The sequence below is a fragment of the Pseudomonas sp. GW821-FHT11G12 genome, from assembly GCF_058808055.1.
Genome location: NZ_JBXARH010000013.1, coordinates 113,772 through 168,345 on the forward strand (window position 1 = coordinate 113,772; position 54,574 = coordinate 168,345).

The window sequence follows — 54,574 nt, forward strand, 5'->3', positions numbered from 1 at the left end:
GTGCCTCCATGTCCGAACCGTCCCCACCCAAGATCGCCATCAGCGCCTGCCTGATGGGAGCCGAAGTGCGCTACAACGGCGGCCACAAGGAATCGCGGCTGTGCACCCGCACCCTCACTGAGTATTTCCAGTTCGTCCCGGTCTGCCCGGAAGTCGCGATCGGCCTGGGCATTCCCCGCGAGCCGATTCGCCTGGTGGGTGACCCGGATCATCCCCAGGCCCTCGGCACTGTTCATCGCGAGACCGACGTCACCGACGCGCTGTCCGCTTATGGCCAGAAAATGGCCACCGAACTCGATGACATCTGCGGCTACATCTTCATGCAGCAATCGCCGTCCTGTGGGCTGGAGCGGGTCAAGGTCTATCACCACAACGGCGCGCCGATCGGCAGCGGGCGCGGGATCTACGCCCAGGCCTTCTGTGCCCGGCACCCAGATCTACCGGTGGAGGAAGCCGGGCGATTGAACGATCCGGTCCTGCGGGAAAATTTCATCACCCGAGTGTTCGCCTACAGCGACTGGCAACAGGTGCTCGAACAAGGCCTGAGCCGCCGCGCCCTGACCGACTTCCACTCACGTTACAAATACCTGCTGATGGCCCACAACCCGGTGCAATACAAGGCGCTGGGCAATCTGCTGGGCAACATGAGCGGAATCGATCCCGTGGCGCTCGGCCCGCGCTACTTCAGCCAATTGATGGCGGCGCTGAGCACCTGCGCCACGCGCCGCACCCACAGCAACGTGTTGCAGCACATCAGTGGCTACCTGAAACGGGCCATCAGCACCGAAGACAAACAGGAAATGCAGCACGTCATTGGCCAGTACCGCCACGGCATCGTGCCGCTGGTGGTGCCGCTGACGCTGCTCAAGCATCATTTTCGCCAACACCCCGATCCGTACATCGCGCAACAGGTTTACCTGCAACCGCACCCGGAAAACCTCAGCCTGCGAAACGCCATTTGATGAACGACTCACCCGACACCAGCGCCCGCGAAGACCTCGGCGCCGACTTCAAGAAAGCCCTCGACGACGGCTGGCTGCCGATCCGCGAGGTCGCGCGCCAGACCGGCGTCAACGCGATCACCCTGCGCGCCTGGGAACGCCGTTACGGATTGATCGTGCCCCAGCGCACGCCTAAAGGTCATCGTTTGTATTCGGCCGAACACGTGCAGCGCATCCAGACCATCCTCACCTGGCTCAACCGGGGCGTCGCGGTCAGTCAGGTCAAACCGCTGCTCGACACACCGCAAGCATTCAACGAGCCACTGGAAAACGAATGGCAGCCGTTGCATCAAGCCGCACTGCTGGCGGTCACTCAATTGAACGAACGCAACCTCGACGACAGCGTCAACCAGGCCATGGCGCTGTACCCACCGCGAACCCTGTGCGAGCAATTGCTGATGCCGTTGCTGGCGGAACTCGAACAGCGCTGGCAGGGCCAGTTCGGTGCGCAGATGGAGCGGGTGTTCTTTCACGCCTGGCTGCGTAGCAAATTCGGCGCACGCATCTACCATAACAACCGTCAGTTGCGCGGTGCGCCACTGCTGCTGGTCAATCAGTCGGACTTACTGCTGGAGCCGCACCTGTGGCTCTGCGCCTGGCTGATCAGCAGCGCCGATTGCCCGGTGCAGGTGTTTGACTGGCCGCTGCCGGCCGGGGAGCTGGCGTTGGCAGTCGATCATCTGCAGGCCCGTGGCGTACTGCTGTATTCCAGCAAAGCCATGAACCTTGCGCAGTTGCCGAAGCTGTTGAATGGCGTCAGCTGCCTGAAAATGATTGCCGGACCAACGGTGTGCATCCACCACGCCGAGTTGTCCGTAAGAACCTCCGAGATCGCTGATCTGTACCTGGCCGAAGATCCTCTGGCGGCGCATCAGGTGCTGATAGAGCGAGAGTTGATTTGATGAAGACTGTCGAGAACACCATGCAATTGATCTGGCTGCGCAGCGACCTGCGCCAACATGACAACACCGCCCTGACGGCCGCCGCCGAGCGTGGCCCGACCGTGGCCGTGTACCTGTTGAGCCCCGAGCAATGGCAGGAACATGACGACGCCCCGTGCAAGATCGATTTCTGGCTGCGCAACCTGCGGGAGCTGAGCAAAAGCCTCGCAGCACTGAACATCCCGTTGTTGATCCGCAGCGCCCCGCGCTGGGATCAGGCGCCAGCGGTGCTGCTTAAGCTGTGCCGGCAATGGAAGGTCGAGGCCGTTCACGTCAACGAGGAATATGGCATTCACGAAAGCCGCCGCGATGCAGCGGTTGAGCAGGCGTTGCAAGCCGAAGGCATCGCGTTTCACAGCTACCTCGATCAATTACTGTTCAAGCCGGGCAGCGTGCTGACCAAGACCGGCACCTACTTTCAAGTGTTCAGCCAGTTCCGCAAAGTCTGCTACGAACGTTTGCATCGCTCGATGCCGGCGCTGATAAAGGCGCCGTCGGCACAGGTCCCGCTGAATATCGACAGCGACCCGGTGCCCGAATCCATCGAGGGTTTCCCGACACCCGGCCAGGCCCTGCGCAACCTGTGGCCCGCCGGCGAAACCGAGGCCCAACGACGCCTCGCCACCTTCGCCGACGTGCAGATCGACTATTACAAGAGCGAACGCGACTTCCCGGCCAAGCCTGGCACCAGCCAGCTCTCGGCCTATCTCGCGGCGGGTGTGATCTCGCCGCGCCAGTGCCTGCATGCCGCGCTGCAAACCAATCAGGGCGAATTCGAAAGCGGCAAGGTCGGCGCCGTCACCTGGATCAACGAGCTGCTGTGGCGCGAGTTCTACAAACACATTCTGGTGGGTTACCCACGGGTCTCCCGCCATCGCGCGTTCCGCCCGGAAACCGAAGCCCTGGCCTGGCGCGATGCGCCGCAGGAACTGGCGGCCTGGCAGGAGGCACGCACTGGCCTGCCGATCATCGACGCGGCCATGCGCCAATTGCTCGAAACCGGCTGGATGCACAATCGCCTGCGGATGGTGGTGGCGATGTTCCTGACCAAAAACCTGCTGATCGACTGGCGCGAAGGCGAGCGTTTTTTCATGCGCCACCTGATCGACGGCGATCTGGCCGCGAACAACGGCGGCTGGCAGTGGAGTGCGTCGACCGGCACCGACGCGGCGCCGTACTTCCGGATTTTCAACCCGGTCAGCCAGTCGGAGAAATTCGACAGCGAAGGCCTGTTCATCAAACACTGGCTGCCTGAACTGGCCGGACTGAACAAGAAGGAAGTGCACAACCCGGCGAGCGCCGGCGGGCTGTTCGGCGTGGCGGACTACCCGTCACCAATCGTCAACCTGAGCACCTCGCGGGAGCGGGCGCTGAGCGCGTTCAAGAACCTGCCGTCACGTCAGGCGGCCGGAGGCGGGTATGAGTGAATTCCTGCGCCGCTTCGCCCGCCAGTTTGCGCAGTTGAACAAAGACAACCTGCACAGCCTGGGCGCGCTCTACAGCGAGGACATTCATTTCACCGACCCCTTGCACGAGGTGCAGGGGCTGACGCAATTGCGCAGCTACTTCAGCGAGCTCTACGCGAATGTCAGCGAGCTGCGGTTCGACTTCCACGGTTTCGACCAGATCGGCGACTGCGAAGGTTACCTGCGCTGGGTCATGAGTTACCGCCACCCGCGTCTGGCGGGCGGGCGATTGATTCGCGTCACGGGCTGCTCGCACCTACTCTGGCGCGACAAGGTTTATCGCCACCGGGATTACTTCGATGCCGGGGCGCTGCTTTATGAACATCTACCTGTATTGGGCCGGGTGATTGCCTGGCTGAAAAGGAGACTGGGATGAGTCGTTCAACGCCACGCCGTTATTGGCTGACCGGCGCCAGCAGTGGCATCGGCGCAGCACTGGCGGAAGAAATTCTGAAAACCGGTGCACACCTGGCGGTCAGTTCCCGTCAGGTCACACCACTCAAAGCGCTGTCGCAACGCTATCCGGGCCAAGTGCTGGTGCTGCCGGGGGATTTGACCAACAGCCAGACCGTGCGGGAAATCGGTGAACAGATCGCGATGGACTGGGGGGCGTTGGACAGCGTGATTCTCAACGCCGGCACCTGCGAGTACGTCGATGCCCAGCAGTTCGACGCCTCGATCATCGAACACGTGGTGCGCACCAACCTGCTGGCCAGCAGCTACTGCATCGAAGCCGCCCTGCCCTTGCTGCGCAAAGGGACCGCACCGCATCTGGTGGGCATGGCGAGTTCCGTCACTTACGTGCCATTGCCTCGGGCCGAAGCTTACGGCGCATCGAAGGCCGGGTTGCGGTATCTGTTCGAGTCGTTGCGCATCGATCTGGCGGACGAAGGCATTGAAGTCACGGTCATCAGCCCGGGCTTTGTCGAAACACCATTGACCGCCAAAAACGATTTCCCGATGCCATTGAGCTGGCCTGCGGAAAAAGCGGCGAGTCACATCTTCGGCAGACTCAAGGAGCGGCCTCTGGAGATAGCCTTTCCGGCGCTGTTCATGGCTGCGCTCTGGCCATTGTCGAAAATGCCGGCGCGGGTACAACTGGCGATTGGCAAACGCATGGTGCGGCGCAGCCCGCCGCTCAGGGATCTGACGTGAACATCGCCATTGTCGGCAGCGGGATCGCAGGCCTGACCTGCGCCTACCTGCTCAATCGCCGGCATGACGTGACGGTGTTCGAGGCCGGCGACTGGGTCGGCGGCCATACGCACACAGTAAAAGTGACGGTGGATGGGCGTGATTACGCAGTGGACACCGGGTTCATCGTGTTCAACGACTGGACGTACCCGAACTTCATTCGCTTGCTCGGCCAGTTGGGCGTAACCGCCAAGGCCACCGAGATGAGCTTTTCGGTGACCGACCCCGACACCGGCCTGGAATACAACGGCAACAACCTCGACAGCCTGTTCGCCCAACGCAGCAATCTGTTGTCGCCGGGGTTCTGGGGCATGCTGCGCGACATCCTGCGCTTCAATAAGGAAGCCCGGCGCGACCTCGCCGAACAGCGGATAACCACTGACACCACGCTGGATGATTACCTCAAGGCCGGCGGTTACGGCGAGCGCTTCATCCTGCATTACATCGTGCCGATGGGCGCGGCGATCTGGTCGATGCCCATGGCCCAGATGCTGAATTTTCCGTTGCAGTTCTTCGTGCGGTTCTTCGAGAACCACGGTTTGTTGTCGGTCAGCAATCGTCCGCAATGGCGAGTGATCGAGGGCGGCTCGAGTGCTTACATCGCGCCGCTGACCGAGTCATTCAAAGAGCGGATCCGCGTGAACTGTCCGGTAAACCGGATCGATCGCAACGAACACGGCGTGGTTATCCACAGCCCCGCCGACATCGAACACTTCGACAAAGTCGTGCTGGCCTGCCACAGCGATCAGGCATTGCGTCTGCTGGCCGATCCGAGCAGTGCCGAGCGGGAGATTCTCGGTGCCCTGCCCTACGCCGACAACGAAGTGGTGCTGCACACCGACACCCGCCTGTTGCCGACGCGCAAACGGGCCTGGGCCAGCTGGAACTATCGCCTCGGCGGGGCCGGTCATACCCAGGCGGCCGTCACTTACGACATGAATATCCTGCAAGGCATCCAGAGCGACACCACGTTCTGCGTCAGCCTCAACCAGAGCGCCGGCATCAGCCCTTCCACAGTGCTTGCCCGTTTCACCTATGCCCATCCGCAATTCAGCCTCGCTGCGGTGGCGGCACAGCAGCGCTGGAGCGAACTCGACGGAGCACAGCACACACATTATTGCGGCGCCTATTGGGCCAATGGTTTTCATGAGGACGGTGTGGTCAGCGCCTTGCGCGTGGCCGCCGCGTTTGGAGAAAGCCTGTGAACAGCGCGCTTTACAGTGGCTGGATCGCCCATCGGCGATTCGCCCCGCGCCGGCATGAGTTCCGCTACCGGATCGGGCTGATCTATCTCGACCTGGCCGAACAGGACGCCGTGCTGAACCTGTCGCCCTTGGCAGGCGCGAGCCGGTTTGCCCCGTTTTCGTTTCGCGAGAGCGACTACCTCAAGACCTTCACCGGTCGTGGTGTGCGGCTGATCGATGCCGTGCGCCTGCTGGTCGGTGAGGCCCTCGGTCACGAGCCGCAGGGCTCGATCTGCCTGTTGACCCAGCCTCGCAGTTGGGGCCTGGCATTCAACCCTGTGAGTTTCTTTTACTGCCACGAAGCCGACGGGCAACTGGCGGCGATTCTCTGCGAAGTCAGCAACACGCCGTGGCGTGAGCGCTATCACTATGTGCTCCCGGCTCAAGCGCCAACCAGCGTGCGCGATTTCCACCAGCACTTCGCCGTGGCCAAGGCCTTTCACGTATCGCCATTCCTGCCGCCGGATCTGGAATACCGCATGAGTTTCAGCCCCGCCGCACAAACCCTGGGCGTGCACATGGCCGACTGGCAGGGCGAGCAAAAACTGTTCGACGCCACGCTCAACCTGAAACGCGAACCTCTTGATCGACGCAACCTGCACCGGCATCTGTGGCGTTTTCCCTGGATGACCGCCAAGACCGCGCTGGCGATCTATTGGCAGGCCCTGCAATTGCTGCTCAAGCGCACCCCGCTGTTTCCCCATCGGACGGCCGACGACAGCTTTCGAACCGCTACTGCGTCTCCCGAGGAGCACCGCCATGAAATCCTCTAGTGTTTCGGCCAGAGCCGCCATCCCGTTCAGTACGCACGGCATCACCGGTTCGCTGCTGCGCCGCGGTGTTCTGCGTCAGCTCGCACAGCTCAAACATGGGCAACTGGTGGTGATCGAGGACGGCGAACGCCAGGTCTTCGGCACGCCGGGCAGTGCGTTGCTGGGCGAGATTCATGTCCTTGATGCGGCGGCGTGGGGCATGGTCGCGGGCAACGGTTCGATCGGTGCGGGTGAAGCCTTCATTCATGGTTACTGGAGTTCGCCGGACCTTACGGCGGTAGTGCGCGTCTTCGTCAGCAACCTTGAGGTGCTCGATGGCATGGAGGGCGGACTGGCGAAAATCGGCCGGCCGCTGGTGCGTGGTCTGCACTGGCTTAACCGCAACACGCGCAAGGGCTCGCAGAAAAACATCGCCGCGCACTACGACCTCGGCAACGATCTGTTCGAGCAGTTTCTCGACCCGACCATGATGTACTCGGCGGCGCAGTTCCTGCACCCCGACGACAGCCTGGAACAGGCGCAGTTGAACAAACTGGAGCGGATCTGCCAGAAACTCGCGCTCGAACCCGGCGACCACCTGCTGGAAATCGGCACCGGCTGGGGCAGCATGGCGCTGTATGCCGCGCAGCACTATGGCTGCAAAGTCACCACGACCACGCTGTCCAAAGAGCAATACGCGTTCACGGCCCGGCGCATCGAAAGCCTCGGCTTGCAGGATCGAGTGACGCTGCTGCTCAAGGACTACCGCGACCTCACCGGCCAGTACGACAAACTGGTATCGATCGAGATGATCGAGGCGGTCGGCCATCGCTTCCTGCCGACCTACTTCAAGCAATGCGCGCACCTGCTCAAGAGCAACGGCCTGATGCTGCTGCAAGCAATCACCATTCGGGACCAGCGTTACGAGCAGGCGAAACGCGGCGTGGATTTCATCCAGCGTTACATCTTCCCCGGCGGCGCCCTGCCGTGTGTGCAGAAGATGCTCGAAATCGTCAGCCGCGACACCGACATGAACCTGCTGCACATGGAAGATTTCGGCCTGCACTACGCCCGGACCCTACGCCTGTGGCACGAGAACTTTCGCCATGCCCACGGCCGTCTGAGCGAATTGGGCTACGACGATTATTTCCTGCGGCTGTGGGAGTTTTATCTGTGCTACTGCGAGGGCGGCTTCCTCGAACGCACCATCGGCACCGCGCAATTGCTGCTGGCCAAACCGGCGGCGATGCCGGCGCCACTGCTCGGACGCTTCGATGCTTGAGCGGATTGCCAACGCCGTTCTGTTCCAGGTCGGCTGGCTGGCCTGCGTGCTCGGCGGCAACAGCCTGTGGTTGCTGGTGGCGCTGGCGGTGCTGGTGATTCATCTGCGCTGGATCAGCAGTTGGGCGGCGGAGGGTCGACTGATTCTCAGCGTGGTGATTCTGGGTACGGCCGTGGACAGTGGCTTGCGCGGCCTAGGGGTGTTCGAGTTCAAGGATCTGTCGCCGCTGATTCCGCTGTGGCTGATGTTGTTGTGGGCACTGCTCGCCACGACGTTACGCCATTGCCTGCAATGGAGCGCCCGGCCATGGTGGCTGACGGCTCTGCTCGGAGCCGTCGGTGGCGCGTTGTCGTATTGCGCCGGTGGACGACTGGCCGGGGTGCAATTTCCTTACGGCGAGTTACCGACCTTGATCGGCATCGGTCTGCTGTGGGCGCTGCTGTTTCCGTTGTTGCACCAACTGTCCGGGCGTCTGGAAGACTGATCGTCTGTCAGGGCTTTCACACGTCCATCGGCCACTGCCGTACACTGGCGCCCATGAAAACCATTCCCCTCCAGCCAATCGACGAGCCCGCAGTCACCTGTTCGACCTGCGCGGCCTGCTGCTGCCAGCTCGAAGTCATGCTGATCACCGACACCGGCGTGCCCGAGCGCTATATCGATACCGATGATTGGGGTGGTGAAGTGATGTTGCGCCTGGACGACGGCTGGTGCGCGGCACTGGATCGCGACACGATGATGTGCACGATCTACGAAAAACGCCCGCTGATCTGCCGCGAATTCGAAATGGGCGCCCCGGAATGCATCGACGAACGCCAGGGGATTGCCACGGCGTATCGCTGAATACAAAAAAGGAGCGCCGGGCGCTCCTTTTTCATGGGTGTTACAACGGCATCGTGTAATGCAACGAGTAGCTTTCTACCCCGTCGTTGTTGCTCGACATGCCGGCGTTGGAATAGTGAGTCGCGCGAATCCCCACCTCGTGCCCGCCATGGAAACGCAGGCCGAAACCGAAGCGGTCTTCGAACTGGAAGGCCTGGCCGATCTTGTTGCCTTCGTACTCGGTGTTGGAAAACACCGCAGCGCCGATGCCGGCCTCGACGTACGGCTTGATCGACTCGCCGGAAAACTCGTAAACAAACACCGGCGAGAACGACAGGCTGTTGTTGCTGGAGCCCTTGTCACCTTCCCAGTAGGTGTAGGCGCCACTCCAGTAACCGGTCAGACGACCGACATCGCTTTGCAGCCAGCTCTTGTCCCAGTCGAAATTCATCCCCAGGCGATACGTCATCGTTGAATCGCTGGTGGCCCCAACCCCGAATTCCACACCCGCGGCTTGCGCGGTAAAACTTTGCCCCATCAGTGCGGCCGCAATCGCGGCCAAGCAGAATAGTCGCTTCACTTGAAACATCCTTTTCCGAACGGTCGTATGGTTTTTAGTTTGCTTGACGCTATAGAAATCGGCGTTTGAACAGAAGTTCAGCTGATTTTTCAGTTATGACGCAACTTTTTTACAAACCGAAGCTTTGCACATCGCCGGGCAATTGTCCCAGCAACGGCAGGATGTTTTTCAGGGATTGCGGATCGGCACTGGTCCAGAATTTCGCGGGGTGGTTCGGGCCCTCGGCGAGCAGTTCGCGCTCGGCCAACAGACGCTGAAGTTGCCGGGCCACGGCGGCGCCGGTGTCGATCAGGCTGATGTCGTCGGGGAGCATCGCCTTGAGCATCGGCTTGAGAAACGGATAGTGGGTGCAGCCGAGAATGATCGTGTCGCAGCCTGCGCCCAGCAGTGGTTCAACATAGCGGTGAAGTAACTGGCGCAGCGCGTCGCTGTGCAGGTCGCCGTTTTCGATCCGCTCGACCAGTCCCGGGCAGGGTTGGGTAATGACCCGAATATCGGTGGCAAAACGATCAAGCAGTGCCGCGAACTTCGCGCTCTGCAAGGTGCCGGTGGTGGCGAGTACGCCGACTACTCCGCTGCGAGTGGCGGCAGCAGCCGGTTTGACTGCCGGCTCCATGCCGACAATCGGCCAGTCGGGGAAATCACGCCGCAGGTCAGCGACGCCGGCCACGGTCGCGGTGTTGCAAGCGATCACCAGTGCCTTGGCGCCCTGCTCGCGGAAAAAGCCGGCCATCACGCTGCAACGCTCGCGAATGAACTCCGGGGTTTTCTCGCCATAAGGAATGTGGCCGCAATCGCCGAGGTACAGCAGCGATTCATTGGGCAGCAACTGCTGGATTTCCGCCAGCACCGACAGACCGCCGACGCCGGAGTCGAATACGGCGATCGGCGCCTCACGCATGGTGCGAACCACAGACGCTGCACCCCGGATCACGCTTGACCCGCAGTTCACGGAAGCGCGAGCCCAGTGCATCGATCAACAGCAGACGACCCACCAGTGGCTCGCCAAATCCTGCCAGCAACTTCAACGCCTCCAGCGCTTGCAGGCTGCCGACCAGGCCAACCAGAGGACCGACCACGCCGGCCTCGCTGCAGGTCAGTTCGGCTTCGCTGCCGTGACCGTACAGGCAGTGGTAGCACGGACTTTCGGCACGACGCGGGTCGAACACCGAGAGCTGCCCTTCGAGGCGGATCGCCGCGCCGCTGACCAGCGGTTTGCGCGCAGCCACACACGCAGCGTTGACTGCTTCGCGAGTGGAGAAATTGTCCGAACAGTCGAGCACCAGGTCCACCGCAAGCACGGCAGCAGCGAGGGAGTCCTCGTCCAGCGCCTGGCGATGGGGCACCAGTTGAATTTCAGGGTTGATCGCGCTCAGGCGCTTGAGCGCCGAGTCGACCTTGGTCATGCCGACGCTGTCGGTGTCGTGGATGATCTGGCGTTGCAGGTTGGTCAGGTCGACCGTGTCGAAATCCGCCAGATGCAACTCGCCGACACCCGCCGCCGCCAGGTACAAGGCCACCGGTGCGCCGAGACCGCCGAGGCCGACGATCAGGACACGGCTGTCCTTGAGCTTCAACTGGCCATCGATGTCGATGTGTTGCAGCAGGATCTGCCGACTGTAGCGCAACAATTCCTGATCATTCAGCACGGCAGGCGCCCCAGGCTGATCCGTTGATGGCCGCCCAGATCGGTGCGGCTGTGGACTTCTTCGAAACCTTGCGTCAGCAGCAGATCGCGCACGGCTTCGGCTTGATCATAGCCGTGTTCGAGCATCAGCCAGCCACCGGCCTCCAGATGTGCCGGCGCCTGGGCAATGATCAGGCGTATATCGTCGAGCCCGTCGACGCCGGCCACCAGCGCGCTTTCCGGTTCGAAACGCACATCGCCTTCGACCAGATGCGGATCGGCGGCGCGGATATACGGCGGGTTGCTGATGATCAGCTCGAAACGCTTGCCTTCGAGGGCACTGAACCAGTGGCTGCTCATCACCGTGGCGTTGTTCAGGTGCAGGCGCTGACGGTTGCGTTCGGCCAGGGCCACGGCTTCCAGCACACGATCCACGGCGGTGACGTTCCACGCCGGGCGCTCGCTGGCCAGAGCGAGCGCAATTGCGCCGCTGCCGGTGCCGAGGTCGAGCACTTTGGCCGGGGTCGCCGGGAGCAATTCCAGTGCGGCCTCCACCAGCAATTCGGTGTCCGGACGCGGGATCAACGTGTGCGGCGCGACTTCCAGATCGAGCTTCCAGAAACCCTGCTGGCCAAGAATGTAGGCCACCGGTTCACCGCTGCGACGACGCTGCAGATATTCGGCGAAGACCAACACGGCTTCGCTCGGCACGATGCGCTCGGGCCAGGTGTGAAGAAAACTGCGCGACTTGCCCAGCGCCGCGGCAAGGAGCAGTTCGGCGTCCAGGCGCGCGGTGGGCGAGTCCGGCAGTTCGGCGGCGCGCAACAGGCTGGCGATGATGGTCATTTATTCACCTATCGCTGCAAGTTGGTCGGCCTGGTATTCGGCCAACAACGGCTCGATCACCGCTTCGACGCCACCGGCGAGGATTTCGTCGAGGGAATACAGGGTCAGGTTGACGCGATGGTCAGTGACCCGGCCCTGGGCAAAGTTGTAGGTGCGGATGCGTTCGGAGCGGTCACCGGAACCCACCAGCAATTTACGCTCACTGGCGATGGCGTTGGCCGCCGCTGCGGTCTGCTGGTCGTTGAGCTTGGCCGACAGCCAGGCCATCGCCCGTGCACGGTTCTTGTGCTGAGAACGCTCTTCCTGGCACTCGACCACGATGCCGGTCGGCAAGTGGGTGATACGGATCGCCGAGTCGGTCTTGTTGACGTGCTGACCACCGGCCCCGGAGGAACGGTAGGTGTCGACGCGCAAGTCCGCCGGGTTGATCTCGATCGCTTCCTGCTCGTCCGGCTCCGGCAACACGGCCACGGTGCAGGCCGAGGTGTGGATCCGGCCCTGGGATTCGGTGGCCGGCACACGCTGCACGCGGTGGGCACCGGACTCGAACTTCAACTTGCCGTAGACGTTGTCGCCTTCAACCCGAGCGATGACTTCTTTGTAGCCGCCGTGCTCCCCCTCGTTCTCCGAGAGGATTTCCACCCGCCAGCCACGCCGCTCGGCGTAACGCGAATACATGCGGAACAGGTCGCCAGAGAAGATCGCCGCCTCGTCACCACCGGTGCCGGCGCGGATTTCGAGGAACACGTTGCGCCCGTCGTTCGGATCCTTAGGCAGCAGCATGCGCTGCAAAGTGGCTTCCAGTTCGATGAGTTGCTCTTTGGTTTCGCGGACTTCTTCCACTGCCATTTCACGCATGTCCGGGTCGCCGTCCTTGAGCAGCGCCTGGGCGCCTTCCAGGTCGGCCTGGGCCTTGAGCAGCTGTTTATAGGCTTCGACGACCGGCTCGACTTCGGCGTATTCCTTGGAATAGGCGCGGAATTTGGTCTGGTCGGAAATGACTTCGGCGTCGCCGAGCAGCGCCGTCAGTTCCTCGAAACGGTCCTGGAGGATATCCAGCTTATTGAGCAGTGACGCTTTCATTGCGGTTTTTTATCCGAAAAGCTATCCGGTGAGCCCTCGAGGGCAAAGAGTTCCTGGGCCATGGCCAGCGCATCGAGGCGGCCTTCGGCAGAAAGCTTTTTCAACTGTACGCTCGGGGCGTGCAGGAGTTTATTGGTCAGGCCACGGGCCAACTGGCCCAGCACGTCTTCGGCGTTGCCGCCGTTGGCCAGCAGGCGCAGGGCCTTTTGCAGCTCTTCGTCGCGCAGGCGTTCGCTCTGTTGACGATAGGCCTTGAGCACATCGACCGCCGCCAGTTCACGCAGGCGCACCATGAAATCGTCGGCACCGACCGAAACCATCTCTTCGGCCGCTTGCGCTGCGCCCTGGCGGCTCTTGAGGTTTTCGGCGACCACTTCGTGCAGATCGTCGACGCTATAGAGGTAAACGTCGTCGAGTTCGCCGACTTCTGGCTCGATGTCACGGGGAACGGCGATGTCGACCATGAAGATCGGCTTGTGCTTGCGCAGCTTCAGCGCACTTTCCACCGCGCCCTTGCCGAGGATCGGCAACTGACTGGCGGTGGAACTGATGACGATGTCGCTGCGCACCAGTTCGGCCGGGATGTCCGAGAGCAGCACCGCGTGGGCGCCGAACTGTTCGGCCAGCAGGCTGGCGCGCTCCAGCGTGCGGTTGGCCACCACAATACGCTTGACCCCCAGCTCATGCAGATGGCGAGCGACCAGGGTGATGGTCTCGCCGGCGCCGATCAGCAGGGCCTGACTGCGTTGCAGGTCGCTGAAAATCTGTTTGGCCAGGCTGACGGCGGCAAACGCCACGGACACCGGGTTCTCGCCGATGGCGGTGTCGGTGCGCACTTGCTTGGCAGCGTTGAACGTTGCCTGAAACAACCGGCCCAGCAACGGCCCGATCGTGCCGGCCTCGCGAGCCACGGCGTAGGCCGATTTCATCTGGCCGAGGATCTGCGGTTCGCCCAGCACCAGCGAATCGAGCCCGGAGGCGACCCGCATCATGTGACGAACTGCCGCATCATCTTCGTGCACATAAGCACTCGCGCGCAGCTCATCGAGGCTTAAATGGTGATAGTCGGCCAGCCAGCGCAGCACGATATCGGCCGAAAGCTGATCCTGTTCTATATACAGTTCACTGCGATTGCAGGTGGAAAGGATCGCAGCTTCGCGGCTGTCGGTGAGCCGGCAGAGCTGCTGCAAGGCCTCCACCAGCTGCTCAGGGGTAAAGGCCACGCGCTCGCGGACGTCTACTGAAGCAGTCTTGTGGTTGATACCGAGTGCAAGGAAGGCCATTCAAGGTCGCTGATGGTGACGTGAAGCCGGCAATTGTCCTACTTCGTCAGATTCAGAACAACTACCGCTGACTATTGTCCCAATTGTCCGCCCCTATAATGGCCACAATCGAGACTCGGTTATGTTTGGCCGAAGGCTTGTGTCATGATGATCCGACCGCAGGTTAGTCGTCCTCTTCCTATATGAATAGATCTTCCGCGTTGCTCCTTGCTTTTGTCTTCCTCAGCGGCTGCCAGGCCTTGGCCCCCGTTTCGCACGATGGCACCTCATCGGTCGAAGACACCACGCCAGCCCCTGAAAAGCCCAAGGTTTACAGCTCGTTCAGCGAGGAAACGGTGTTCAGCCTGCTGAGTGCCGAACTCGCCGGCCAGCGCAATCGTTTCGACATTGCCCTGGACAACTACGTGACCCAGGCCATCAACACCCAGGATCCGGGTGTTTCCGAGCGGGCGTTCCGCATTGCCGAGTACCTGGGCGCGGATCAACCGGCGCTGGATACCGCATTGATCTGGGCAAAAAACGCCCCAGATGACCTCGAAGCGCAACGCGCCGCCGCCGTGCAACTGGCTCGCGCCGGGCGCTATGACGACTCGATGGTCTATATGGAGAAAGTCCTGCAGGGCAAGGGCGACACCCATTTCGACTTCCTCGCGCTGTCGGCCGCCGACACCGATCAGGAAACCCGCAACGGTCTGATGAAAAGTTTCGACCGTCTGTTGCAGCGTCACCCGCACAACAATCAGCTGATTTTCGGCAAGGCCTTGCTGATGCAGCAGGATGGCGACACCAAAGGTGCGCTGACCCTGCTTGAAGACAATCCGCCGGACGACGGCGAAATCGCCCCGATCCTGCTGCGCGCCCGCCTGTTGCAAGGGCTGAACCGTGGCGACGAGGCCCTGCCGCTGCTGCAGAAAAACATCAAGAAGTACCCGGACGACAAGCGCCTGCGCCTGACTTACGCGCGGATGCTGGTGGAACAGGACCGGATGGACGACGCCAAGGTCGAGTTCTCGACCCTGGTCCAGCAATACCCGGAAGACGACGAACTGCGTTATTCGCTGGCACTGGTCTGCCTGGAAGCCAAGGCCTGGGACGAGGCCAAGGGTTACCTGGAAGACCTGATCGCCCGCGAAAGCCATGTCGATTCCGCGCACCTGAACCTGGGCCGCATCGCCGAAGAACGCAACGACCCGCAAGGCGCGCTGATCGAGTACGCCCAGGTCGGCCCCGGCAACGACTATCTGCCGGCGCAACTGCGTCAGGCCGATATTCTGATGAACAACGGCAAGACCGCCGAAGCCCAGAGCAAGCTGGCCGCCGAACGTGATGCGCAGCCGGATTACGCGATCCAGTTGTACCTGATCGAGGCCGAGACCCTGTCCGCGAACAATCAGGGCGACAAGGCCTGGAAAATCCTGCAACAGGCGTTGCTGCAATACCCGGATGATCTGAATCTGCTCTACACCCGGGCAATGCAGGCGGAAAAACGCAACGACCTGGCACAGATGGAAAAAGACCTGCGCCTGATCATCAAGCGTGACCCGGACAATGCCATGGCCCTCAATGCCCTCGGCTACACCCTGTCCGACCGCACCACCCGCTACGCCGAAGCCAAGGCGCTGATCGAGCAGGCCCACCAGATCAATCCGGAAGACCCGGCGGTACTCGACAGCCTCGGCTGGGTGAATTTCCGCATGGGCAACCTGGATGACGCCGAGAAGTACCTGCGCCAGGCCCTCGAGCGCTTCCCCGATCACGAAGTCGCCGCTCACCTGGGCGAAGTCCTGTGGACCAAGGGCAATCAGCGCGAAGCGAAACAAATCTGGGGCAAGTTCCTCAAGGATCAGCCCGACAGCACCATTCTGCGCAGCACCATCAAGCGCCTGACCGGATCCGAGACTCTTTAACTCATGTTTTTGCGCCACGTTATTGTTTTCAGCTTCATCGCCCTGCTCGCCGGTTGCGCGGGTTTTGGCGCTCGCGAATCGGTCGAGGGCCATGGCAGCCCGGCACAATGGGCCGCTAACAAACAGCAACTGACCGGCCTCGATGGCTGGCAGATCGACGGCAAGATCGGTATCCGCGCCCCGAAAGACTCGGGCAGCGGCACGCTGTTCTGGCTGCAGCGCCAGGATTATTACGACATCCGTCTGTCCGGCCCGCTGGGTCGCGGCGCTGCGCGGTTGACCGGTCGCCCGGGCAAAGTCTCGCTGGAAGTCGCCAACCAGGGCCGCTATGACGCGCAGTCCCCGGAAGTCCTGCTGGAAGAACAGCTCGGCTGGAAATTGCCGGTATCGAACCTGGCCTGGTGGGTTCGCGGCCTGCCGGCTCCGGCCAGCAAGAGCCGCCTGACCCTCGATGGCGACAGTCGCCTGGCCAATCTGGAGCAGGACGGCTGGCAGGTCGAATACCTGGGTTATGCCGAACAAAATGGTTACTGGTTGCCCGAGCGGATCAAACTGCACGGCACCGATCTGGACGTGACGCTGGTCATCAAGACCTGGCAACCGCGTAAATTGGGGCAATAAGCATGACCGCTCCACACCTGACGCTGCCTTCTCCGGCCAAACTCAACCTGATGCTGCACATTCTCGGTCGCCGTGAAGACGGCTATCACGAGTTGCAGACGATTTTTCAGTTCCTCGACTACGGCGACGAAATCACCTTCGCCGTGCGCGACGATGGCGTGATTCGCCTGCACACCGAATTCGACGGCGTGCCCCACGACAGCAACCTGATCGTGCGGGCGGCGAAAAGACTTCAGGAACAATCCGGTTGCGCCCTCGGTATCGATATCTGGATCGACAAGATCCTGCCGATGGGCGGTGGCATCGGTGGCGGCAGCTCGAATGCGGCGACCACGCTGCTCGGCCTCAATCATCTGTGGCAGTTGGGCTGGGATGAAGATCGGCTGGCAACACTGGGCCTGAGCCTGGGTGCCGACGTCCCGGTTTTCGTGCGCGGGCACGCGGCTTTCGCCGAAGGTGTCGGCGAGAAACTGACCCCTGTCGAGCCTGTCGAACCGTGGTATGTCGTGCTCGTTCCGCAAGTCTCTGTTAGTACGGCAGAAATTTTTTCAGATCCGTTGTTGACACGTAACACGCCGCCCATTAAAGTGCGCCCCGTTCCCGAGGGAAACAGTCGAAATGACTGCTTGCCGGTGGTAGCAAGGCGTTATCCAGAAGTACGTAACGCATTGAATTTGTTAGGTAATTTTACCGAAGCAAAACTCACCGGAACTGGAAGTTGTGTGTTTGGGGGCTTCCCAAGCAAAGCTGAAGCTGATAAAGTCTCGGCCCTTCTGACAGAGACCCTTACAGGGTTTGTAGCGAAAGGAAGCAACGTTTCGATGTTGCATCGCAAGCTGCAAAGTCTGCTCTAAAGGAACCAAGTGCCCGGCACTTGCAAGCAACAGATACAGGGGCGTCGCCAAGCGGTAAGGCAGCAGGTTTTGATCCTGCCATGCGTTGGTTCGAATCCAGCCGCCCCTGCCATTTTCCTATACTCATCCAGGTATACCCTCAGCCTTCAGGTACTGCGCGTGTCCAAGATGATGGTCTTTACGGGGAACGCTAACCCCGATCTGGCTCGGCGTGTTGTACGTCAGCTGCATATCCCTCTCGGTGACATCTCTGTCGGTAAATTCTCCGACGGCGAAATTACAGCCGAGATCAATGAAAACGTTCGCGGTAAAGACGTTTTCATTATTCAGCCGACTTGCGCTCCGACCAACGATAACCTGATGGAACTGGTAGTGATGGCTGACGCCTTCCGCCGCTCCTCGGCTACTCGTATCACTGCTGTTATTCCTTATTTTGGTTATGCCCGTCAGGATCGCCGTCCGCGTTCCGCACGTGTGGCTATCAGCGCGAAAGTCGTCGCTGACATGCTTACCGTAGTCGGCATCGACCGTGTTCTCACGGTTGATCTGCATGCTGACCAGATTCAGGGTTTCTTCGATATTCCGGTAGATAACATCTACGGCTCCCCGGTTCTGGTGGATGACATCGAAGATCAGCGCTTCGAGAACCTGATGATCGTGTCCCCGGACATTGGTGGCGTCGTGCGTGCACGTGCCGTTGCCAAGTCCCTGGGCGTGGATCTCGGGATCATCGACAAACGCCGTGAGAAAGCCAATCACTCTGAAGTGATGCATATCATCGGTGATGTCGAAGGGCGCACCTGCATTCTGGTCGATGACATGGTCGATACCGCCGGCACTCTGTGCCACGCGGCCAAGGCCCTGAAAGAGCATGGCGCAGCCAAGGTCTTTGCCTACTGCACACACCCTGTGCTGTCGGGTCGGGCCATCGAGAATATCGAAAATTCCGTGCTGGACGAGCTGGTGGTCACTAACACCATCCCGCTGTCCGCTGCAGCACAAGCCTGTGCACGTATCCGTCAACTGGATATCGCACCGGTTGTTGCCGAAGCGGTTCGCCGCATCAGCAATGAAGAATCGATCAGCGCGATGTTCCGTTAAGGGCCCTGCCCTTCTCGAAATGTCTCGTTGACGAAAAGCGCCCCGCCCCGGCATTCCTGCCGGGGCGGGGCTTTTTTGCCCATACCGTGTTCGGCGCTGGTCGCAAACGCCACTCGGTCATGGCTATTTTGGAGATACAAAATGAACGATTTTACTCTGAATGCTGAAGCGCGTTCCGACCTGGGGAAAGGTGCGAGCCGCCGCCTGCGTCGTCTCGCCGCCCTGGTTCCAGCTGTTGTTTACGGTGGCGACAAAGCCCCTGAATCCATCAGCATGCTGGCCAAAGAAGTTGCCAAACTGCTCGAAAACGAAGCGGCTTACAGCCACATCATCGAGCTGAACGTTGGTGGCACCAAGCAAAACGTGATCATCAAAGCTCTGCAACGTCACCCGGCCAAAGGCCACGTGATGCACGCTGACTTCGTACGCGTTGTAGCTGGCCAGAAACTGACCGCTATCGTTCCTGTGCACTTCATCAACGAAGCTGCTCCAGTGAAGAAAGGCGGCGAAATCTCGCACGTTGTTGCCGAGATCGAAGTTTCCTGCCTGCCAAAAGATCTGCCTGAGTTCATCGAAGTCGACCTGGCTGACGCTGAAATCGGTTCGATCATTCACCTGTCGAACATCAAAGCCCCTAAAGGCGTTGAGTTCGTTGCTCTGGCTCACGGTAACGACCTGGCTGTTGCCAACGTCCACGCTCCACGTGTTGCTCCAGAAGCTACCGAAGGCGCAGCAGAGTAATTCACTCTGTGAAGCCGGAGTGAGCAGGTAACATCGCGGACTGGAACGTAGCGAGAAAGCGGGCGAGAACGCGGAGTTTACATCCATGGTAAATGAGCATTTTTCGTCCACTTTCGCCGCCTTCCCTGATCGCGGCGATGTTATCCACCACTCCAAGGAAGGGCCCCTATCGTGACTGCCATCAAACTGATCGTTGGCCTGGGAAATCCAGGCGCTGAATACGAACAGACCCGGCATAACGCAGGGGCCCTTTTTGTTGAGCGCATCGCCCACGCACAGAATGTGAATCTCGTGGCCGATCGCAAGTATTTCGGCCTGACCGGGCGGTTTTCGCATCAGGGTCAGGATGTTCGTCTGCTGATTCCCACCACCTACATGAACCGCAGCGGCCAGGCCGTGGCGGCACTCGCCGGTTTCTTCCGCATCAAGCCTGAAGAAATCCTGGTGGCGCACGACGAACTCGATCTGCCTCCGGGCGTCGCCAAACTCAAAGTCGGCGGCGGCCATGGCGGTCACAACGGATTGCGCGACATCATTGCGCAATTGGGCAATCAGAATACGTTCCACCGCCTGCGGCTTGGCATCGGCCACCCGGGCGTCGCCAGTATGGTTTCAAATTTCGTCCTGGGTCGTGCGCCACGCGCCGAACAGGAAAAACTCGATGCCAGCATCGACTTTGCCCTCGGCGTGCTGCCGGATATCCTCGCCGGTGAATGGAACCGTGCGATGAAAAACCTGCACAGCCAGAAGGCCTGACTCTTATCCGAGGGGAAACACCATGGGATTCAATTGCGGCATCGTCGGCCTGCCTAACGTCGGCAAGTCCACCCTGTTCAACGCCCTGACCAAATCCGGGATCGCGGCCGAGAACTTCCCCTTCTGCACCATCGAGCCGAACAGCGGCATCGTGCCGATGCCGGATCCGCGTCTGGACGCCTTGGCGGCCATCGTCAACCCGAAGCGCATCCTGCCGACCACCATGGAATTCGTCGACATCGCAGGCCTGGTAGCCGGCGCCTCGAAAGGTGAAGGCCTGGGTAACAAGTTCCTGGCCAACATCCGTGAAACCGACGCGATCGCTCACGTCGTGCGCTGCTTCGAAGACGAAAACGTGATCCACGTTTCCAACAGCGTCGACCCGAAACGCGACATCGAAATCATCGACCTGGAACTGATCTTCGCCGACCTCGACAGCTGCGAGAAGCAACTGCAGAAAGTCGCGCGCAATGCCAAGGGCGGTGACAAGGACGCAGTCGTTCAGAAAGCCCTGCTGGAGCAACTGATCGCTCACTTCACAGAAGCCAAGCCTGCGCGCAGCCTGATGAAGAACATGAGCGCCGATGAGAAAGCGGTGATCAAAGGCTTCCACCTGCTGACCACCAAGCCGGTCATGTACATCGCCAACGTCGCTGAAGACGGTTTCGAGAACAACCCGCACCTGGACGTGGTCAAGGCCATCGCCGAAGAAGAAGGCGCCATGGTCGTTCCGGTCTGCAACAAGATCGAAGCGGAAATCGCCGAGCTGGACGACGGTGAAGAGAAAGACATGTTCCTCGAGGCCCTGGGCCTGGAAGAGCCTGGCCTGAACCGTGTGATCCGCGCCGGCTACGAAATGCTGCACCTGCAGACCTACTTCACCGCCGGTGTCGAAGAAGTCCGCGCCTGGACCGTCCGCGTCGGTGCCACCGCACCACAAGCTGCTGGCGTGATCCACACCGACTTCGAGAAAGGCTTCATCCGCGCCGAAGTGATCGCCTACAACGACTTCATCCAGTACAAGGGCGAAGCGGGCACCAAGGAAGCCGGTAAATGGCGCCTGGAAGGCAAGGATTACATCGTCAAGGACGGCGACGTGATGCACTTCCGCTTCAACGTGTAAAAGCTGCACTCAAGAAAAAGCCGCGTTTGATACGCGGCTTTTTTGTGCCTGAAATTCAGCCCGTCAGACTTTTTTGGTTCTTGGCAGAAAGATCGCCAGCACCCCGAACAACGGCAGGAACGAGCACAGGAAGTACACGTACTCGATGCCGTGAATGTCCGCGAGATGCCCGAGCAACGCCGCACCAATCCCGCCAAAGCCGAACATCAACCCGAAGAACACGCCGGCAATCATTCCGACGTTGCCCGGCACCAGTTCCTGCGCGTACACCACAATCGCCGAGAACGCCGAAGCGAGGATGAAGCCGATCACCACGCTCAGAACAGTGGTCCAAAACAGGTCGACATGCGGCATGAGCAGCGTGAATGGCGCAACGCCAAGGATCGAGAACCAGATCACCGCCTTGCGCCCGATCTTGTCGCCAATCGGCCCGCCGAAGAATGTCCCCGCCGCCACCGCGCCAAGAAACAGAAACAGGTGCAACTGCGAACTGGCCACCGACAGGTCGAACTTCTCGATCAGGTAAAAGGTGAAGTAACTGGTCAGGCTGGCCATGTAGAAATACTTGGAGAACACCAGCAATCCAAGCACCACCAGCGCGCTGGTCACCCTGCCCTTCGACAACCCGTGAGTCGCCGCCTGGCCAGCCTTGAGCTTGAACAGGTTCAGGTGATGAGCGTACCAACGGCTGATGCGGTACAGCACGAACAGCGCAAACACGGCGAACAGCCCGAACCACGCCACATTGCCCTGCCCAAATGGAATGATGATTGCCGCCGCCAGCAACGGCCCGAAAGCCGAACCGGCGTTACCACCGACCTGGAAAGTCGATTGCGCCAGACCGAAGCGCCCGCCCGACGCCAGCCGCGCGATACGAGAAGCTTCGGGGTGGAAGGTTGACGAACCGATGCCGATCAGCGCCGCAGCCAGCAGAATCAGCGGGAAACTGCCGACCATCGACATCATCACAATACCGATCAACGTACACACGGAACCGGCCGGCAACAGCCACGGTTTCGGGTGCCGGTCAGTGTGGTAACCGACCCACGGTTGCAACAGCGAAGCGGTCAATTGGAACGTCAGGGTGATCAGGCCGACCTGGGTGAAGGTCAAGCCGTAGTTGGCCTTGAGCATCGGATAGATCGATGGCAGCACTGACTGGATCAGGTCGTTGATCAAATGCGCCAGCGCCACCGCGCCGATGATGCGCATCACCAGAGGACTGCTTTGTGGAGGAGCGGACGCCGACGCAGCGGCGGTCTGAACGTTGCTGATAGCCATGGGAGTTTCCGTACAGCAGATGGGTGCACACGGGCAGGTGCGTCAATGTGCCATTTTTCGGTGCGCCAGCGCCATCCCCTTAGCCAGCTAACGAACTATTCATTCATCGCAACGCAAGTGATAGCGCAAAGCCATGGTCTGATTCTTGCCTTGCTTCTCCGCTTGAACGCGGCCCCCTTACAAAGGGGATCGAGAATGGGAAGTTTTGCTACAGAGTCTGCCTACAGAGCGGACGAGAGTGGACTTTCGAAGCCTTTTAGCAGGGCACTGATCGCGCTCGCAACGAACGCGATGCACGCCAATGGTGCGTGGTGTCCAGAGGAGTCATGGGGCATGCAGGCTTTCTTATCACCGGGGATCAAATTGCTGGGGCGGTTTGGCTTCGCGCATAAATTCCAGTTGTTGTTTCTGCTGTTCATTCTGCCGTTGGCCGGTAGCCTGTTGATGATCGGCCAGGACTATCGCGACAAACTCAACCTGATTTCCGGCGAACGTGCCGGTGTGCGTCAGTTGCTCGCCCTCGATGCACTCGACAATCTGCTCGCCGCCCAGCGCGACCGCGCCGCCCGCTGGCGTGCCACGGAAACCAACCGCCAGCCGACGCCCGCGACCCTCGCCGCCATGGCCGCATTCGACGGCGTGCAACCTGCCGTCGCCCAAGCCACACTGGATCTGGGTAATGCGTTGAAAGCCGAAGGCGCGGAAGGTGAAACATTGGCTCGCTATCAGGCCCTGCAAACCGCACTCGGTGGTCTGGACTCCAAGAGTCTGGCCGGCGTCGGCTGGTGGCCGGACGGTTACGATCGCTTCACCAACGCCCTCAGTGCCCTGCAAGCGTTGCGCGAACAAATCGCGATGGACAATCGCCTGATCCTCGCGCCATGGCTGGAAACCTATCTGCTGACACAGATTTCCACTCAACATGCACCGGACCTGATCGAACGGGTCGGCCGACTGGCAGCCGTGGGCCAGGCGTCTGTGGTGTCCGGGCAGTTCACCCTGCAAAGCCGCCTGCAACTGCGTGATCTGCGCAGTCGTATCGGCGATGCTCGCGAGCAGCTTGTAAAAACTGCAGGCCTGCTCGAAGCGCGTCTCCCGTCGGCCCTGCAAGGCTGGGCCGGGCAATACCACGACAGCCTCAAGCAGCTGGATGCCGGGTTGAAAGTGCTGGATGACGGCGTCTTCGGCGGCAGTATCAATCTCAAACCGGAAGACTTCGAGCGCAGCCTCGATGCCCTGCTCGGCAACCTCGCCACGCTGCGCCAGCAATCGCTGGTGTCGCTGGATCAGCGTCTGGACGACTACCACGGCTCCGCGATTCGTCAGTTCATCGTTGTGGCGACGGTCTTCGGTTGTCTGCTGCTGGCAGCGCTGTATCTGTTCGTCTGCCTGCAAGCCTCGATCCGCCGTAGTGCCAGCGGCATTACGGTGCTCGCCGAAGCCTTGCGCGACGGCAATCTGAGCCTGCAAGTGCCGGTCGTGGGCCGAGATGAACTGGCGTCGATCAGCACCGCGCTCAACGTGGCCGTGGTGCAACTACGCAACAGCCTGCTGGGTGTCGATCACGAGACTTCGCAACTGAGCAACGCAGTGCGCAGCCTCAACGATCACTCCAGTGGCGCTCTCAGCGAAGTCGAAGCGCAGCAATTGCAGATCAGCCAGATCGCCGCAGCAGCCACGCAATTGGCGGCGACCTCCCAGGGCGTCGCGCAGAGTTGTGAACAGGCCTCCGGCAGCGCCCAGCACACCCGCCGCATCGCCGCCGACAGCAGCCGCGACAGCCAGCGCACCACAGCGAGCATTCAACAGCTCAACCAGCGCCTGAATGAGACCGCTGCCGCGCTAGGCCGGGTCAGCGAACAGGGGCAGCAGATTCAACTGGTGGTCGATACCATTCGTGGCGTCGCCGAGCAAACCAACCTGCTGGCGCTCAACGCCGCCATCGAGGCCGCTCGTGCCGGTGAACAGGGTCGCGGTTTTGCTGTGGTGGCCGACGAGGTGCGCAGCCTCTCGCAACGCACGCAATCGTCCACCGCGCAGATCGCCGGCACCGTCGACAGCTTGCGTGCGACGGTGAATGAAGCGGTAAGCCTGATGGAAGCCGCGTGCGGCCAGGCGCAATCGGATGCCGAAGCCGTCACCGGATTGGGCGAACGCCTGGGAGAAATCGCCAGCGCCGTGCAGAGCGTCACCGACACCCTCGCGCAAATCGCCACGGCGGTCGAGGAACAGGCGAGCACCGCCGATGAAGTCAGCGGCAATATCCAGCAGGTCGATCAAGCGGCGGTTCGTCTGCTCGAAGGTGCCCGGGCCGTGAACCTCGCGGCGGACACCTTGAGTCAGGGCAGCCACGCCTTGAGTGCGAATACCGGGAGATTTCAGCTGCGATGAAAGCCCTCCCCGCCCCGTTTTTCGGTGCGGGAGGATAAGCGGTTGAAAATAAGAAGAAATATTTTAAATTTACGCTTGACGCTTTTCCATTTCAGGGGAATAATGCGCGCCACTTGGCTACATAGCTCAGTTGGTTAGAGCATAGCATTCATAATGCTGGGGTCCGGGGTTCAAGTCCCTGTGTAGCCACCAAGTACTAAAAACGGCTTACCGAAAGGTAGGCCGTTTTTTTATGCCCGGAGAAAAGTGGCCTACCTCAGTGGGCCGGCCCCGCGACGATCTGGTATTTGCCAAGTCCTGCACACCGGACAACTGGTGTCGAACGGATGCCGGCACAACACCTGAGCCCGCCTCCAGCTTCGGCAAGATCATGGTGGCGGGCGCCATACGCTTTCCCGCAGCCAGTAGGGTCGTAGCGAAAGCAATTGGCGCCGATCTGGCCTTGGGGCGCATGGCGGGCGGTGGAATTCTGCAGCAACGTCTCAACTGGGCCATACGGGGCGCAGGCGGGCCGGCCAGTGTGTTCATCCTCGGGATGCTGCCGGCCAGAATGGGCGACGGCACCCTTTATACCGACGAACAATTACGCACCCTACCCCGCGCCACCACTCGCGTGCGCTTCCAGTTTCGGCGTGACATCGACGGGGTGATGCAGATCTACGGCATCCACACCGGCGTCTCGGGCGACGATTCGGTGCTTACCGTAAAAGTCGAGTGGAACAACGACAAGACCGCCATGGAGGCCAAGCTCAACGGCATCACGATTTTGTGGACGCCGCAACGCGGGCCGCTGGGATCGATGCCGCCGCTGGTTTATCCGGAACATGGCGAGCCACTGAGCACGATCCTCGTCCACCCGATCGCCGCGAACACCGACAGCCAGATAGAAATCCTGCCCAGCGAAGACATCACCGCCGAGGATTGCATTCTGGTGTTTCCGGCGGAGACCGGGCTGAAGTCGTTGTATGTGGTGTTTTCGAAACCGGCGAGATTGATGCCGGGGACGGTGACGGGGGTTGGTGAGGATGTTTCCGGAATATGGCTCGTCGGAGCAAACTCAGGGGTGGGAGTTCCCATTCCAACAGACGTGGCAGACTCACTGCGGGGACTCGAATTCCAAAGCTTCGACTCGTTCAGAGCGGCCTTTTGGAAAGCCGTTTCGGAGTCAGCCGCGGCAGATCAATTCATCAACCAGAGCGCCGGCCGTATGCGTAAAGGTAAAGCGCCACGCGTGCGAAAAGCCGATAGCGTCGGAGGCAGAAGATCTTACGAGCTTCATCACCTCGAAAAAGTATCCGAGGGCGGCGTCTACGACGTCGATAATCTGCGAGTGAATACGCCGCGAAACCATATCGATATCCATCGGAACGAATAGGTCACCCATGACAGACAATCTACTGAAAGGCAGCATTTCGGAATATACCGAGGTCGAGTTCGTCGCGTTGCTGGAAGAGCTCGCTAGAGAAGATAAAGAAGCCGAAAACGATGATCGCGCTGACTTGCTACTGTTGCACTTCGAGAAAATCAGCGAACACCCAGCCGGGGCGGATCTGATCTATTACCCAGAACCGGGTGCGGATAGCTCCCCTTGGGGGGTAACGCAAATTGTGAAGGACTGGCGAGCGACGCAGGGTTTGCCAGGGTTCAAGCAGTAAACATCTGGCATCGATACTCCAGACGGCTGCGTATCACTAAGCAGTCAAAACGGCTTACCAAAAGGTAAGCCGTTTGTTTATCCCTCGCCCACTAACGCCGCCAGCCCCTTCGCCCAGATCTGCCGCGTGCGCAAACCGACCATCGCCCGCCAGTCTGGATCGGCCGGATAGAAATGCTCCAGCAGATTCTGTTTGATCTTGCGCCCCGTCGCATCCAGCGGATCGCCATGCAGATGCAGCCAGTGATCGTCGCGCAAGTAGCGATGCACGTCCGGTCCCGGATAAGTCCCGCACTCGATCACGAACGGCATCAGTTGCACGTCCGGCAGCGCGTTAAGCAACGCCTGCGAGGTGTAACCGGTAGCGGTTGCCGCTACACCGGTTTCGCTCACAGTTTCGACCCCCGTATGCAGCGTGTAGAGCCACGGGCCATAGATCGATTGCGCCCGGGCCAGTGCCGGATAAGGTGCCTGAGTGATCGTCAGCAGCATCGGATGACCGTACTCGCCGGCGCCGGTGTGCAGGTCGAAACACATCACGGTTTCAGCACCGGCCAGGTGGTTCTCGATGATCTGATGCAGCGTGCTATTCGACCAGCTCGGGGCAAAGCCTCCGAAAAACAGCCCATCGGGATGACTGTGCTGGCCGCCCTCGACAATCGACATCACCGCCGGCCAGCCGTGCTCGGCGATTTGCCCATCGAGCAAGGCATCGGCGCACTGCCGCTCGGGGCCATTCAAATCGGCACAGGCGTAGATCTCATGCAGCGCGGCGTAAGCCTGGTTGTCCGGAAGCGGTTGATTGAAATCCAGATGATTACGATTGAGGTCGATGTTGTCTTCGTTGACCCGCCGCAACCATGCGGTGCCCCACGGATTGATCAGGTGAATCATCACCACCGCCACATCCTTCGGCAGCGAACCAGGGGTGAAATGCTTCAACCAGTCGATCTGACATTCCGAACCGTAGTAGCCCTCCACCCCGTGGGTGCCGCTGAGCGCCACCAGACGCCGTTTGGCCTGCGGATCTCCCAGCACCGCCACATCGGTGCTCAACGGCTCGCCAAACGGCCCGCAGCGCGGATGTGCGTAGGAGGTGAGCGTCGCACCGGCCGCAGTGGCGGCGGCAAGAAACTGTTCGCGCTGATGGCGGTAGCTGGACTGGGTCGGAAACTCGCTGTGCATAGTGGCCTCTTGTTGATTGTTCTGGCTTCACGCTTGGCCCTGACCCTACAGAAAATTCGCCAATGCATGAAGGACAAACATACCGACGGTTTGCGTCCTGCACGGTCGGCCGATACAGTCCGTCAGACTTTTATCCCACGGACGGAGAGCCCCGCGTGTTTCCAGCCCTGCCCCTGAGCCGCTTTCGCCTGCCGGCCCTGACGCTGATCGTCAGCGCCATCACCCTCACCGCGTGCAATGCACCACCCTCTTCGACCTTGCCGCTGGCACCCGAAGCCGCCTCCGGTTATCGCACCGACCTGCAAGCCAGCCATGCCGAAAAACACATGGCCGCCGCTGCCAATCCGCTGGCTGCCGAAGCCGGTCGCGAGATGTTGCGTCAGGGTGGCTCGGCCATCGATGCCGCCATCGCGATGCAAGCCGTGTTGACCCTGGTCGAACCGCAGTCCTCCGGGATCGGCGGTGGCGCGATGATCGTGCTGTGGGATGGCAAGCAGGTGCGCACCTACGACGGTCGCGAAACCGCACCGGCCGGCGCGACCGAGAAGCTGTTCCTGCAGGCCGATGGAAAACCGATGCCGTTCCCGCAGGCGCAGATCGGCGGACGCTCTGTCGGCACACCGGGTGTGATGCGTGCGCTGGAACTGGCGCACAAACAACAGGGCCGCTTGCCGTGGGCGACATTGTTTGCACCGGCAATCAAACTGGCCGAACAGGGCTTTGCGATCTCCCCTCGCCTGCATTCGCTGCTGGAGTCCGACCCGGTGGTGCGTCGTTCGCCGGACATGGCCAGGTATTTCTTGAACAGCGACGGCAGCGTCAAAGCCGTCGGCACCCGACTGCAAAACCCGGCGTTGGCCGCCGTGCTCAAACGCATCGCCAACGAAGGAGCGGACGCGCTGTACAAAGGCCCGATCGCCGAAGAAATCGTGGCCAAGGTTCAGGGCCACGCCAACCCCGGCAGCCTGTCACTGAACGACCTTCAGCACTATCAGGCCAAGGAGCGCGCGCCACTGTGCACCGACTACAAGCGCTGGCAGGTTTGCGGGATGCCGCCACCGTCATCAGGCGGGATTGCGGTGGCGCAGATTCTCGGCACCTTGCAGGCGCTGGAAACCCGCGACCCGCGTCTGTCCCTGACACCGCTCAAACCGGCGCAAACCGATAAACCGGCCGGCCTCGAACCTGCGCCGCAAGCAGTCCACCTGATCGCCGAAGCCGAACGACTGGCCTACGCCGACCGCGCGCAATATGTAGCCGATACCGACTTCGTACCGGTGCCGGTCAAAGGTCTGGTCGATCCGGGTTATCTGGCCAGCCGCGCGAGCCTGATCGGCGAACGCAGCATGGGTACCGCCAAGCCCGGTACCCCACCGGGCGTGCAGGTTGCCTACGCACCGGATCGCTCGCCGCTACGCATCTCAACCTCGCAAGTGGTGGCGGTGGATGACTTCGGTGGCGCGGTGTCGATGACCACCACCATCGAAGCGGCATTCGGCTCGCACCTGATGGTTCAGGGCTTTTTGCTTAACAACCAGATGACCGACTTCTCGTTCATCCCCGAAGAGAACGGACAGAAAGTCGCCAACCGCGTGGAACCCGGCAAACGCCCTCGCTCGTCAATGGCACCGACCCTGATCTTCGACCGCAGCAGCGGCGAGTTCGTCGCCACCGTCGGCTCTCCGGGTGGCTCGCAGATCATCGAATACGTGGCCAAAACCACCGTCGGCCTGCTCGACTGGAACCTCGACCCGCAAAGCGCCATCAGCCTGCCCAACTTCGGCAGCCGCAACGGTCCGACAGAACTGGAACAGGGCCAGTTCACCCCGGCACTGATCCAGGCGCTCAAGGACAAGGGTCATACCGTCAGCGAAATCGACATGACCAGCGGCACCCAGGCCATCGTGCGGGTCAAGGATGCGCAGGGGAAGGCAACGCTGGCCGGTGGGGCGGATCCTCGGCGTGAAGGGGAAGCGTTGGGGGATTGAGTTACCGTTGCCAACTGAAAAAGGCTTACCGAGAGGTAAGCCTTTTTTGTATGTCCATGAATCCGATTCGGTTGAATCACATTGCCTTTTCCTACACCGGAAAAATGCTGTCCGGGATAGAGTTTTCACCCACTGAGCTCACTCACGCCCCCCCTTTCCCTCCACTGCCGACAGCATCGGTAAAAGTCACCAATTGATACCAACCATTTGTCCAGAATCCACCAACAGACTTGCAGCAGTCCCACTGCGGGACTAGGATCACGCCATGAGAATCATCGCCATCAGTCAGCTAAAAGTCTTTTGGGAACAATATCCGGAAGCAGAGCAGCCATTGCTGGCATGGATAGACGAAGCAAGAAAGGCAAGCTGGAAAACACCTGTGGATATCAAGTCACAGTTTGCTTGCGCCAGCATTCTGAAAAGCCGAAGAGTTGTATTCAATATCAAAGGCAATTCCTATCGCCTGATTGTCGCCGTGGCGTACCGCTTTGGTGCGGTGTACATAAAATTTGTCGGCACTCACAAACAGTACGACGCAATCGACGCTGATACCGTCGAAATGGAGTAACCCATGAACATACGTCCGATTCATACCGAAGAAGACTACCGTGCGGCGCTCGAAGACGTGTCCGCTCTTTTCGAGAATGAGCCAGAACCCGGCACGCCTGAAGGTGATTACTTCGACATCATGATCACCCTTATCGAGGCCTATGAGGCCAGGCACTTCCCACTCGACCTGCCCAACCCGATTGATGCCATAAGGTTTCGGATGGAGCAGTCCGGGCTGTCGGCAGCCGATCTCGCTCCCGCAATTGGCCGGACAAATCGCGTTTATGAGGTTCTGAATGGCAAGCGCGCCCTGACGCTTCCCATGATCTGGAAACTTCACGAGTTGTTCGGTATTCCGGCAGAAAGTCTGATCAAACCCATGAAATCGGTTTGATAGAAAAGCCCGAGTACAGCAAGCTCGATATGCTCCAGCCGCCCCCAACGCATATCACCGGTACAGAGCAATAAGATCGAACACTTTCCCGGGCTTGAGCTTGCCCTTAGGGCAATCCTTAATGTGGAGTCCGAGCAGCCAACAGGAGAGGTTCATGCTTACCATCGGACAAATGGCCCGCAGCCACGGGCTCACTACCAAGACCTTGCGTCATTACGACAGCATTGGTTTGTTCAGCCCGGCAGTCACCGGGCGTGACAACGGCTATCGCTATTACCGCCCGGAGCAGATTGTCACGCTTGGGCGGATCATCTGGCTCAAACAATTGGGCATGGCGCTGGAAGACATTCGTTCCCTTGCCTCAAGTGGGGGCCTGGACAGCGTCATCAACCTGCGCGAGTCCCTTGAAAACCACGCTCGGCAGTTGAAGGCCGATATCCAGCGTAGCGAAAACATCCTGGGACAACTGACCCGCTACCTCGCGCAACCGGATCGTGAATTACCCGCCATGCAGACACCTCAGCGCATTGCCTGCCCCGAGTTGCGCATCATGGGGATGTCCTGGCAGCAGGAAGATGAAGGCACCATCGCCCAGATGTGGCAACGCTTCGTACCACGAGAAAGTGAGATCGATCGGCTGCACGACCCGATCGGCACCTTCGGTGTATGCCAACCGCTGGAGGACGGCCAGTGGCGCTATATCGCCGGACTGCCGGTGGGTGCCGATGCGCCTCTGGTCGAAGGCATGGTCGAGCTGCGGATACCGGCGCGTGACTATGCCCGCGTTGAACACCACGGCACCGTCACCACGTTGCCGGAAACCTTCCGCGCCGCCTACAGCGAATGGCTGCCCGCTGCCGGCATGGCACCGGCCGAAGGCATCGAGTTCGAATACTGCGGAGAACGTTTCTTCGGCCCGATGGACCCGCGCAGCGTGGTTGAAATCTACATTCCGCTGAGGAGTTGATGACAACGAAAGAGGCTTCAGGCGCCGCCTGGTTTCCAGTCAACGATTAGCCACCAGATGCGCACCAAACAATAAATAACAGCCACCCGCCAACCGATCCAGCCATGTGCGTGAGCGCTCGTAAACGCCGGCAATCCGTCGACTGGCGAAAAACAGCGCCACACTGCAATACCAACTGAAGGACAGCGTTGCCATGGTCAGTACCGCCAGCGCCAGCAGCATCGGTGGTACATGGGCCGGCATGGCGGTGGCGAAGATCGTCGCCACGAACAGCGCCGATTTGGGGTTGGTCATGTTGCCCAGAAAGCCTCGCCAATAGGCACCCGGCAACGTTTGCTCCGGGGCGTCCGGGGTTCCTTGCATGACAGGGGCTCTGCGCTTGAACTGCTTGAGCCCCAGATAAATCAGGTAACAACCGCCGGCAATCTTGAAACTCAGATAGAGCGCCGGTGCGGCACTGAATAGCGACTGGATGCCCAGCCCCCCGGCCAGCCCCCACAACACTGTCCCGCTGGCCACCCCGAGCGCCGCAACCACACCATGGCGCCGGGAACGGCTGACGGCCAATTGCGCGATATTGAAAAAATTTGGCCCGGGCGTGACGACCGCAACCGTCCACAACAACGCCAGCGACAGCAACGGAGCAAGATAACCGGAAAAGGAAAGGTCCATGGGCACGCGCCTGACGGGTTAGACAAGACCCTTACCTTGCAACATCCAGCAATGACTTGTCATCAAGCGGCGCTCAAACCTCGAGCGTCTTGCCATCCACCGGATCGCCAATCGTCAGGAAATGCCCACCTGCCACATGGTGCAGCGTGCGCAGTTCATCATGCCCTTCAAAATGCCAACGCCCGTCGCTGAAGACTCGCGAATCAGCCTGCGCCGCGATGACCTCCGCCAGGAACAGATCGTACTGTTCATGATTGCGCGGCTCCGGCAGCAACCGACACTCGAGCCACGCCACGCAGCCTTCGAGCAGCGGCGCCTCGATCTGCTCGCCAGCGAAAGTCCGCAAGCCATGGGCCTGAAACTTGTCCCGGCCCTGATCACGATTGATTTCGAGGCCCGAAGTCGAACCGACTGTCTGCACAATGTCGGCCTGATTCACGCAAGGAACGTTGAGAACGAAGGTGCCGGACGCTTCGAGCAATTGCCGGGTCCAGGTGGACTTGTCCAGCACCACCGCGACTTTCGGCGGTTCGAAATCCAGCGGCATGGCCCAGGCGGCAGCCATGATGTTGCGCTGCCCGTCATGGGCGGCGCTGACCAGCACGGTCGGCCCGTGATTGAGCAAACGGTAGGCTTTGTTCAGGGGAACCGGGCGACGGAAGGATTCGCTCATGGGATCTGCTCCGGGAAAAAGAGCCGATTGTAGCGGGATAAAAACAGCGAAGGGATTGCCTTGGACAATCCCTTCGCCTGGCAGGCATCAGCTGGATAACTGGTTGGCGAACTGGCCGACCGCGTTCACCACTTTCTGCGCGCCATCCTGGATCTCGACGATCACCGTACCGGCCTCTGCCGCCAGCGCCAGCCCTTGCTCGGCCTGAAGCTTGCCATCGGTCATCAGCGCCACGGCGTTGCGCGCCATGTCCTGGTTCTGACGCACCACACCGACGATTTCCTCGGTTGCCTGGCTGGTGCGCGAGGCCAGTTGCCGCACTTCGTCGGCCACCACCGCAAAACCACGGCCCTGTTCGCCTGCACGGGCGGCTTCAATGGCGGCGTTGAGCGCCAGCAGGTTGGTCTGCTCGGCAATGCCGCTGATGGTCTTGACGATGGTGCCGATCACCTGCGATTGCTCGTTCAGCGCTTCGATGCCTTCACCGGCGGTCTGCATGTGCCGTGACAGGTCGCGCATCACGTTGACCGCTTCGGTGACCACACGGGTTCCGCGCTGGGCGGTGCTGTCGGTCTGCAAGGACGTGCTGTAGGCGATGTTGGCGGCCTCGGCGACGGCTTGCTCCTGATTGACCTGATCGGTGATCACGGTGGCGAACTTCACCACTTTGTAGAGTTTTTCGTTGGCGTCGAGTACCGGGTTGTAGGACGCCTCCAGCCAGACGATCCGGCCATGCTGATCGACGCGCTTGAATCGTCCGGCAACGTACTCACCGTTGTTCAAGCGGCGCCAGAAGTTCTGGTACTCGGCACTGTTGTACTCATCCGGTTCGCAGAACATACGGTGATGTTTGCCCTTGATCTGCGCCAGGCTGTAGCCCATCCCCTGGAGAAACCGGTCGTTGGCACTCAGCACGTTACCGTTGAGGTCGAACTCGATCACCGCCGTCGAACGCACCAGCGCGCCAATCAGGTTCTCGTGCTCGCGGGAGGCTTCGATGGTGCGGGTCAGGTCGCTGGAGAAAATCGAGAAATGCTTGATCCGTCCGTCCGATGAGCGGATCGGCTGAGCGATCGAACGCAGCCACGCCTCTTCGCCATTGCCGCGCGACAGACGCACGGCACCGGCGAAATGCTCGCCCCGGGTCAGTGCAGACTTGAAACGGTGATGAAATTCGTCGGACTTCACATGGGCCGGCACGATGTCTTCGATCGCGCGGCCGACCAGGTCCTGGCTCTTGTAGAGCATTTCATTGAGGAAGTTCTGGTTGACCGATTGAATCCGTCCGTCGGGCTCAAGGGTCAGCACCAGCATCTCGCTTTCCAGGCTCTCCTTCACTTGCAGAAGGCTGGAGAGTTCTTCACGAAGAGCCGCCAGCTCTTGCTTGAGGCGTTTGTTGAACATGGGAAAGCACCGATGGACTAGATGGAAAGCGGGGTTACTGCCTAACCATCGGCCTTGGAAATCTTTTCTGAAGTGCGTTTGAGCCTTGTCCTACAAAAATAGTTACGCCTCGGGAAATCAGGCTGTTCCAGCCACCGGACAATGTCCTGCACGCGGCATCCGCGAGCCGAAATACGCCGCACTGGCGATGCCCACCGCGCCCATCACCGCACAGAACATCACACAGATCCATGGGCTCCACGGCATCAGACCGATCAGCAGCAACGGTGTGACACTGGCCCACGCGGCGTAGGCAATGTTGTAGGTAAAGGAAATACCCGACACGCGGATACGGGCCGGAAACAGACTGACCATTACCGACGGCACGGCGCCGACCACGCCACAGCAAAGCCCTGCGATGGCGTAGGCCAGACCGACCCAGTCACCGCCGACAATCAGGCAGGTGTAGAGCACGCCGATGCCCAGAGGCAACAACAGGCTGTACAGCATGACGGTGCGCCAGGCGCCGATGCGATCGACCAGCCCGCCGGCAATCACGCAGCCGATGTTCAGGAAGACGATGCCCAGGGCACTCAATGCAAAGGTATGGCTGGCAGTCATGCCGAAGGTCTTTTGCATCATGGTCGGGGTGATGACGACGAACACCACCACTGCCGAAGTCAGTACACACGTCAGGAGCATGGCCGGCAGCATCGCCAGACGATGCTCACGCAATACCGTGCGCAACGGCAGTTCGACCCGTGTTTCACGCTGCGCTTCCATGGCCATGAACACCGGGGTTTCGCTCAGCCAGCGACGCAGCCAGACGCCGATCACACCGAACACGCCACCGAGCAGAAACGGATAGCGCCACGCGTAATCAAGCACTTCGGCGGGAGTGAAGACTTGTGCCAGGAAGGTCGCGGTCAGTGCGCCGATCAGGTAACCAAACGTCAGCCCGGCCTGCAGAAAGCCCAAGGCGTAACCGCGATGCCCGGCCGGCGCGTGCTCGGCCACGAACACCCAGGCGCTCGGCACTTCACCGCCCACCGCCGCGCCTTGCAGGATGCGCAGCGCCAGCAGCAGCAACGGTGCGAAATAACCGATCTGTGCATAAGTCGGCATGATCCCGATCAGCAGGCACGGCAGCGCCATCATCAGGATGCTCAGACTGAAGACCTTCTTGCGTCCCAGCCGGTCGGCGAAATGCGCCATCAGGATCCCGCCCAGCGGGCGCGCCAGATAACCGGTGACAAAAATCCCGAAGCTTTGCAGCAGACGCAGCCACTCAGGCATTTCCGGCGGGAAGAACAACTGGCTGAGGGTCAGGGCGAAGAACACGAAAATGATGAAATCGTAGATCTCCAGCGCCCCGCCCAAGGCTGCAAGGCCGAGGGTCTTGTAGTCGGAACGGCTGAATGGCGCCGGTCGGGCTTCGGAGTTGGCAGTCATGGCAAAGAACTCTGACACAGGCAAAAAACAAGGCGCCCATGGTCTACGCAAACGGGCCGATGGACAACCCGTTAGACCATAGTCTGATTCGGCAAAACACGGTCACAAAAATCCGCCGGTTGATTTACTGTTGGCACCTGTCCAGACGGGCCGGCCAAGCCCCGAAGACCACAATAAACATAAAAATCCGAGGTACTCCCGTGGCCGTTGATATCGAAGATAGCCGCTCTGCGCGCTTTGCCTTGCGCTGCTCAAGCTTTGCCGAACGCTGGTTTCCCGACTCCTGGGTGTTCGCCGCACTGGCGGTGATCATCGTGGCACTGGCCACCCTGGCCATGGGTGCCAAACCCACCGACGCCGCCATGGCCTTCGGTGACGGTTTCTGGAGCCTGATCCCCTTCACCATGCAGATGGCCTTCGTGGTCATCGGCGGTTACGTGGTGGCCAGCTCGCCGCCGGCCGTGAAGCTGATCGACCGTCTGGCAAAGATCCCGAAGAACGGCCGCTCCGCCGTGGCCTGGGTCGCGCTGATCTCAATGGTCGCGTCATTGCTCAACTGGGGCCTGTCGCTGGTATTCGGCGGTCTGCTGGTGCGCGCCCTCGCCCGTCGCACCGATCTGAAAATGGATTACCGCGCCGCCGGTGCCGCTGCCTATCTGGGCCTTGGCGCCGTGTGGGCGTTGGGCTTGTCGTCGTCTGCCGCACAGTTGCAAGCCAACCCCGCCAGCCTGCCGCCGTCGATTCTGTCGATCACCGGGGTGATTCCGTTCACCCAGACGATTTTTCTCTGGCAGTCGGGAGTGATGCTGCTGGCGCTGGTGGTGATCTCGATCATCATCGCCTACGCCACCGCACCGGGTCCGAACTCGGCGCGCGATGCCAAGGCTTGCGGCATCGACCCGGCCTTCAACCTGCCGCCCCTGCAACCGCGCACCCGGCCCGGCGAATGGCTGGAGCACAGTCCGCTGCTGATCATCGTGCTGGTGCTGCTGGCGGCCGGATGGCTGTTCCACGAGTTCTCGACCAAACCCGCAATCACCGCGATTTCCGGGCTCAACACCTACAACTTCCTGTTCATCATGCTTGGCGCGTTGCTGCACTGGCGCCCGCGCAGCTTCCTCGATGCGGTGGCGCGAGCGGTGCCGACCACCACCGGCGTGCTGATCCAGTTCCCGCTGTACGGCTCGATTGCCGCGCTGATGACCACGGTCAAGGGCACCGATGCCCAGACTCTGGCCCACCACATCTCGACCTTCTTCGTCAGCATCGCTTCCCACGACACCTATGCGCTGCTGATGGGCGTGTACTCGGCGATTCTCGGTTTCTTCATTCCGTCCGGAGGCGGCAAGTGGATCATCGAGGCGCCGTACGTGATGCAGGTGGCCAACGACCTCAACTATCACCTGGGCTGGGCGGTGCAGATCTACAACGCCGCCGAAGCCCTGCCGAACCTGATCAACCCGTTCTACATGCTGCCGCTGCTGGGCGTGCTGGGGTTGAAGGCGCGGGACCTGATCGGCTTCTCGTTCGTGCAACTGCTGGTGCACACGCCGCTGGTGCTGCTGTTGCTGTGGGCGCTGGGGACGACATTGGCGTATACGCCGCCGGTGATGCCGTAAGTCAAAAGACGCCGCTTCCGACTCTCGGAAGCGGTGCAAAAACAGATAACTATTTCAGTTTGCCGTAGAAACTCGAAAAGCTCTTTCAAGGCTTTTATTTAGCGATCCGGAATATTTTTCCATCGATGCGGCCATAGCCATGGCATCAACAGAACCGGAAAACTGAGCAATATCCACCGCAGCCAGCACTAAAGAGTGAGCAGCACCTGTTGCAGGGCTAAACAAACCGTAGGAACTCGAACCGGATAACACTCCATCGAAATTCGGGGGGCTTCCCAAGCGAGATAGGGTGCCTCTAGAAGACGCATGAACGCTTGAGCTAGCGGCCTTATAAAATGGCCGTATGTATTCTGCGCCGGCAAGCTTCTCCAAATCGCTGAATCGGTTTGCCTTATACCCTAAGAGTTCGGACGCCCACCCATATGGGCAAATGAAATCCTTTCCATACTTCCCTACCAACTCATCCTTTACATCAGACAACACGCCCAAGTCGTCCGGATGAACAGAATGCAATCTACTCCCCCCATAAAGCTGAGTAGCTTTAGCCTCTAAATAAAGATCAATATCATGGTGTTCCAAATATCTCTGAGATAGATGCTCATCCCCTTCGGAGAGTATCTTTAAGACAACTTGAATCTCATGCAAAGACCGCCATCGTGCTTGAGCACCATCAGCTAAACCATTTGCCAGAAGAACCGACACTTCTTCACCAATATGACAGGCACGACCATAAAGCTGAAACATTGCTTCTATTTTATGATCTTCCAGTTCGCTGGATCGATCTGAGTTAACAAAATTCAATGCACAGTCACCAACCTCACGGGCAATCTCTACAAGCACCTCAAACTGATCAATTGCCCTTCCCCAAATGCCGTTTAGGTGATTAATAAATACACCACGTACAGCTCGATGTTCTTCTAGTATTTCAGCACTATGCTCACGTAAATATTTCATATGGGTAGCCGCCTGACGCAGCACCACTTTTTGAATTGCATTACTGGCAGCCTCTTCAAAAAACTCTAGATATGAGTTAATTTCCTGGCTTGAAACTGGTTCTCTTAAGCGTTCTGCGAAAACTTCCTCTGACAACCCAGACTGCAATGCTCGTTTTTTTGAGATTGGGAGATTAACCGTTCCTAAGCCCTCACCGCTCTTAAATGCTTTCTTAAAACGCTTAAAATCTCCACTGGACTTCGAGACTCCCAGCTCCCTGATTCGACTTACAAAGATGTAAGCTAATGCAGTAGGCAATCTATCTTCTGCCAGCGCACTCTCCAATGAATCTTGCAAAGAAAAACTATCAACCGACCCAAACTCCCCCTGACTCATACTAATCGACCTCTTAAGCACCTCTACAAACTTAGATCTAGCTCATTCAGACTGCAGATCAACACTATCCAGACATGATAAAAGGTTCGGGAGTGCTACCTGAACAGTTTCCCATACCACATCTAAATTAATGTCGAAGTAACCGTGAGCAATTCGATTCCGCATTCCGCGCATGCTGCGCCAAGGCACGCTCATGTTCTGAGCAGTGAACTCGGGATAACGATCCATGATCTTGGTAGCCGCTTCGCCAATGATGACCAGACTCATGATCACCGCTTGCTGGGTGCGCTTATCTTCAACGAACTCGTCTTTATTCAGCCCCTCGACAAAGATCAGCGCATCATTCGCAGCCTGGCGCATGTGTTCGAGGTAGTCGCCAATTCGATTCTCAATCATACGGGACGGGCCTGATCCAGTACCTGTTGACGGAACTTCACGGGCAAGTCTCCCGGCGTCAACAGATCGACAGAAATGCCCAACAAGTCTTCAAGCTCAACCTGAAGCCCGCCAAGGTCAAACAGCGTTGCCCCGGGAAGTGGGTCGACCAACAGGTCAAGATCACTACCTTCCACGTCAGTCCCCAACAATGTCGAACCGAACACGCGAGGATTGGCCGTCGGAAAGCGGTCGACCAATTCACGAATGGCGGCTCGTTGCAGATCAAGTGCTATGGAAGGCTTCATGGTTTCACCTGCGGATTCAATACTGCGCCAGTCTAGCAGTGGTGGCGGGTGGCAAACACCGCACCTTTTGTCACCCAACCGTCACATTCCCTTGCTAGCGTCCGCCCGAAACATACTGAAACAATTAAGCAAAACGGACTTCGACATGAACGACGACACAGACGGCAAAGATCCCTCCTCGCCAGAATCCGACAATCCCACCGACACCAGCCGTCGCCGCTTTCTCGGCGGTGTCGCCGTCCTGGGTGTGGGCGCCACGCTGGCAGGGTGCGGAAATGCCGGTGATCAGCCGGGCAAACCCGAGGAGCGCCCGCTCTCGCCTGCCGAGCTGGACAAGGCCCTGCGCGATCAGGTGAAGACCGTTGTGGTGATCTACGCCGAGAACCGCAGTTTCAATAACCTGTTCGGTGATTTCCCCGGTGTCGAAAAGCCGTTGTCGGCGCTCAAGCCTGCCGACTATCAACAGCGTGACCGCGACGGCAGCCTGCTGCAGACCCTGCCGCCAGCCTGGGGTGGTGTGTTGCAGATCGGCCCGCAGACTCTCGATGGCGTGACCTATCCCAGCGCGGTCCAGTTCCAGGAAAACCTGCCCAACGCGCCTTTCGCCCTCAAAGGCCCGAACGCCGAGGACTTGCCGCTCGGCCTGGTGACTCGCGACTTGTGGCACGTGTTCTATCAGAACCAGATGCAGATCAACGGTGGCAAGAACGACGGCTTCGTTGCCTGGGCCGACTCCGGAGGCCTGACCATGGGTCACTACGCCCAGAGTCGCTACTCCCTGCGCCTGTGGGACGTGGCCCAGGAATTCGTGCTGTGCGACAACTTCTTCCAGGGCGCCTTCGGTGGCTCGTTCCTCAATCACCAATACCTGATCAGTGCCACCGCGCCGTTCTACCCGAACGTCGCCAGTTCGGTCGCCAAGAGTCAGATCGCTGCGCTGCAAAGCGACGACCCGGCCGACCCGCGCCTCAAGCCGCTGGAGCAATCACCGGCCAGCGCCATGACCGGCCCGCCGCAGTTCGGCCCAAGCGCGCTGACTCCGGACGGTTACGGGGTCAATACACTCGCCCCGCCCTACTGGCCGACGTGGATTCGCGACCCGGAGCGTCCGGCGTATTCCAAAGCCGATTTGCCGAACGTCCTGGTGCCCCAGACCCACGAACACATTGGCGACAAGCTGTCGAAGAAGAACGTCGACTGGGCGTGGTACGCCGGTGCCTGGCAGGCGACGCTGGATCAGTACAAGGATTCCGGCGGTATCCCGAAAATCCCCAACTTCCAGTATCACCACCAGCCGTTCAATTACTTCCAGCAGCAAGGCCCGGAGCATCCCGAAGAGCGCAGCAAACGCCTGCGCGACGCCGGTCTGGGCGATGAATCGAGCACCAACAAGTTCTTCGCCGATGCCGAAGCGGGCAAGTTGCCGGCCGTGAGCTTCTACAAACCCCAGGGCAACCTGAACATGCACGCCGGTTACGCCGACGTGGCCTCCGGCGACCGCCACATCGTCCGTGCCCTGAAAGTGCTGCGGGAAAGTCCGCAGTGGAAAAACATGGTGGTGATCGTGACCGTCGATGAAAACGGCGGCTGGTGGGACCACGTCGCGCCGCCCAAGGGCGATCGCTGGGGGCCGGGTTCGCGAGTACCGGCGCTGGTGGTTTCACCGTTTGCCCGCAAAGGCACGGTGGATCACACGGTCTACGACACCGCTTCGATCCTGCGCCTGATCACCCGGGTGTTTCAGCTGGAGACTCTGGCGGGTATCAAGCAGCGTGACGATGCAATGACCGGCCGGGGTCAGAAGCCGATGGGCGACTTGACCAACGCCCTGCATTTCAAGGTCTGAGGACAGGTCCTGCGGTACAGCTCAAAAAACTGTGACTGACGGCTTCTCGCCATCACCCGGCTGATCCAATATGTGGCGCACCCGACCAACGGGGAACCCACGCTGAAAAGGATCTGAGCATGTTCAAACTCGCAGGACTTACCCTCGCTGCGCTCACGCTGAGCGCAGCCGCCCATGCCGATGTCGACCTGAAACTGGGCAGCACCGAGCGCGTCACCCGCCTCTTCGCCTATCCCAACAATTGCAGCGTGATCTGCTTTCGCAACTGGACGCTTGAGCAGACTGTCGCCCATTACCTGACTCAAAGTGTGCAGCGCGATGGTTATGCCAACGCCAAGGTGCTGGTGAAAACCGACAACCATCAGCTTTACGCCGAGATCAGCGGCGTACCGAAAGGCTATGACAAGCCGCTGGCCGCGCTGCTGGATGCCGGCGACCTGGCCTACACCGGCGCCAGCAAGCTCAACGCCGATGGCAAATGGGCGTACAGCTGGTATCTGTTCCTGCCACTGGGCATGGCTCTGGAAAACCGTAAAAGCGTCGAATTGCTGCACTTCCCGCCGGATTACTCGCTGACCCAGGCCCAGGATTACCTGCGCTCCAACACCACCGACCGCTGGGCTGCGCTGCTGACCGACAACGGCATCCCCGCCGACCAGACGCCGGGCTATCAGACCATCATCGACATCGCGCCGATTGCCGCGCCCGCCAGCGCCGGCAAGGATCTGGAAGGGGTCTACGACTACTTCAAGGACTACCAGACCACCATGGTCAAGGAAGTCAGTCAGAACGCCAAAGGCGCCACTCTGCCGATGGTCGCTTTCGGCGCGCCAGTGCGTAACTGGATCAAACAGCAATACGGCGCGACCGTGAATGTACTGGGCCTGGCCACCATCAGCCCAAGCGCAGGCGTGAACGTGCCGGTGCTGGGTTCCAACCACCCGAGTTACATCTGGTACGCCGCCGACCCGGCCAACTACACCGGCGACGACGCACAGGCCAAGGCCGATGCGGCCGGTTTGAAAGTGATGGGGCAAGACTTGAGCGCAGCCTGCTGGCAGGCCGGGATGGGCAGCAAACCGGGCACCGATCCGAAAACCTTGCTGAACAGTTGCACCCAGACCTGGCAAGTGACGCAGAAAACCAAGACCTGCGAACTGTTCTACACCTCGATCCGTAACGAAACCGCAGCGCAGGCAGCGACCACCTGCTCGACCCCGACGATCAAGACTCAGCTGCAACAGCTGAACGGTCCGTTGCCGGCCATGGCAGCACCTGCTCCCCACCTCTGATCGAACGCATGAAGTTCCCGTGTCAGCCTTGGCTGACTCGGGAAAGCGTCTATTTCGCCTGTCAGATCTGACAGTAGACCGCTAGTGTCATTTACGGGATTCTTGGATTCAAAGCTTGGGCTCAAGGACTGACAGGATGTCAGTCTCGGGAATCGCGACACCTGGCCGACAAGGAACGTTATGAACACTTACGCACTGCAAAGTGGCTCCCCTCGCGACACCGAGGGCATTTATCCCTTCGCCGGACTCCCCGTTCGCCTCGGATTCCCCTCCAGAGCTGATTTCGAAATTGTTCAAGGCAGCCATGCCATGTCCATCGCCGTCGTGGCGCGCCGGGAATTCCTGCGTATCACCCGAATGTGCAGGGTCTCGGGTCAACTGCTGCCTTACCGCTGCCGGCAGACCCGGCAACTGCAGCCCGGTATTCATATCTACGATCCGCGCTTTTTCGGACTGTTCGAACACTCGTGCGACCCGAACGTGTTTCTCGACATGAGCGAATTATGGCTGTGGGCACTGCGGGACATTAAGCCCGGCGACCGGCTGACCATGGATTACACCGCCACCGAGGACAAACTGCTCAGGCAGTTCGTCTGCGGTTGCGGGTCTTCACACTGTCGCGGGTGGATCGTCGGCTACGACGAATCCCCCAATCTTGAAGGCCAGCGCTATTTGCAGAGCTGGCGTCGGCAAGGTTTGCGCTGACCGGAGAGTTACTGCGCTTCTACCGGACGCAAACGGTATTGCGGCGGCAGTTGCTCGAAACCGCTGATGGTCGTGTTCAGGCTCTTCCAGCGGCCATCCTTGATGCCGTAGATGCAACCGTGGATCGACAGGCTCTGCCCGCGATGCCAGGCGTTCTGGATGATGCTGGTGTGAGCGACGTTGGCCACTTGCTGGATCACGTTGAGCTCGCACAGGCGATCGACCTGCTCTTCCTCAGTCGGCAACTTGGCCAGTTCTTCACGTTTTTCGTAATACAGATCGCGGATCGACCGCAGCCAGCCATCGATCAGACCGAACTGGCGATCCTGCATCGACGCCCGCACACCGCCGCAACCGTAGTGGCCGGTGACCAGAATGTGTTTGACCTTGAGCACGTCCACCGCGTACTGGATCACCGACAGGCAATTGAGGTCGGTGTGCAGCACCACGTTGGCAACGTTACGGTGAACGAACAGATCGCCCGGCAGCATGCCGACGATCTCGTTGGCCGGCACCCGCGCATCGGAGCAACCGATCCACAGATATTCCGGCGTCTGCTGGCGGGCCAGTTTGGCGAAGAAATCCGGGTCTTCCTTGGTAATCGCGTCAGCCCAACGCTCGTTGTTATCAATCAGGTCTTGTAAGTCATGCATGCTGTAAGGCCTCAAGAAAGATGCGCTGCTTTGACAGACAACCGTCCGTCGGGGTCACGAAAGGATCGCAAGTGATTTCGTTGGAATTCTCGTGTGCCCGGTGAGTCCACCTCAGTAAGGCCCACAGTATGAGGATTTGCCATGACTGATTCACGACGTCCCTTCGATGCGGTGCAGCCGGAGCCCATCGATGATAACGAAGACCGCATGGGATCGGTGCATGAGCTGGACTTCGACGACGAACAGCCCAGCGCAAGGATCGGCGACGAACTGCCGGAAACCGAGCGTGAACAGCTGATGCCCCGCGAGCGGGTGCGTGAGGCGGGCCTGACCGGCGCTTCAGTGGCTGATCACGAGCCGACCGACGATGATCTGAGCCCGGAAACCCTGATCCATGAGGACGGCGCGCGGGATGCGGACGAGCCAGGATCAGGCAATCAGGCGGATTGGGACTTGAGCATTGTCGATGAGGACGACATTGGCGGCGGGGACGGGCTGGATGAAGCGGAAATGGCACGGCGCGATCCGATGGATGGCAAGCGCGGATGACCTGAAAGAACGCCATCGCGGGGTGACCCGCGATGGCGATCAACGCTTAATCCACCAGGGTGCAGGCCATGACCACAGCGTCTTCACGCCCGCCCACCGCCGGGTAGTAATCCCGGCGCCGGCCGATTTCGTTGAAGCCATAGCGCTCATACAAGCGAAAGGCCGAGGTGTTGCTGTCGCGCACTTCGAGGAAACATTCCCGGGCATCCGCGGCATAGGCGCGAGACATCAGGTGTTCGAGCAATGTCAGCCCAAGGCCCCGGCCCTGATTTTCCGGTTTGACCGTGATGTTGAGCAGGTGCGCCTCATCCAGAATGATCTGCACCACGCCATGTCCGACTTGTTGCTCACCTTCGAACATCAGCCAGATCTGGTATTTGCCCAGCCCGTCGAGAAAGATCCCGCGAGTCCATGGATGGCTGTAGGCCGCAAATTCAATCTTCAGTACGGCATCCAGATCGGCTTCGACCATCGGGCGGAACGTTACAGCGTCACTCATTCGATTCTTTCCAGCGCGCCATCAGCCGACGCATGGCTTGCCACACGGCGGCCTTGCGCTGTGGCTCTTCCATCAACAATTCAAGCCCCGGCACGGCCCACGCCAGGCCAAGACCCTCGATTTGCAATTCGCGGTTGAACGCTTCGGCATCCGCTTCGCCGGCAAAACGCACCGCTGGCAGGCCGATCAGCCATAGGCAGGCGCACGGCGCCGCCTCCATTTGAACCGACAGGAAACCCTGGACGAAATCCCGGGCCGCTTCGGGCCCCTGATCCATCGTGCCGCGCACCAGCAATGGCCAGCGCACCGGATCACCGACGATCTGCGGCGCATCCGGCAGACCGGCGGCGCGCAGCATGTCCTTGAGCAACAGATACGCCGGATCGCGGGACTGGAAAGAATCGCCTGTGGGTAACTCCACCAGCAACAGGCAACGACCGGCCCGCAGCAATTGCAGAGTAAAACGCGGTGGCGGGACCGGCGCCGGTTTGACCACCACAGGCGTTTCGTCGACTTCTTCCACCGGCTTGGCGCCCGTGCGGGTGCTGGCCAGCGAAGGTCGCGGGACCTCGATCTTCGGCCGTTCGACCGGACGCGCGGCAGGCTGCACCGGCGCATCGGCCTGCGGTGCAGGTGCCACGAACACCGGGACGTCAGGCTCGGGCTCGGCAACGTCCAGCAGCTCGGGCCGTGACGGCGCGGCAAAGGGCAATTCGGTGCGCGGCAGCCAGTTGACCACCTGCATGGCGTTCAAATAGGCGCGGCGGCGGGACTCGATTAGCAAGGGTCGGCCACTTGTGGATAACTGAAGTGCGCTGATTCTACCGCCCTTCGCTCAAGATCGCCCGCTGTTGATCGATAGTCTTGACCGATACCTTGACGCAAAGAAAAGCGACAGCCCGTCCCGAGAGTGAATCGCATCCCGCGTGATGCAGTACAATCGCGGCTTTTAATCGCCAACCAGCCGGCCATTCCGATGATCGAACCCAAGCGCGTCTTGCGCGCCCTCGCTGAACACTGGGCACTTCTGGAGCCACTGTGCGAGCACTTCGACCAAGGCACCCTGAGCCTCAACGAACTGCGCACGCAACTGGCCGCCCAACAACTGGACAGCACGCCGCAGGACATCACCAGTCTGCTCGACGTGTGGATTCGCCTCGACATTCTGGTGCCCGTGGCCAAAAGCCCGAACCGTTTCGAGCTGAACGCGCAGATTCACGACTTCCTCGCCTACCTGCGTCGGGAACACCGACTCGGCCTGTGCCTGGAAATCGAAGCTTACCTGCGTCACCTCGAGCGTCTGGCCGGTTACATCCAGGATGCGTTCGACATTCGCGACGGCAATGATCTGGCGCGTCAGCTGCGCCTGCTCGACATGCGCGTGCGCGACGTTCTGAAGAAACTCGACAATGACGAACAGGCACTGGTGGCCGTGGCCGAGCGGGCCAAGACCAGCGACCGGCAGATTCCGCTGCGTCAGCGTTACGCCGAAGTACTGGCGACCTGGGACGAATACGTCGAGCCGATGATTGATCTGGTGAACGCCGACGGCGCCTTCGAACAAGGCGTACGCAAGGTCGAAACCGTGCTGCTGAAGATGCTCAGCGAACAGCAGCGCCTCGGCCATCTGGTCGATGACGACATGCTGCTGCGCACCCACGCGCGCATCCTCGAGATGCAGACCAGCGCCCAGCTGACCCTGCGTCACGCCCGCGAACTGCTGCTGCCGTTGCGTGAAGAAGCTCGCCGGCACAACGCCGTGACCCGTGGTGCTGCGCTGGCGCTGGCCGCGATCCGCCGCAAAGGCATCGACGCCGTACCGCAAGCCGCGATGCCGCTGTTCACCCGGCCGCAAAGCACTTTCCTTGGCAGCGCCAGTCAGGTTGAAGCCTACGTCTACGCCCTCGCCCGTTTCGAGCCGAAACCGGCGCGCTTCCCCAAGGCACACAAGTCGCAGAAGACGGGTGATGCCCCGCGTGCGCCGCGCACTGTGCGCGAGATGGTCGACCGCTGCGAAGAATCCCTGCCAATGCCGGATCTGATGACCTGGCTGCTGGAGCAGGAACCGGACGGCGCGACCGACGAATTGCTTTACTGGTTCTCGCGCCTGTCGCGGGAAAAACGCTTCAAGCGCGAGCGTCTGGAACGCCGCGAATACCACACACACGAGCACCAGGTCAGCCTGCGCTCCTTCGCCCTGCTCTCGGCCGGCGACACCGCCGCCGAGGATTCTGCGAGCATCCCCAATGCATCTTGATCTTTCCGAACTGTCGCAACTCGCGCCGATCTTCCGCGAGCTGTTCAAGGGTTACCACGTCAGCCGCCGCGATCCGGAGCTGTACGCGCAACTGTCGAACTTCCAGGACCAGTACCGCACGCTGTTCAAGGCACTGGGTTTCGAACTGGTCTGCGACACCCGTGGCTTCTACTATTTCGTGCCGGACATGGCGGCAGCGGCGGTGAACAAGACCGCTCAGCGCCTGGCGCTGTTCACCTTCATCCTCGTCGAGCATCTGGCCGATCAGGGCCGCGATCCGATCGCTGTGCTCGACGGCGGCAGCCTCGGCCGCGAAGAATTGCCGTCGCTGCTGGAAAAGTACCGCGACCTGTTCATCCAGGCCGAAGTACAGACCGTTGAAGAGCTCGAAGAAAAAATCATGCGCCGCATGACTCAGCTTGGCTTCGCCGGTGAAGAAAACGGCGTGTACCGCTTCCTGCCGCCGATGCACCGTTTCCTCGACGTCTGCCTCTCGGTTCAGCAAGACCGCGATCTGGCAGCCGGCGTTCACAGCGTGCTGCCGCTGCCGGCACCGGTGCTGATCGACGAAGAGGCCGAAGCCAAATTCCTCGCCACCGACGATCCGCTCGATCTTTCCGAATTTGAGGAAGAGAGCGAAGAAGACGCACTGGCCCGCGCCATTGCCGAAGAACAGGAGTCCGACGCATGAGCCAGGAACGCTACGGCATCCGCCGCTTTGCCCTTTTGAACACCGCCGGTTACAGCCTCGGACTGTTCCCGCTGGAAGAACCGCTGTCGGTCTACGGCGCGAACAACCTCGGTAAATCCGCCTCGATCAACGCCTTGCAGTTCCCGATCCTGGCGCGCATGTCGGACATGAGTTTCGGCAAGTACAGCCTGGAACAATCCCGGCGTTTCTACTTTGCCTCCGACACCAGCTACATCCTCGTCGAAGTGAACCTGCCCCACGGCCCGCACGTGATTGGCGTGGTCGGTCGTGGCCCGGGTGGCGGTTTCGGTCACCAGTTCTTTGCCTACGCCGGCAAGCTTGATCTGGCGCACTACCAGAAAAACGACACCTGCCTGCGTCAGAAAGAACTGTTCAGCAACCTTGAGAAGGAAGGCCTGAAAGCCTACGAACTCAAGCCTGATGAACTGCGCCGTTTGCTGGTTGGCGGTCATACGTCGATCCCGCTGGATCTGACCCTGATCCCGCTGCGCTCCACCAGCGAGCAGAGCCTGAAGACTTTCCGCGCGCTGTTCATCAACCTGCTGCACATGCGCGAAATCACCGCAGCCAAGCTCAAGCAATTGTTCCTCGATGCCTTCGAACACAGCCTGCGTTCCGGCAGCGTCGATTACATCGCCGCGTGCGAAGAAGCTTTCCGCGACGTGCGTCGCATGGAACAGGACTACAACTCGCTGGTTGCGGCCGGCCCGCTGGTCGAAGCCTTGGCCAACGGCGTGAAACAGCGCGACGTGCTGCGCGGCAAGCTGCATCGCCTGTCGCCACTGCTCGATTCGTTGCTCGGCACCTGGTCGGATTACGCCGGTGCGCGCAAAGAAGAACTGGCGATCCAAGCCGAACATTACCGTCGCGAGCAGGACGACCTGCAAAACGATCAGCGCGGTGGCACCCAGGAGCTGATGCGTCTGGAGCGGGAAATCTCCGGCATCCAGCGCTGGCTCGGTGAGTTGTCGGTGCTGAAAAACCGCTTTGCGCTGGTCGATGACGTCAAGGTACTGGAGCAGCAACTGCTGGCCGCCAAGGATGCTCACGATGAACTCGCCGGTGCGCTGGCGCAGTCCCGTCAATTCAGCGCCGAGGATCTCGAAGAACGTCTGCGGGATCTGGAAAAACGCCTGAAGTCGGTGAAACAGCAACTCGATCACGCCGACAACAACAGCTACGCCCGCCTGCGTGAAGAGTTCTCGCAACAGGACGTCGAACGCCTGATGCGTCTGTTCAACAGCGCGCTGTTCAGCCTGCCGCTGGGCGAACACGGCATCACCCTCGACGAGGACGGCGAGTGGGTCAAATCGGTCGAGCTGATCCTCGACGGCTTCAAGGGCGAGCGTTTCGAAGTGCCGGGTCTGTCGATCGACATCTCGCACATCGAGCCGCCGGCCCTGCAAGCGCTGGCCGACCGTGCCGCGCTGCGTGATCAGAAAGAGCGTCTGGAAAAAGAACTCAAGCAACTGAAAACCCAGCAAGCCGTGGCCGCCGACCGCGCCGCGAGCAAGACCCAGACCGAAGCGCTGTACCAGCAGGTGCTGGATGCGCAGAAAGCTTTGGAAGACTTCCGCCGCACCCAGACCCTGAGCGCCGAAGAAGGTGACAAGCTGGAGCAACTGGCGCAGATGGAAGCCGCGCAGGACGAACTCAAGCGTTCCAGCGATGCGTTCACCGAGCGCGTCCAGCAACTGTCGGCCAAGCTGCAACTGGTCGGCCGCCAGATCGCCGACATGGAAGCCAAGCAACGCACCCTCGACGATGCCCTGCGTCGCCGTCAGTTGCTACCGGCGGATCTGCCATTCGGCACGCCGTTCATGGATCCGGTCGACGACTCCATGGACAACCTGCTGCCGCTGCTCAATGACTATCAGGACAGCTGGCAAGGCTTGCTGCGTGCCGATGGCCAGATCGAAGCGCTGTACGCGCAAGTGCGCCTCAAAGGCGTGGCCAAGTTCGACAGCGAAGACGACATGGAGCGCCGTCTGTCGTTGCTGATCAACGCTTATGCGCACCGTACCGACGAAGCCCTGACCCTCGGCAAGGCGCGTCGCGCAGCCGTGACCGATATCGCGCGGACCCTGCGCAATATCCGCAGCGACTACGACAGCCTCGAGCATCAACTGGCGCTGTTCAACCGCGAGATCAACAAGCGTCAGGTCTCCAACCTGCAGAGCTTCCGCATCGTGCTCGCGCCGAACAAGGAAGCGCTCAAGCACATCGACCAGATCATCCACAGCGCCGGTCAGTACGAAGAAGGCGAAACCCTGTCGGTGTTCGACCTGAGCCAAAGCGCGGAACAGGACAACAAGAACGAAGAGGCCAAGGAATACCTGGCGCGGCTGGTGGCGGCGAACCACAACCAGCTCGGCCTCAAGGACTTGTTCGAGCTGGCGTTCGAGATCACCAAGGTCAACGGCCAGCCGGTGATCCACACCGACATCGATGGTGCGGCGTCCAACGGCACCACGATGACCATCAAGGCGCTGACCAACATGTACTTGTTGCTGCACTTGATGGACCGCGACCTGGCCGGTCGCGTGCGCCTGCCGTACTACCTCGACGAGGCGGCGGACATCGACGAGAAGAACCAGGCAGCATTGCTGGAAACCAGCCTGCAACTGGGCTTCGTGCCGATTCTGGCGAGCGTGAAGCCGCAGGTCTGCGCCAGTGTCGCCATCGACCTGGAAGGCGGCAGCGGCCCGGCCGGCATCTACATCGACGAGGCGGACTGGAAATACATCCGCCGTCACGATGTGGTGAAAGCCACCATCAATGTCGAAGCGGACGAGCCGGAGCTGGATGCGGTTTGATGCTTAACTGACGGGCACAAAAAAGGGCCGCGATCCAATGGATCGCGGCCCTTTTTCATGGGCTCGGGATTATTTGCCGAGGGGGATTTTCGGCGCCCAGGTCAGCCATTCGTCTTCGAACTTGTCGAACAGCGCGAAGGTCTGTTCAGCCCGAGCCGGGTTGCCCATGCGCTCACCGTCCGGCGTGGCGAAGGCGATACCGCCCTGAATCGCTGTCTCCAAAGACTCAGTGCGTACCGTCACGCCCTTGAACAGACCGATATCGAATCCGACACCGCTGGTGTTCCAGAAGCGGCTACCGCTACGTACCAGTGGCGCGTACTTCGGCTCGATCAGGATGTGCACCAGTACGCGATCCGCAGTCTGGCCCAGTTCATAACCGGTGACTTTACCCACGGTGATTTCGCGGTAAGTCACTGGCACACCCGGTTTGAGCGAACCGCGACGAGCGGCGCTCAAGACCAGGCTCAAGCCTGCTTCCTGCTTGGCCAACTCTGGCGGATTGTCCAACGCCACGAAGTTCTTCTGCGGGCCGAGGTTCTTGGCCGCCGGTTGCACTTCGAGGTATTGGCCGGTCACCAGGGTTTCCAGGTTCGAGGTTTTGATCAGCCCCAACTCCGGTTTGACCACCCAGAACTGACTGCCGACCCGGGCAATCTTCTCCGGCACTTCTGTGATGCGCGCAGTGAGGATCACCGATTGCAGGTCATCGGTCAGGTCGACGCTTTCGATCTTGCCCACATCCAGGCCTTTGAAGCGAATCGGCGTGCCGCTGCGCAAACCATCGGCACGCTCGACCTTGATGGTGACCACCGCGCCCTTCTGATTCGCGTCATCATGATTGGCGAACAGACGGAAGCGCGGAATCCGCTTCTGCAGCGGGGCCTTGGCTTGCGGCGTTTCGAAGGCGATGCCGCCGGCCATCAGGGTCTGCAACGACTCGCTCTTGACCTGAATGCCGCCGGTCAAGCCACCGGTCAACGTGACACCGCTGACGTTCCAGAACCGGGTCGAGGCGTTGACCAGGTTTTCGTATTCCTTCTCGATGTGGACGCCGATCACCAGTTGCTTCCGGGTCTTGGAGAACTGATAGCTCTGCACCGAGCCGACCTTGACCTGCTTGTAGAGGATCGGGCTGCCGACATCGATCGAGCCGAGCGTATCGGTGAACAGCACCAGGTGCAGACCCGGTGAACGGAGGTCCAGCGGCGGCGCTTTCGGCCGGGCTTCGAACTCACGCTGCGGAGCGCCGCCCTTGTCGCCTGGGCGCACGGCGATGTAGTTACCTTTGACCAACGCTTCCAGACCGGTGATGCCGGCCAGGGAAATCGACGGCTTGACCACCCAGAACTGGGTGCCGGTGACCAGATACTCTTCAGCCAGAGGATCGAGGGTCAATTCAGCGGTGGCGCTGGACAGATCCGGATCGATCTTCAGCGCTTTCAGGTTACCGACCTGAATACCCTTGTACATCACCGGGGTACGCCCGGCCTGCAAGCCTTCGAAATCGCTGAGTTTGACCTTCACACGGATGCCGGCGGCGGCCGCATCGAAGTCTTCGTAGAGGCGGAACGGCAGGCTCGGATCGGTCGGCGGGCTGTCCTTGCGGTTCTCCGGCGTAGCGAAGGCAATACCGCCGGCGACGATGCTGGCCAGGGACTCGCTGCGCACTTTCACCCCGGACAGGTTGGCGTCGATGCTGATGCCGCTGGCGTTCCAGAAGCGCGTATGTTTACGCACCAGTTTGGCGTAGGTCGGCTCGATGAACACTTTGAGTTCGACAGTGCTCTGGTCTTCCGACAGCACGTAACTCTTGATCTGGCCAACCTTGATCTGCTTGTAGAACACCGGGCTGCCACGGTTCAGCGAACCCAGGCGATCCGCCTTGATCGTCAGGTGCAGTCCGGGTTTGGAGTCCGACAGCGGCGGCTCTTCGGCCAGGGCCTTGAACTTGCGGGTCGGCTCGCCTTCACCCGGGCTGATCGCGACATAGTTACCCGATACCAGGGTTTCCAGACCGGTGATACCAGCCAGTGTCACACTCGGTTTGACCAGCCAGAAGCGGGTACTGGTCTTCAGGTATTGATCGACATCCTTGTTCATTTCGATGGTGGCGATCACGCCTTTGGTGCCGCCTTCGTCGTCGAGCTTGAGGGCTTTGACCTTGCCGACGGGCATGCCTTTGTAGACCACTTCGGTCTTGTTGGCCTGGATACCTTCACCGCTTTCGAAGCGCACCTGAATCTCGATGCCGGTTTCGGTATAAGCACGCCATCCCAGCCAGCCGCCGATGATCAAAGCGATTAGGGGCAGTACCCAAATGGCAGACCAGTTCGAAGCCGGTCGGGTTTTCGCTACAGGCAAATCAGTCATGGTCGGCGTCCGACTCCGTGTTATCCCAAATCAGTCGGGGATCGAAAGTGACAGCGGCGAGCATCGTCAGAATCACCACACTGGCGAAGGCGATGGCGCCAAGATTGGCTTCGACGCTGGCAAGCCGGCCGAAGTTGACGACCGCCACCAGAATGGCGATCACGAAAATATCGAGCATGGACCAGCGGCCGATGAACTCGATGAAGCGGTACATCCAGATCCGCTGACGTGCAGACAAGGGCTGGCGGCGCTGCACCGAAAACAGCAACAGCGCGATACCCACCAGTTTGAATGTCGGCACCAAAATACTGGCGATGAACACCACGGCAGCGATCGGAATCATGCCGTGCTGCACCAACTGGATCACACCGGACATGATCGTGCTCGGATCACCCTGGCCCAGAGAGCTGACTGTCATGATCGGCAGTACGTTGGCCGGGATGTAGATAATCGCCGCAGTGATCAGCAACGCCCAAGTACGCGCGAGACTGCTCGGGCGCCGCGCATGAACCAGCGCACCACATCGGGTGCAGGTCTGCACATCGCTGTCGGCATCCTGCCTGTTCAGTTCGTGGCATTCGGTACAGATCAGAATGCCCGCATCAATCGCCCGCATGGGCATCTTCTCCTGATAACGCCTGCCAGATCTGGTGCGGTGACATCACCACTTCGAGCCAGACCTGAACCAGTAACAAGCCGATGAAACACGCCAGACCGAGGCCCACGGTGATGGCCGCCATGTCCGCCAGTTTGACGATCGCCACCAGGACGCCCATGAGGTAGACCTCAAGCATGCCCCAGTCTTTGAGGTGGTGATAAATACGGTAGAGCAACAGCCCATAACTGCGCCCGATGTTGAAACGGATCGTCAGCAACACCATCAACTGACACAGAAGTTTCAGCAGTGGAATCGCCATGCTGCACAGGAATACGACGACTGAAACGCCGCGCATATCGGTATTGAACAGGCCGATTACACCGCTCCAGACAGTGTCCTGCGACGATTGCCCCAGAACATTGAGCTGCATGATGGGCAAAAAGTTCGCCGGCACGTAGAGCAGCAGTGCGGCAATGACCAGGGCAAGACTGCGCTGCACCACGTTATGGCGGTGTGCGTACAGTTCGTAGCCACAACGTGGGCAGAGGGCTTTTTCGCCGTGGGCAAGCTTGGGCTTGCGCATCAGCAGATCGCACTCATGACAGGCCACCAAGTCATCCAGCGGTAATTCTGACAGCCCGGGGGCGTCAACCGAATCTGACATAAGGGCTCTGACTCCGAAAAAGTTGGGATCTATTCTAGTGTTCTGATTCGAAAATAACTGTGCAAATTTGTTCGCCGACGGCGAGCAAAAACTTTCCTGCGGGCAAAACAAAACCCCAACTGCTTTCGCAATTGGGGTTTCGGAATTTAATCTTGACGATGACCTA

Annotated in this window: 53 protein-coding genes, 2 tRNA genes and 1 pseudogene; 34 read left to right on the plus strand and 22 right to left on the minus strand. The window is 60.2% G+C overall.

Annotation, left to right across the window (positions count from 1 at the left end):
• Window positions 1–8: 8 nt before the first annotated feature.
• From AC1RR7_RS29005 to AC1RR7_RS29050, 10 genes are read left to right on the plus strand one after another with little or no spacing between them, the layout of a single operon-like run.
• Window positions 9–962 (plus strand): YbgA family protein, encoded by a 954-nt coding sequence (locus AC1RR7_RS29005; protein ID WP_493158872.1) that lies wholly within the window; start codon window positions 9–11, stop codon window positions 960–962.
• A complete protein-coding gene (locus AC1RR7_RS29010) occupies window positions 962–1,903 on the plus strand; it encodes a MerR family transcriptional regulator (RefSeq protein ID WP_493158873.1) in 942 nt (313 codons plus the stop codon). The genes AC1RR7_RS29005 and AC1RR7_RS29010 overlap by 1 nt, the downstream gene beginning before the upstream one ends.
• Window positions 1,904–1,923: 20 nt before the next feature.
• Window positions 1,924–3,369 (plus strand): deoxyribodipyrimidine photo-lyase, encoded by a 1,446-nt coding sequence (gene phrB, locus AC1RR7_RS29015; RefSeq protein ID WP_493158884.1) that lies wholly within the window; start codon window positions 1,924–1,926, stop codon window positions 3,367–3,369.
• Entirely contained in the window at window positions 3,362–3,784 is a 423-nt protein-coding gene (locus AC1RR7_RS29020) for a nuclear transport factor 2 family protein (RefSeq protein WP_493092033.1), read from the plus strand. The genes phrB and AC1RR7_RS29020 overlap by 8 nt, the downstream gene beginning before the upstream one ends.
• Window positions 3,781–4,563 carry an SDR family NAD(P)-dependent oxidoreductase gene (locus tag AC1RR7_RS29025; RefSeq protein ID WP_096822753.1) on the plus strand — a complete coding sequence of 261 codons (783 nt, stop codon included), beginning with the start codon at window positions 3,781–3,783 and terminating at the stop codon, window positions 4,561–4,563. Before AC1RR7_RS29020 ends, AC1RR7_RS29025 begins: the two co-directional genes overlap by 4 nt.
• The gene (locus tag AC1RR7_RS29030; protein WP_273537598.1) at window positions 4,560–5,807 is read left to right on the plus strand and encodes an FAD-dependent oxidoreductase; all 1,248 of its coding nucleotides are present in this window, start codon (window positions 4,560–4,562) and stop codon (window positions 5,805–5,807) included. The genes AC1RR7_RS29025 and AC1RR7_RS29030 overlap by 4 nt, the downstream gene beginning before the upstream one ends.
• Window positions 5,804–6,619 (plus strand): DUF1365 domain-containing protein, encoded by an 816-nt coding sequence (locus AC1RR7_RS29035; protein ID WP_273537596.1) that lies wholly within the window; start codon window positions 5,804–5,806, stop codon window positions 6,617–6,619. Before AC1RR7_RS29030 ends, AC1RR7_RS29035 begins: the two co-directional genes overlap by 4 nt.
• Complete coding sequence (locus tag AC1RR7_RS29040) at window positions 6,606–7,880, plus strand: SAM-dependent methyltransferase (protein ID WP_096822747.1); 1,275 nt, start codon at window positions 6,606–6,608, stop codon at window positions 7,878–7,880. The genes AC1RR7_RS29035 and AC1RR7_RS29040 overlap by 14 nt, the downstream gene beginning before the upstream one ends.
• Entirely contained in the window at window positions 7,873–8,364 is a 492-nt protein-coding gene (locus tag AC1RR7_RS29045) for a DUF2878 domain-containing protein (protein WP_273537593.1), read from the plus strand. Before AC1RR7_RS29040 ends, AC1RR7_RS29045 begins: the two co-directional genes overlap by 8 nt.
• Before the next feature lie 53 nt (window positions 8,365–8,417).
• Complete coding sequence (locus tag AC1RR7_RS29050; RefSeq protein WP_096822743.1) at window positions 8,418–8,723, plus strand: YkgJ family cysteine cluster protein; 306 nt, start codon at window positions 8,418–8,420, stop codon at window positions 8,721–8,723.
• A gap of 40 nt (window positions 8,724–8,763) precedes the next feature.
• Here AC1RR7_RS29050 and AC1RR7_RS29055 read toward each other — a convergent pair whose 3' ends face one another.
• The 6 genes from AC1RR7_RS29055 to hemA form a co-directional block, all read right to left on the minus strand.
• Entirely contained in the window at window positions 8,764–9,282 is a 519-nt protein-coding gene (locus AC1RR7_RS29055; protein ID WP_102621220.1) for an acyloxyacyl hydrolase, read from the minus strand.
• A 109-nt stretch (window positions 9,283–9,391) separates the two neighbouring features.
• Window positions 9,392–10,183: a glutamate racemase gene (murI, locus tag AC1RR7_RS29060; protein ID WP_102621219.1), complete on the minus strand. Its 792-nt coding sequence runs from the start codon at window positions 10,181–10,183 to the stop codon at window positions 9,392–9,394.
• Entirely contained in the window at window positions 10,176–10,931 is a 756-nt protein-coding gene (locus tag AC1RR7_RS29065) for a molybdopterin-synthase adenylyltransferase MoeB (RefSeq protein WP_096822740.1), read from the minus strand. The genes murI and AC1RR7_RS29065 overlap by 8 nt, the downstream gene beginning before the upstream one ends.
• A complete protein-coding gene (gene prmC, locus AC1RR7_RS29070; protein ID WP_273540365.1) occupies window positions 10,925–11,755 on the minus strand; it encodes a peptide chain release factor N(5)-glutamine methyltransferase in 831 nt (276 codons plus the stop codon). Before prmC ends, AC1RR7_RS29065 begins: the two co-directional genes overlap by 7 nt.
• The gene (prfA, locus tag AC1RR7_RS29075; RefSeq protein WP_096822736.1) at window positions 11,756–12,838 is read right to left on the minus strand and encodes a peptide chain release factor 1; all 1,083 of its coding nucleotides are present in this window, start codon (window positions 12,836–12,838) and stop codon (window positions 11,756–11,758) included.
• Window positions 12,835–14,121: a glutamyl-tRNA reductase gene (hemA, locus tag AC1RR7_RS29080; protein WP_007951716.1), complete on the minus strand. Its 1,287-nt coding sequence runs from the start codon at window positions 14,119–14,121 to the stop codon at window positions 12,835–12,837. Before hemA ends, prfA begins: the two co-directional genes overlap by 4 nt.
• A 182-nt stretch (window positions 14,122–14,303) precedes the next feature.
• Here hemA and AC1RR7_RS29085 point away from each other — a divergent pair, with 182 nt between their 5' ends.
• The 8 genes from AC1RR7_RS29085 (at window position 14,304) to ychF (ending at window position 21,224) form a co-directional block, all read left to right on the plus strand.
• A complete protein-coding gene (locus AC1RR7_RS29085) occupies window positions 14,304–16,028 on the plus strand; it encodes a tetratricopeptide repeat protein (RefSeq protein ID WP_102621217.1) in 1,725 nt (574 codons plus the stop codon).
• A gap of 3 nt (window positions 16,029–16,031) precedes the next feature.
• Window positions 16,032–16,649, plus strand: coding sequence for a lipoprotein insertase outer membrane protein LolB (gene lolB, locus AC1RR7_RS29090; protein WP_096822732.1), 618 nt, complete (start codon window positions 16,032–16,034; stop codon window positions 16,647–16,649).
• Window positions 16,650–16,651: 2 nt separating this feature from the next.
• On the plus strand, window positions 16,652–17,503 hold the full coding sequence (gene ispE, locus AC1RR7_RS29095) for a 4-(cytidine 5'-diphospho)-2-C-methyl-D-erythritol kinase (RefSeq protein ID WP_493158874.1): 852 nt from the start codon (window positions 16,652–16,654) through the stop codon (window positions 17,501–17,503).
• 37 nt (window positions 17,504–17,540) lie between these two features.
• Window positions 17,541–17,615 (plus strand) — tRNA-Gln (locus AC1RR7_RS29100).
• Window positions 17,616–17,662: 47 nt separating this feature from the next.
• Window positions 17,663–18,604 (plus strand): ribose-phosphate pyrophosphokinase, encoded by a 942-nt coding sequence (locus AC1RR7_RS29105; RefSeq protein ID WP_003171603.1) that lies wholly within the window; start codon window positions 17,663–17,665, stop codon window positions 18,602–18,604.
• A 141-nt stretch (window positions 18,605–18,745) separates the two neighbouring features.
• Complete coding sequence (locus AC1RR7_RS29110) at window positions 18,746–19,345, plus strand: 50S ribosomal protein L25/general stress protein Ctc (RefSeq protein WP_102621216.1); 600 nt, start codon at window positions 18,746–18,748, stop codon at window positions 19,343–19,345.
• Window positions 19,346–19,516: 171 nt separating this feature from the next.
• A complete protein-coding gene (pth, locus tag AC1RR7_RS29115; RefSeq protein ID WP_007951726.1) occupies window positions 19,517–20,101 on the plus strand; it encodes an aminoacyl-tRNA hydrolase in 585 nt (194 codons plus the stop codon).
• A 22-nt stretch (window positions 20,102–20,123) separates the two neighbouring features.
• Entirely contained in the window at window positions 20,124–21,224 is a 1,101-nt protein-coding gene (ychF, locus tag AC1RR7_RS29120) for a redox-regulated ATPase YchF (protein WP_096822727.1), read from the plus strand.
• Window positions 21,225–21,287: 63 nt separating this feature from the next.
• On the opposite strand, the gene AC1RR7_RS29125 is transcribed toward ychF, so the two are convergent.
• Window positions 21,288–22,505 carry an MFS transporter gene (locus AC1RR7_RS29125; RefSeq protein WP_096822726.1) on the minus strand — a complete coding sequence of 406 codons (1,218 nt, stop codon included), beginning with the start codon at window positions 22,503–22,505 and terminating at the stop codon, window positions 21,288–21,290.
• 333 nt (window positions 22,506–22,838) lie between these two features.
• Here AC1RR7_RS29125 and AC1RR7_RS29130 point away from each other — a divergent pair, with 333 nt between their 5' ends.
• From AC1RR7_RS29130 to AC1RR7_RS29145, 4 genes are all read left to right on the plus strand, one after another.
• Window positions 22,839–24,896 (plus strand): methyl-accepting chemotaxis protein, encoded by a 2,058-nt coding sequence (locus AC1RR7_RS29130; protein ID WP_273537708.1) that lies wholly within the window; start codon window positions 22,839–22,841, stop codon window positions 24,894–24,896.
• 115 nt (window positions 24,897–25,011) lie between these two features.
• Window positions 25,012–25,088 (plus strand) — tRNA-Met (locus AC1RR7_RS29135).
• Window positions 25,089–25,155: 67 nt separating this feature from the next.
• On the plus strand, window positions 25,156–26,271 hold the full coding sequence (locus AC1RR7_RS29140; RefSeq protein WP_493158875.1) for a pyocin-S2/colicin E7-DNase domain-containing protein: 1,116 nt from the start codon (window positions 25,156–25,158) through the stop codon (window positions 26,269–26,271).
• 7 nt (window positions 26,272–26,278) lie between these two features.
• On the plus strand, window positions 26,279–26,551 hold the full coding sequence (locus AC1RR7_RS29145) for a bacteriocin immunity protein (protein ID WP_493158876.1): 273 nt from the start codon (window positions 26,279–26,281) through the stop codon (window positions 26,549–26,551).
• Between the two features lie 77 nt (window positions 26,552–26,628).
• Here the strand turns inward: AC1RR7_RS29145 and AC1RR7_RS29150 are convergent, their stop codons facing one another.
• Entirely contained in the window at window positions 26,629–27,735 is a 1,107-nt protein-coding gene (locus AC1RR7_RS29150) for a DUF2817 domain-containing protein (RefSeq protein ID WP_493158877.1), read from the minus strand.
• A 155-nt stretch (window positions 27,736–27,890) separates the two neighbouring features.
• Between AC1RR7_RS29150 and ggt the strand changes: the two genes are divergently transcribed.
• The 4 genes from ggt to AC1RR7_RS29170 all read left to right on the plus strand — a co-directional run bounded on the left by ggt (window position 27,891) and on the right by AC1RR7_RS29170 (window position 31,633).
• The gene (ggt, locus tag AC1RR7_RS29155; RefSeq protein WP_273537702.1) at window positions 27,891–29,723 is read left to right on the plus strand and encodes a gamma-glutamyltransferase; all 1,833 of its coding nucleotides are present in this window, start codon (window positions 27,891–27,893) and stop codon (window positions 29,721–29,723) included.
• A gap of 265 nt (window positions 29,724–29,988) precedes the next feature.
• Entirely contained in the window at window positions 29,989–30,291 is a 303-nt protein-coding gene (locus AC1RR7_RS29160) for a type II toxin-antitoxin system HigB family toxin (protein WP_085709278.1), read from the plus strand.
• A gap of 3 nt (window positions 30,292–30,294) precedes the next feature.
• Window positions 30,295–30,666 carry a helix-turn-helix domain-containing protein gene (locus AC1RR7_RS29165; protein ID WP_273537701.1) on the plus strand — a complete coding sequence of 124 codons (372 nt, stop codon included), beginning with the start codon at window positions 30,295–30,297 and terminating at the stop codon, window positions 30,664–30,666.
• A gap of 154 nt (window positions 30,667–30,820) precedes the next feature.
• Window positions 30,821–31,633, plus strand: a complete 813-nt coding sequence (locus AC1RR7_RS29170) for a MerR family transcriptional regulator (protein ID WP_119426500.1) — start codon at window positions 30,821–30,823, stop codon at window positions 31,631–31,633.
• Between the two features lie 39 nt (window positions 31,634–31,672).
• On the opposite strand, the gene AC1RR7_RS29175 is transcribed toward AC1RR7_RS29170, so the two are convergent.
• The 5 genes and pseudogenes from AC1RR7_RS29175 to AC1RR7_RS29195 form a co-directional block, all read right to left on the minus strand.
• Entirely contained in the window at window positions 31,673–32,305 is a 633-nt protein-coding gene (locus tag AC1RR7_RS29175) for a LysE family transporter (protein WP_273537699.1), read from the minus strand.
• A gap of 73 nt (window positions 32,306–32,378) precedes the next feature.
• On the minus strand, window positions 32,379–32,978 hold the full coding sequence (locus AC1RR7_RS29180; protein WP_273537697.1) for a flavin reductase family protein: 600 nt from the start codon (window positions 32,976–32,978) through the stop codon (window positions 32,379–32,381).
• 87 nt (window positions 32,979–33,065) lie between these two features.
• Complete coding sequence (locus AC1RR7_RS29185; RefSeq protein WP_371858594.1) at window positions 33,066–33,497, minus strand: methyl-accepting chemotaxis protein; 432 nt, start codon at window positions 33,495–33,497, stop codon at window positions 33,066–33,068.
• A 108-nt stretch (window positions 33,498–33,605) separates the two neighbouring features.
• Window positions 33,606–34,382 (minus strand): annotated as a pseudogene (locus AC1RR7_RS29190) (PAS domain-containing protein); the annotation flags it as partial.
• A gap of 117 nt (window positions 34,383–34,499) precedes the next feature.
• Entirely contained in the window at window positions 34,500–35,813 is a 1,314-nt protein-coding gene (locus AC1RR7_RS29195; protein WP_102621204.1) for an MFS transporter, read from the minus strand.
• A gap of 200 nt (window positions 35,814–36,013) precedes the next feature.
• On the opposite strand from AC1RR7_RS29195, the gene AC1RR7_RS29200 reads away from it, so the two are divergent.
• A complete protein-coding gene (locus AC1RR7_RS29200) occupies window positions 36,014–37,432 on the plus strand; it encodes a short-chain fatty acid transporter (protein ID WP_096822678.1) in 1,419 nt (472 codons plus the stop codon).
• A gap of 54 nt (window positions 37,433–37,486) precedes the next feature.
• On the opposite strand, the gene AC1RR7_RS29205 is transcribed toward AC1RR7_RS29200, so the two are convergent.
• From AC1RR7_RS29205 to AC1RR7_RS29215, 3 genes are read right to left on the minus strand one after another with little or no spacing between them, the layout of a single operon-like run.
• A complete protein-coding gene (locus AC1RR7_RS29205) occupies window positions 37,487–38,761 on the minus strand; it encodes a DUF5677 domain-containing protein (RefSeq protein ID WP_493158878.1) in 1,275 nt (424 codons plus the stop codon).
• Between the two features lie 42 nt (window positions 38,762–38,803).
• Window positions 38,804–39,157: a HepT-like ribonuclease domain-containing protein gene (locus AC1RR7_RS29210; protein WP_493158879.1), complete on the minus strand. Its 354-nt coding sequence runs from the start codon at window positions 39,155–39,157 to the stop codon at window positions 38,804–38,806.
• The gene (locus tag AC1RR7_RS29215) at window positions 39,154–39,444 is read right to left on the minus strand and encodes a nucleotidyltransferase family protein (protein WP_134828108.1); all 291 of its coding nucleotides are present in this window, start codon (window positions 39,442–39,444) and stop codon (window positions 39,154–39,156) included. The genes AC1RR7_RS29210 and AC1RR7_RS29215 overlap by 4 nt, the downstream gene beginning before the upstream one ends.
• A gap of 145 nt (window positions 39,445–39,589) precedes the next feature.
• Between AC1RR7_RS29215 and AC1RR7_RS29220 the strand changes: the two genes are divergently transcribed.
• From AC1RR7_RS29220 to AC1RR7_RS29230, 3 genes are all read left to right on the plus strand, one after another.
• On the plus strand, window positions 39,590–41,290 hold the full coding sequence (locus tag AC1RR7_RS29220) for an acid phosphatase (RefSeq protein WP_096822676.1): 1,701 nt from the start codon (window positions 39,590–39,592) through the stop codon (window positions 41,288–41,290).
• A gap of 119 nt (window positions 41,291–41,409) precedes the next feature.
• Window positions 41,410–42,582 carry a hypothetical protein gene (locus AC1RR7_RS29225; RefSeq protein ID WP_192558994.1) on the plus strand — a complete coding sequence of 391 codons (1,173 nt, stop codon included), beginning with the start codon at window positions 41,410–41,412 and terminating at the stop codon, window positions 42,580–42,582.
• A gap of 180 nt (window positions 42,583–42,762) precedes the next feature.
• The gene (locus AC1RR7_RS29230) at window positions 42,763–43,287 is read left to right on the plus strand and encodes an SET domain-containing protein-lysine N-methyltransferase (protein ID WP_096822673.1); all 525 of its coding nucleotides are present in this window, start codon (window positions 42,763–42,765) and stop codon (window positions 43,285–43,287) included.
• An 8-nt stretch (window positions 43,288–43,295) separates the two neighbouring features.
• On the opposite strand, the gene can is transcribed toward AC1RR7_RS29230, so the two are convergent.
• Window positions 43,296–43,940, minus strand: a complete 645-nt coding sequence (gene can, locus AC1RR7_RS29235; RefSeq protein WP_096822671.1) for a carbonate dehydratase — start codon at window positions 43,938–43,940, stop codon at window positions 43,296–43,298.
• A 141-nt stretch (window positions 43,941–44,081) separates the two neighbouring features.
• Between can and AC1RR7_RS29240 the strand changes: the two genes are divergently transcribed.
• Window positions 44,082–44,489: a serine kinase/phosphatase gene (locus tag AC1RR7_RS29240; RefSeq protein ID WP_273541197.1), complete on the plus strand. Its 408-nt coding sequence runs from the start codon at window positions 44,082–44,084 to the stop codon at window positions 44,487–44,489.
• Window positions 44,490–44,535: 46 nt separating this feature from the next.
• Here the strand turns inward: AC1RR7_RS29240 and rimI are convergent, their stop codons facing one another.
• Entirely contained in the window at window positions 44,536–44,988 is a 453-nt protein-coding gene (gene rimI / locus AC1RR7_RS29245) for a ribosomal protein S18-alanine N-acetyltransferase (RefSeq protein WP_096822667.1), read from the minus strand.
• Window positions 44,981–45,733, minus strand: coding sequence for an energy transducer TonB (locus AC1RR7_RS29250; RefSeq protein WP_493066647.1), 753 nt, complete (start codon window positions 45,731–45,733; stop codon window positions 44,981–44,983). The genes rimI and AC1RR7_RS29250 overlap by 8 nt, the downstream gene beginning before the upstream one ends.
• 231 nt (window positions 45,734–45,964) lie before the next feature.
• On the opposite strand from AC1RR7_RS29250, the gene mksB reads away from it, so the two are divergent.
• Genes mksB through mksF form a run of 3 tightly spaced genes read left to right on the plus strand, consistent with a single transcriptional unit; the run spans window position 45,965 to window position 50,773 of the window.
• Window positions 45,965–47,245, plus strand: coding sequence for an Mks condensin complex protein MksB (gene mksB, locus AC1RR7_RS29255; RefSeq protein WP_493158880.1), 1,281 nt, complete (start codon window positions 45,965–45,967; stop codon window positions 47,243–47,245).
• The gene (gene mksE / locus AC1RR7_RS29260) at window positions 47,235–47,936 is read left to right on the plus strand and encodes an Mks condensin complex protein MksE (RefSeq protein WP_493158881.1); all 702 of its coding nucleotides are present in this window, start codon (window positions 47,235–47,237) and stop codon (window positions 47,934–47,936) included. The genes mksB and mksE overlap by 11 nt, the downstream gene beginning before the upstream one ends.
• Window positions 47,933–50,773, plus strand: a complete 2,841-nt coding sequence (gene mksF / locus AC1RR7_RS29265) for an Mks condensin complex protein MksF (RefSeq protein ID WP_096822661.1) — start codon at window positions 47,933–47,935, stop codon at window positions 50,771–50,773. The genes mksE and mksF overlap by 4 nt, the downstream gene beginning before the upstream one ends.
• 69 nt (window positions 50,774–50,842) lie before the next feature.
• Here the strand turns inward: mksF and AC1RR7_RS29270 are convergent, their stop codons facing one another.
• From AC1RR7_RS29270 to AC1RR7_RS29280, 3 genes are read right to left on the minus strand one after another with little or no spacing between them, the layout of a single operon-like run.
• The gene (locus AC1RR7_RS29270) at window positions 50,843–53,146 is read right to left on the minus strand and encodes a PqiB family protein (RefSeq protein WP_493158882.1); all 2,304 of its coding nucleotides are present in this window, start codon (window positions 53,144–53,146) and stop codon (window positions 50,843–50,845) included.
• Window positions 53,139–53,762 (minus strand): paraquat-inducible protein A, encoded by a 624-nt coding sequence (locus AC1RR7_RS29275; protein ID WP_493158883.1) that lies wholly within the window; start codon window positions 53,760–53,762, stop codon window positions 53,139–53,141. The genes AC1RR7_RS29270 and AC1RR7_RS29275 overlap by 8 nt, the downstream gene beginning before the upstream one ends.
• On the minus strand, window positions 53,749–54,408 hold the full coding sequence (locus AC1RR7_RS29280; protein ID WP_096822658.1) for a paraquat-inducible protein A: 660 nt from the start codon (window positions 54,406–54,408) through the stop codon (window positions 53,749–53,751). Before AC1RR7_RS29280 ends, AC1RR7_RS29275 begins: the two co-directional genes overlap by 14 nt.
• Window positions 54,409–54,574 lie beyond the last annotated feature (166 nt).

What these genes read in the sequence shown, in the direction of transcription:
- lolB (WP_096822732.1), top strand. Translation starts at nt 16,032, where the DNA reads ATGTTTTTGCGCCACGTTATTGTTTTCAGCTTCATCGCCCTGCTCGCC.
- AC1RR7_RS29050 (WP_096822743.1), top strand. Translation starts at nt 8,418, where the DNA reads ATGAAAACCATTCCCCTCCAGCCAATCGACGAGCCCGCAGTCACCTGT.
- hemA (WP_007951716.1), bottom strand. Translation starts at nt 14,121, where the DNA reads ATGGCCTTCCTTGCACTCGGTATCAACCACAAGACTGCTTCAGTAGAC.
- phrB (WP_493158884.1), top strand. Translation starts at nt 1,924, where the DNA reads ATGCAATTGATCTGGCTGCGCAGCGACCTGCGCCAACATGACAACACC.
- AC1RR7_RS29215 (WP_134828108.1), bottom strand. Translation starts at nt 39,444, where the DNA reads ATGAAGCCTTCCATAGCACTTGATCTGCAACGAGCCGCCATTCGTGAA.
- can (WP_096822671.1), bottom strand. Translation starts at nt 43,940, where the DNA reads ATGCATGACTTACAAGACCTGATTGATAACAACGAGCGTTGGGCTGAC.
- mksE (WP_493158881.1), top strand. Translation starts at nt 47,235, where the DNA reads ATGCATCTTGATCTTTCCGAACTGTCGCAACTCGCGCCGATCTTCCGC.
- AC1RR7_RS29130 (WP_273537708.1), top strand. Translation starts at nt 22,839, where the DNA reads ATGCAGGCTTTCTTATCACCGGGGATCAAATTGCTGGGGCGGTTTGGC.
- AC1RR7_RS29175 (WP_273537699.1), bottom strand. Translation starts at nt 32,305, where the DNA reads ATGGACCTTTCCTTTTCCGGTTATCTTGCTCCGTTGCTGTCGCTGGCG.
- mksF (WP_096822661.1), top strand. Translation starts at nt 47,933, where the DNA reads ATGAGCCAGGAACGCTACGGCATCCGCCGCTTTGCCCTTTTGAACACC.
- AC1RR7_RS29125 (WP_096822726.1), bottom strand. Translation starts at nt 22,505, where the DNA reads ATGGCTATCAGCAACGTTCAGACCGCCGCTGCGTCGGCGTCCGCTCCT.
- AC1RR7_RS29270 (WP_493158882.1), bottom strand. Translation starts at nt 53,146, where the DNA reads ATGACTGATTTGCCTGTAGCGAAAACCCGACCGGCTTCGAACTGGTCT.
- AC1RR7_RS29085 (WP_102621217.1), top strand. Translation starts at nt 14,304, where the DNA reads ATGAATAGATCTTCCGCGTTGCTCCTTGCTTTTGTCTTCCTCAGCGGC.
- AC1RR7_RS29045 (WP_273537593.1), top strand. Translation starts at nt 7,873, where the DNA reads ATGCTTGAGCGGATTGCCAACGCCGTTCTGTTCCAGGTCGGCTGGCTG.
- prfA (WP_096822736.1), bottom strand. Translation starts at nt 12,838, where the DNA reads ATGAAAGCGTCACTGCTCAATAAGCTGGATATCCTCCAGGACCGTTTC.
- AC1RR7_RS29225 (WP_192558994.1), top strand. Translation starts at nt 41,410, where the DNA reads ATGTTCAAACTCGCAGGACTTACCCTCGCTGCGCTCACGCTGAGCGCA.
- AC1RR7_RS29230 (WP_096822673.1), top strand. Translation starts at nt 42,763, where the DNA reads ATGAACACTTACGCACTGCAAAGTGGCTCCCCTCGCGACACCGAGGGC.
- AC1RR7_RS29275 (WP_493158883.1), bottom strand. Translation starts at nt 53,762, where the DNA reads ATGCGGGCGATTGATGCGGGCATTCTGATCTGTACCGAATGCCACGAA.
- prmC (WP_273540365.1), bottom strand. Translation starts at nt 11,755, where the DNA reads ATGACCATCATCGCCAGCCTGTTGCGCGCCGCCGAACTGCCGGACTCG.
- AC1RR7_RS29170 (WP_119426500.1), top strand. Translation starts at nt 30,821, where the DNA reads ATGCTTACCATCGGACAAATGGCCCGCAGCCACGGGCTCACTACCAAG.
- AC1RR7_RS29110 (WP_102621216.1), top strand. Translation starts at nt 18,746, where the DNA reads ATGAACGATTTTACTCTGAATGCTGAAGCGCGTTCCGACCTGGGGAAA.
- AC1RR7_RS29150 (WP_493158877.1), bottom strand. Translation starts at nt 27,735, where the DNA reads ATGCACAGCGAGTTTCCGACCCAGTCCAGCTACCGCCATCAGCGCGAA.
- AC1RR7_RS29020 (WP_493092033.1), top strand. Translation starts at nt 3,362, where the DNA reads ATGAGTGAATTCCTGCGCCGCTTCGCCCGCCAGTTTGCGCAGTTGAAC.
- AC1RR7_RS29145 (WP_493158876.1), top strand. Translation starts at nt 26,279, where the DNA reads ATGACAGACAATCTACTGAAAGGCAGCATTTCGGAATATACCGAGGTC.
- AC1RR7_RS29220 (WP_096822676.1), top strand. Translation starts at nt 39,590, where the DNA reads ATGAACGACGACACAGACGGCAAAGATCCCTCCTCGCCAGAATCCGAC.
- AC1RR7_RS29010 (WP_493158873.1), top strand. Translation starts at nt 962, where the DNA reads ATGAACGACTCACCCGACACCAGCGCCCGCGAAGACCTCGGCGCCGAC.
- AC1RR7_RS29195 (WP_102621204.1), bottom strand. Translation starts at nt 35,813, where the DNA reads ATGACTGCCAACTCCGAAGCCCGACCGGCGCCATTCAGCCGTTCCGAC.
- ispE (WP_493158874.1), top strand. Translation starts at nt 16,652, where the DNA reads ATGACCGCTCCACACCTGACGCTGCCTTCTCCGGCCAAACTCAACCTG.
- AC1RR7_RS29240 (WP_273541197.1), top strand. Translation starts at nt 44,082, where the DNA reads ATGACTGATTCACGACGTCCCTTCGATGCGGTGCAGCCGGAGCCCATC.
- AC1RR7_RS29025 (WP_096822753.1), top strand. Translation starts at nt 3,781, where the DNA reads ATGAGTCGTTCAACGCCACGCCGTTATTGGCTGACCGGCGCCAGCAGT.
- AC1RR7_RS29250 (WP_493066647.1), bottom strand. Translation starts at nt 45,733, where the DNA reads ATGCAGGTGGTCAACTGGCTGCCGCGCACCGAATTGCCCTTTGCCGCG.
- AC1RR7_RS29185 (WP_371858594.1), bottom strand. Translation starts at nt 33,497, where the DNA reads ATGCGCGACCTGTCACGGCACATGCAGACCGCCGGTGAAGGCATCGAA.
- AC1RR7_RS29165 (WP_273537701.1), top strand. Translation starts at nt 30,295, where the DNA reads ATGAACATACGTCCGATTCATACCGAAGAAGACTACCGTGCGGCGCTC.
- ychF (WP_096822727.1), top strand. Translation starts at nt 20,124, where the DNA reads ATGGGATTCAATTGCGGCATCGTCGGCCTGCCTAACGTCGGCAAGTCC.
- AC1RR7_RS29205 (WP_493158878.1), bottom strand. Translation starts at nt 38,761, where the DNA reads ATGAGTCAGGGGGAGTTTGGGTCGGTTGATAGTTTTTCTTTGCAAGAT.
- rimI (WP_096822667.1), bottom strand. Translation starts at nt 44,988, where the DNA reads ATGAGTGACGCTGTAACGTTCCGCCCGATGGTCGAAGCCGATCTGGAT.
- AC1RR7_RS29280 (WP_096822658.1), bottom strand. Translation starts at nt 54,408, where the DNA reads ATGTCAGATTCGGTTGACGCCCCCGGGCTGTCAGAATTACCGCTGGAT.
- AC1RR7_RS29160 (WP_085709278.1), top strand. Translation starts at nt 29,989, where the DNA reads ATGAGAATCATCGCCATCAGTCAGCTAAAAGTCTTTTGGGAACAATAT.
- mksB (WP_493158880.1), top strand. Translation starts at nt 45,965, where the DNA reads ATGATCGAACCCAAGCGCGTCTTGCGCGCCCTCGCTGAACACTGGGCA.
- murI (WP_102621219.1), bottom strand. Translation starts at nt 10,183, where the DNA reads ATGCGTGAGGCGCCGATCGCCGTATTCGACTCCGGCGTCGGCGGTCTG.
- AC1RR7_RS29005 (WP_493158872.1), top strand. Translation starts at nt 9, where the DNA reads ATGTCCGAACCGTCCCCACCCAAGATCGCCATCAGCGCCTGCCTGATG.
- AC1RR7_RS29210 (WP_493158879.1), bottom strand. Translation starts at nt 39,157, where the DNA reads ATGATTGAGAATCGAATTGGCGACTACCTCGAACACATGCGCCAGGCT.
- AC1RR7_RS29180 (WP_273537697.1), bottom strand. Translation starts at nt 32,978, where the DNA reads ATGAGCGAATCCTTCCGTCGCCCGGTTCCCCTGAACAAAGCCTACCGT.
- AC1RR7_RS29040 (WP_096822747.1), top strand. Translation starts at nt 6,606, where the DNA reads ATGAAATCCTCTAGTGTTTCGGCCAGAGCCGCCATCCCGTTCAGTACG.